Origin of the sequence: Ornithinimicrobium cavernae (genome assembly GCF_003121625.1) — a bacterium.
Lineage (GTDB): Bacteria > Actinomycetota > Actinomycetes > Actinomycetales > Dermatophilaceae > Ornithinicoccus > Ornithinicoccus cavernae.
Genome location: NZ_QDDJ01000003.1, coordinates 55,488 through 113,158 on the forward strand (window position 1 = coordinate 55,488; position 57,671 = coordinate 113,158).

The 57,671-nt window shown below is 71.2% G+C and carries 48 protein-coding genes, 1 tRNA gene and 1 pseudogene (2 of these 50 cut by a window edge); 24 read left to right on the forward strand and 26 right to left on the reverse strand.

Annotated features, from left to right (window positions below; translation table 11 throughout):
• The 3 genes in view from DA085_RS03665 to DA085_RS03675 are tightly spaced (at most 8 nt apart) and all read right to left on the reverse strand, a layout consistent with a single transcriptional unit that may run on beyond the window.
• A protein-coding gene (locus tag DA085_RS03665; protein ID WP_161958402.1) for a YbfB/YjiJ family MFS transporter crosses the window boundary here: on the reverse strand, positions 1–715 show its 5' portion. The gene continues 473 nt to the left of window position 1, outside the view; the window shows 715 of its 1,188 coding nt (coding positions 1–715); the start codon lies at positions 713–715; the stop codon falls past the left edge of the window.
• Between the two features lie 8 nt (positions 716–723).
• Entirely contained in the window at positions 724–1,077 is a 354-nt protein-coding gene (locus tag DA085_RS03670) for a nuclear transport factor 2 family protein (protein ID WP_109471594.1), read from the reverse strand.
• Complete coding sequence (locus DA085_RS03675; RefSeq protein WP_109471595.1) at positions 1,077–2,135, reverse strand: Glu/Leu/Phe/Val dehydrogenase dimerization domain-containing protein; 1,059 nt, start codon at positions 2,133–2,135, stop codon at positions 1,077–1,079. Before DA085_RS03675 ends, DA085_RS03670 begins: the two co-directional genes overlap by 1 nt.
• Positions 2,136–2,192: 57 nt before the next feature.
• Here DA085_RS03675 and DA085_RS03680 point away from each other — a divergent pair, with 57 nt between their 5' ends.
• Positions 2,193–3,317: a hypothetical protein gene (locus DA085_RS03680; protein WP_109471596.1), complete on the forward strand. Its 1,125-nt coding sequence runs from the start codon at positions 2,193–2,195 to the stop codon at positions 3,315–3,317.
• Between the two features lie 3 nt (positions 3,318–3,320).
• Here the strand turns inward: DA085_RS03680 and DA085_RS03685 are convergent, their stop codons facing one another.
• The 3 genes from DA085_RS03685 to lpdA form a co-directional block, all read right to left on the reverse strand.
• Positions 3,321–5,324 (reverse strand): beta-propeller domain-containing protein, encoded by a 2,004-nt coding sequence (locus tag DA085_RS03685; RefSeq protein WP_109471597.1) that lies wholly within the window; start codon positions 5,322–5,324, stop codon positions 3,321–3,323.
• Positions 5,325–5,513: 189 nt separating this feature from the next.
• Positions 5,514–7,259, reverse strand: a complete 1,746-nt coding sequence (locus DA085_RS03690) for an NAD-dependent malic enzyme (protein ID WP_109471598.1) — start codon at positions 7,257–7,259, stop codon at positions 5,514–5,516.
• Positions 7,260–7,376: 117 nt separating this feature from the next.
• On the reverse strand, positions 7,377–8,777 hold the full coding sequence (gene lpdA / locus DA085_RS03695; RefSeq protein WP_109471599.1) for a dihydrolipoyl dehydrogenase: 1,401 nt from the start codon (positions 8,775–8,777) through the stop codon (positions 7,377–7,379).
• Positions 8,778–8,973: 196 nt separating this feature from the next.
• On the opposite strand from lpdA, the gene DA085_RS03700 reads away from it, so the two are divergent.
• Together DA085_RS03700 and DA085_RS03705 are read left to right on the forward strand one after the other, a co-directional pair.
• The gene (locus DA085_RS03700; protein ID WP_272914471.1) at positions 8,974–9,435 is read left to right on the forward strand and encodes a Fur family transcriptional regulator; all 462 of its coding nucleotides are present in this window, start codon (positions 8,974–8,976) and stop codon (positions 9,433–9,435) included.
• A complete protein-coding gene (locus tag DA085_RS03705) occupies positions 9,436–10,926 on the forward strand; it encodes a catalase (protein ID WP_109471601.1) in 1,491 nt (496 codons plus the stop codon). It abuts the gene before it with no gap.
• A 133-nt stretch (positions 10,927–11,059) separates the two neighbouring features.
• Here the strand turns inward: DA085_RS03705 and DA085_RS03710 are convergent, their stop codons facing one another.
• Positions 11,060–11,614 (reverse strand): hypothetical protein, encoded by a 555-nt coding sequence (locus tag DA085_RS03710; protein WP_109471602.1) that lies wholly within the window; start codon positions 11,612–11,614, stop codon positions 11,060–11,062.
• Positions 11,615–11,982: 368 nt separating this feature from the next.
• Here DA085_RS03710 and DA085_RS03715 point away from each other — a divergent pair, with 368 nt between their 5' ends.
• The 7 genes from DA085_RS03715 to DA085_RS03745 all read left to right on the forward strand — a co-directional run bounded on the left by DA085_RS03715 (position 11,983) and on the right by DA085_RS03745 (position 20,157).
• The gene (locus DA085_RS03715; protein WP_109471603.1) at positions 11,983–13,797 is read left to right on the forward strand and encodes an acetolactate synthase large subunit; all 1,815 of its coding nucleotides are present in this window, start codon (positions 11,983–11,985) and stop codon (positions 13,795–13,797) included.
• A 224-nt stretch (positions 13,798–14,021) separates the two neighbouring features.
• Positions 14,022–14,342, forward strand: a complete 321-nt coding sequence (gene ilvN, locus DA085_RS03720) for an acetolactate synthase small subunit (RefSeq protein ID WP_109471604.1) — start codon at positions 14,022–14,024, stop codon at positions 14,340–14,342.
• 80 nt (positions 14,343–14,422) lie between these two features.
• Entirely contained in the window at positions 14,423–15,451 is a 1,029-nt protein-coding gene (gene ilvC, locus DA085_RS03725; RefSeq protein ID WP_109471605.1) for a ketol-acid reductoisomerase, read from the forward strand.
• Positions 15,448–17,148 carry a dihydroxy-acid dehydratase gene (gene ilvD / locus DA085_RS03730; protein WP_109471606.1) on the forward strand — a complete coding sequence of 567 codons (1,701 nt, stop codon included), beginning with the start codon at positions 15,448–15,450 and terminating at the stop codon, positions 17,146–17,148. Before ilvC ends, ilvD begins: the two co-directional genes overlap by 4 nt.
• A 174-nt stretch (positions 17,149–17,322) precedes the next feature.
• A complete protein-coding gene (locus DA085_RS03735; protein ID WP_109471607.1) occupies positions 17,323–18,333 on the forward strand; it encodes a TRAP transporter substrate-binding protein in 1,011 nt (336 codons plus the stop codon).
• 1 nt (position 18,334) lies between these two features.
• Positions 18,335–18,841, forward strand: a complete 507-nt coding sequence (locus DA085_RS03740) for a TRAP transporter small permease (protein WP_109471608.1) — start codon at positions 18,335–18,337, stop codon at positions 18,839–18,841.
• A 2-nt stretch (positions 18,842–18,843) separates the two neighbouring features.
• Positions 18,844–20,157 (forward strand): TRAP transporter large permease, encoded by a 1,314-nt coding sequence (locus DA085_RS03745; protein WP_109471810.1) that lies wholly within the window; start codon positions 18,844–18,846, stop codon positions 20,155–20,157.
• A gap of 15 nt (positions 20,158–20,172) precedes the next feature.
• Here DA085_RS03745 and larB read toward each other — a convergent pair whose 3' ends face one another.
• Genes larB through gndA form a run of 3 tightly spaced genes read right to left on the reverse strand, consistent with a single transcriptional unit; the run spans position 20,173 to position 23,272 of the window.
• Positions 20,173–20,958, reverse strand: coding sequence for a nickel pincer cofactor biosynthesis protein LarB (larB, locus tag DA085_RS03750; RefSeq protein WP_109471609.1), 786 nt, complete (start codon positions 20,956–20,958; stop codon positions 20,173–20,175).
• Entirely contained in the window at positions 20,951–21,835 is an 885-nt protein-coding gene (gene larE, locus DA085_RS03755) for an ATP-dependent sacrificial sulfur transferase LarE (RefSeq protein ID WP_202619092.1), read from the reverse strand. The genes larB and larE overlap by 8 nt, the downstream gene beginning before the upstream one ends.
• Positions 21,836–23,272: an NADP-dependent phosphogluconate dehydrogenase gene (gene gndA / locus DA085_RS03760; protein ID WP_109471611.1), complete on the reverse strand. Its 1,437-nt coding sequence runs from the start codon at positions 23,270–23,272 to the stop codon at positions 21,836–21,838.
• Between the two features lie 168 nt (positions 23,273–23,440).
• On the opposite strand from gndA, the gene uxaC reads away from it, so the two are divergent.
• Genes uxaC through DA085_RS03780 form a run of 4 tightly spaced genes read left to right on the forward strand, consistent with a single transcriptional unit; the run spans position 23,441 to position 28,284 of the window.
• Positions 23,441–24,853 (forward strand): glucuronate isomerase, encoded by a 1,413-nt coding sequence (gene uxaC / locus DA085_RS03765; protein WP_109471612.1) that lies wholly within the window; start codon positions 23,441–23,443, stop codon positions 24,851–24,853.
• Between the two features lie 10 nt (positions 24,854–24,863).
• On the forward strand, positions 24,864–26,264 hold the full coding sequence (locus DA085_RS03770; RefSeq protein ID WP_109471613.1) for a mannitol dehydrogenase family protein: 1,401 nt from the start codon (positions 24,864–24,866) through the stop codon (positions 26,262–26,264).
• Positions 26,261–26,992 (forward strand): gluconokinase, GntK/IdnK-type, encoded by a 732-nt coding sequence (locus tag DA085_RS03775; protein ID WP_109471614.1) that lies wholly within the window; start codon positions 26,261–26,263, stop codon positions 26,990–26,992. Before DA085_RS03770 ends, DA085_RS03775 begins: the two co-directional genes overlap by 4 nt.
• The gene (locus DA085_RS03780; protein WP_109471615.1) at positions 26,989–28,284 is read left to right on the forward strand and encodes a nickel-dependent putative hexonate epimerase; all 1,296 of its coding nucleotides are present in this window, start codon (positions 26,989–26,991) and stop codon (positions 28,282–28,284) included. Before DA085_RS03775 ends, DA085_RS03780 begins: the two co-directional genes overlap by 4 nt.
• A gap of 64 nt (positions 28,285–28,348) precedes the next feature.
• Here DA085_RS03780 and DA085_RS03785 read toward each other — a convergent pair whose 3' ends face one another.
• The gene (locus DA085_RS03785) at positions 28,349–28,759 is read right to left on the reverse strand and encodes an MmcQ/YjbR family DNA-binding protein (protein WP_109471616.1); all 411 of its coding nucleotides are present in this window, start codon (positions 28,757–28,759) and stop codon (positions 28,349–28,351) included.
• 121 nt (positions 28,760–28,880) lie between these two features.
• On the opposite strand from DA085_RS03785, the gene DA085_RS03790 reads away from it, so the two are divergent.
• From DA085_RS03790 to DA085_RS03800, 3 genes are read left to right on the forward strand one after another with little or no spacing between them, the layout of a single operon-like run.
• The gene (locus DA085_RS03790) at positions 28,881–29,456 is read left to right on the forward strand and encodes a sugar O-acetyltransferase (protein WP_109471617.1); all 576 of its coding nucleotides are present in this window, start codon (positions 28,881–28,883) and stop codon (positions 29,454–29,456) included.
• Positions 29,457–29,492: 36 nt separating this feature from the next.
• Positions 29,493–31,451 carry an anthranilate synthase family protein gene (locus tag DA085_RS03795; RefSeq protein WP_109471618.1) on the forward strand — a complete coding sequence of 653 codons (1,959 nt, stop codon included), beginning with the start codon at positions 29,493–29,495 and terminating at the stop codon, positions 31,449–31,451.
• Positions 31,448–32,281 (forward strand): CoA transferase, encoded by an 834-nt coding sequence (locus tag DA085_RS03800; protein WP_109471619.1) that lies wholly within the window; start codon positions 31,448–31,450, stop codon positions 32,279–32,281. Before DA085_RS03795 ends, DA085_RS03800 begins: the two co-directional genes overlap by 4 nt.
• 97 nt (positions 32,282–32,378) lie before the next feature.
• Here DA085_RS03800 and DA085_RS03805 read toward each other — a convergent pair whose 3' ends face one another.
• Positions 32,379–34,940: an HNH endonuclease signature motif containing protein gene (locus DA085_RS03805; protein WP_109471620.1), complete on the reverse strand. Its 2,562-nt coding sequence runs from the start codon at positions 34,938–34,940 to the stop codon at positions 32,379–32,381.
• A 203-nt stretch (positions 34,941–35,143) separates the two neighbouring features.
• On the opposite strand from DA085_RS03805, the gene DA085_RS03810 reads away from it, so the two are divergent.
• From DA085_RS03810 to DA085_RS03820, 3 genes are all read left to right on the forward strand, one after another.
• Positions 35,144–36,697, forward strand: a complete 1,554-nt coding sequence (locus DA085_RS03810; protein WP_109471621.1) for a sodium-dependent transporter — start codon at positions 35,144–35,146, stop codon at positions 36,695–36,697.
• On the forward strand, positions 36,694–36,849 hold the full coding sequence (locus DA085_RS03815) for a MetS family NSS transporter small subunit (protein ID WP_109471622.1): 156 nt from the start codon (positions 36,694–36,696) through the stop codon (positions 36,847–36,849). Before DA085_RS03810 ends, DA085_RS03815 begins: the two co-directional genes overlap by 4 nt.
• 180 nt (positions 36,850–37,029) lie before the next feature.
• On the forward strand, positions 37,030–38,583 hold the full coding sequence (locus DA085_RS03820; protein ID WP_109471623.1) for an MFS transporter: 1,554 nt from the start codon (positions 37,030–37,032) through the stop codon (positions 38,581–38,583).
• A gap of 6 nt (positions 38,584–38,589) precedes the next feature.
• Here DA085_RS03820 and DA085_RS03825 read toward each other — a convergent pair whose 3' ends face one another.
• Both DA085_RS03825 and rnhA read right to left on the reverse strand, forming a co-directional pair.
• On the reverse strand, positions 38,590–39,249 hold the full coding sequence (locus DA085_RS03825) for an HAD family hydrolase (protein WP_109471624.1): 660 nt from the start codon (positions 39,247–39,249) through the stop codon (positions 38,590–38,592).
• Positions 39,246–39,695, reverse strand: coding sequence for a ribonuclease HI (rnhA, locus tag DA085_RS03830; protein ID WP_109471625.1), 450 nt, complete (start codon positions 39,693–39,695; stop codon positions 39,246–39,248). The genes DA085_RS03825 and rnhA overlap by 4 nt, the downstream gene beginning before the upstream one ends.
• A gap of 75 nt (positions 39,696–39,770) precedes the next feature.
• Here rnhA and fdhD point away from each other — a divergent pair, with 75 nt between their 5' ends.
• Positions 39,771–40,595 carry a formate dehydrogenase accessory sulfurtransferase FdhD gene (fdhD, locus tag DA085_RS03835; protein WP_109471626.1) on the forward strand — a complete coding sequence of 275 codons (825 nt, stop codon included), beginning with the start codon at positions 39,771–39,773 and terminating at the stop codon, positions 40,593–40,595.
• Between the two features lie 82 nt (positions 40,596–40,677).
• Here fdhD and DA085_RS03840 read toward each other — a convergent pair whose 3' ends face one another.
• A complete protein-coding gene (locus DA085_RS03840) occupies positions 40,678–41,757 on the reverse strand; it encodes a winged helix DNA-binding domain-containing protein (RefSeq protein WP_154402088.1) in 1,080 nt (359 codons plus the stop codon).
• A 69-nt stretch (positions 41,758–41,826) separates the two neighbouring features.
• On the opposite strand from DA085_RS03840, the gene DA085_RS03845 reads away from it, so the two are divergent.
• Positions 41,827–43,044 (forward strand): hypothetical protein, encoded by a 1,218-nt coding sequence (locus DA085_RS03845; RefSeq protein WP_154402089.1) that lies wholly within the window; start codon positions 41,827–41,829, stop codon positions 43,042–43,044.
• Positions 43,045–43,227: 183 nt separating this feature from the next.
• Entirely contained in the window at positions 43,228–44,937 is a 1,710-nt protein-coding gene (locus tag DA085_RS03850; RefSeq protein WP_109471629.1) for an MDR family MFS transporter, read from the forward strand.
• A 101-nt stretch (positions 44,938–45,038) separates the two neighbouring features.
• On the opposite strand, the gene DA085_RS03855 is transcribed toward DA085_RS03850, so the two are convergent.
• From DA085_RS03855 to DA085_RS21115, 3 genes are read right to left on the reverse strand one after another with little or no spacing between them, the layout of a single operon-like run.
• The gene (locus DA085_RS03855) at positions 45,039–46,817 is read right to left on the reverse strand and encodes a glycoside hydrolase family 15 protein (protein ID WP_272914472.1); all 1,779 of its coding nucleotides are present in this window, start codon (positions 46,815–46,817) and stop codon (positions 45,039–45,041) included.
• Between the two features lie 48 nt (positions 46,818–46,865).
• On the reverse strand, positions 46,866–48,689 hold the full coding sequence (locus DA085_RS03860) for an ABC transporter ATP-binding protein (RefSeq protein ID WP_161958403.1): 1,824 nt from the start codon (positions 48,687–48,689) through the stop codon (positions 46,866–46,868).
• A complete protein-coding gene (locus tag DA085_RS21115) occupies positions 48,686–49,825 on the reverse strand; it encodes a DUF1611 domain-containing protein (RefSeq protein ID WP_161958404.1) in 1,140 nt (379 codons plus the stop codon). Before DA085_RS21115 ends, DA085_RS03860 begins: the two co-directional genes overlap by 4 nt.
• A 239-nt stretch (positions 49,826–50,064) precedes the next feature.
• On the opposite strand from DA085_RS21115, the gene DA085_RS03865 reads away from it, so the two are divergent.
• On the forward strand, positions 50,065–51,267 hold the full coding sequence (locus DA085_RS03865) for a flavin-containing monooxygenase (RefSeq protein ID WP_109471631.1): 1,203 nt from the start codon (positions 50,065–50,067) through the stop codon (positions 51,265–51,267).
• Here the strand turns inward: DA085_RS03865 and DA085_RS21915 are convergent.
• From DA085_RS21915 to DA085_RS03905, 8 genes and pseudogenes are all read right to left on the reverse strand, one after another.
• Positions 51,248–52,240 (reverse strand): annotated as a pseudogene (locus DA085_RS21915) (LuxR C-terminal-related transcriptional regulator); the annotation flags it as partial. The gene DA085_RS03865 and the pseudogene DA085_RS21915 overlap by 20 nt on opposite strands.
• Before the next feature lie 123 nt (positions 52,241–52,363).
• Entirely contained in the window at positions 52,364–52,837 is a 474-nt protein-coding gene (locus tag DA085_RS03875) for an SRPBCC family protein (protein ID WP_109471633.1), read from the reverse strand.
• A 60-nt stretch (positions 52,838–52,897) separates the two neighbouring features.
• A complete protein-coding gene (locus DA085_RS03880) occupies positions 52,898–53,749 on the reverse strand; it encodes an amino acid ABC transporter ATP-binding protein (protein ID WP_237565295.1) in 852 nt (283 codons plus the stop codon).
• Entirely contained in the window at positions 53,746–54,597 is an 852-nt protein-coding gene (locus DA085_RS03885; protein WP_109471634.1) for an amino acid ABC transporter permease, read from the reverse strand. Before DA085_RS03885 ends, DA085_RS03880 begins: the two co-directional genes overlap by 4 nt.
• Complete coding sequence (locus tag DA085_RS03890) at positions 54,594–55,520, reverse strand: ABC transporter substrate-binding protein (protein ID WP_109471635.1); 927 nt, start codon at positions 55,518–55,520, stop codon at positions 54,594–54,596. The genes DA085_RS03885 and DA085_RS03890 overlap by 4 nt, the downstream gene beginning before the upstream one ends.
• A gap of 79 nt (positions 55,521–55,599) precedes the next feature.
• On the reverse strand, positions 55,600–56,778 hold the full coding sequence (locus DA085_RS03895) for a GmrSD restriction endonuclease domain-containing protein (protein WP_237565296.1): 1,179 nt from the start codon (positions 56,776–56,778) through the stop codon (positions 55,600–55,602).
• Between the two features lie 160 nt (positions 56,779–56,938).
• Positions 56,939–57,015: transfer RNA gene (locus DA085_RS03900), tRNA-Phe, on the reverse strand.
• A gap of 171 nt (positions 57,016–57,186) precedes the next feature.
• Positions 57,187–57,671, reverse strand: the final stretch of a protein-coding gene (locus tag DA085_RS03905) for a proline racemase family protein (RefSeq protein WP_109471636.1). The gene runs 529 nt beyond the window's last position; 485 of the gene's 1,014 nt are visible here — the last part of the coding sequence; the start codon falls outside the window, past its right edge; its stop codon occupies positions 57,187–57,189.

Here is a 57,671-nt window from a genome sequence, read left to right on the forward strand (position 1 = left end):
CACTGATGAAGGTGAGATAGGCGATGTAGCCCAGGCCGAAGCACGTGTAGGCCAGCACGACCCAGCCGATGAGGCGCCGGTCCCAGCGCCTGGCGTGCTCCTCGGCAGGGGCGGGGTCCCCGACGTGCCGGGCGGACAGCACGGCCGCGACGGTGGCCACGAGCGCGGCCGCGGCCAGGGCGAGCCAGCCCTGGCGCCACCCCGCACCGTCGGTGACCCCGAGGATCCACGGGACCAGGAGACCCGCCACCACGATCCCTCCGCCGGCGCCCCCGAAGTAGACGCCCAGCAGCACCGCGGCCCGACCGCGGGACCCTCGGTGGCTCGCCTCGGCCACCAGGACGGCACCGATGATGAAGGCCACCGCCCCGGCCAGGCCGGCGACGAAGCGGATGGTGAGGAGCACGGCATACTGGCTGGTCGCCGCGGTGAGGCCGATGGCGAGCGTGGTGACCACCGTGCCACCCAGGAACGACCGCCGTGAGCCGACGGCACGGGCGAGCGGGGTCGCGACGAGCGCGCCGACCAGGTAGCCCGCCGCGTTGGTGGTGTTGAGCGCGCCGGCCGCGGAGTAGGACCAGTCGAGGTCCTCACTCATGGCCGGGAGCAGCAGCGCGTAGGCGAACCGGGCCAGTCCGAGGGCCACCAGGGGACCGGCGGCCAGCCCCAGGGCCAGCAGGAGCCGGCCGTGACCGTCCGCCGCAGCGCGCTGCACAGCCGGGCTCAGACGGCCGGGCGGTCGAAGTAGCTGTGCCGCTCGCGCGCCCGGCCGTCCGCGTCGTAGTCGATGAGGTCGGCGAACCCGACCTCGACCACTGAGCCGTCCTTGAGCCGCCCGCTGAAGACACCCCGGACCGCGACCGAGGTCGTGTCGACGACGAGCTGGTCGATCCGGTGGCTGCCCGACTCGATGACCCGCTCCCCGGCGTAGAACACCTCGAGCGCCTCGCGCCCTCGCATCGGCTCGTAGCCCGGACGGTGGTAGACGGCGTCGTCCGCGAACCAGTCCAGGACGCCCGGGACGTCGCCGGCGTCCACGGCGCGGTAGTAGCGGTGGGTGATCGCTCTCAGGTCCATCAGTGCTCCTTCCGGGCGGCTGCCAGCCGCTGGGCCGCCCGGTCTCGGGCCGCCTGATCGGGTGTCACTCCGCGGTGCTCGGCCTCGGTGAGGATCTCCTCGACCCGCTCGCCGATCCGCTCCAGCGCACTGGCCAGTGTGTCCGCGTCCCAGCCGACGACACCGGCGTGCACCTGGATGACGCCACCGGCGTTGGCCACGAAGTCGGGCACCACGGTGACCCCGGCCGCGCGGAGCGCCTCGCCCGCCTCGGGTGAGTCCAGGGTGTCGTTGGCCGCGCCGGCCACGACCCGGGCGCGGATGCGGTCGGCGTTGGCAGTGGTGAGGACGCGGGCGACCGCGCACGGCGCGAAGACGTCGGTGTCGGCATACGGCGCCTCGTGCGGGTCGACCACGGTGGCGCCGAGCTCCTCGGCCAGCGCCTGCGCCCGGTCTGCATCGATGTCGGCGACCGAGAGGACCGCGCCGTCGGTCGCGGCCAGCCGGGCCAGGTTCGCCCCGACGTGCCCGGTGCCCTGCACGACGACACGGACGCCCGCCATGTCGCGCCCGAGCGCGTGCCGCACCCCGGCGCGCATGGCGGCGTAGACACCGCGGGCGGTATAGGGGCCGGGGTCCACCTCGTCACAGAACGCCCGTCCGCCGCGGGTCTCGATGATGCGCATGTCCTCCGGAGTGGTCCCCATGTCGACGCCGGGGATGTAGGCACCGTTGGTCCGGGCCACGAACTCACCGAAGGCGAGCAGGGCGGCCCGACGCTCCTCGCCCCGCAGCGGTGCCGGGGAGTCCGCCAGGATGACGGACTTCGCGCCGCCGTAGGGCAGGTCCGCGCACGCGTGCTTGAGGGTCATCGCCGCCGCGAGGCGCTGCGCCTCGATGACGGCCTCCTCCGGCGTGGCGTAGGGCCGCCAGCGGGTGCCGCCGAAGCCGGGCCCCAGGGTCGTGTTGTCGATGGCGATGACGGCACGCAGGCCGGTGGTGTCGTCGCGGCAGGTGATGACCTGCTCGGACCCGAAGAGATCGGGAGCCACGCTGCTCCCCCTGCTGTCGTTGCTCATAGGGGGCAGTCCACCACAACGACCCGACGCCCGGTCGGTGGGTGCGAGGATCGGGGCATGGACAGGTCCGCGCTCGCCGTCGCCGCCACGCTCCTCCTGGTCACCGCGGGGTGCGCCAGCGAGGACGACCCCGGGTCGGCGCCCACCACGAGCAGTGCCACCGCCGGCATGGCGGACGGGGGTGGGGCCACCTCCTCACCCGGTGCCGCGCCAGCGGCCGGGACCACCGGGCACGGCGGCGAGGGGACCACCGCGCCGGCGAGCGGGGAGACCGGAGCCGGCCCCTCGGCATACGGCCTGGCACTGCTGGCCACCCCTGCGGGGGCGACCCACCTGACCGTCACCGACCTCGACGCGGTCCGGGAGCGCCTCGGGGTGCCGGAGCTGACCTCGCAGGACCTGATGACCGACCGGCTGGAGTTCTGGCGGGCGGCCGAGGCCTCCACCGTGCTGCTGACCGACGGGCTGCTGCGCGAGGAGAACAGCCGCTACGACCTGACCTACGACTTCACCCAGGACGACGTCGACGCCGAGGTCCGTTGGCGCGGGCCGGACGGCGCCGGCTTCCTGCTCGCCATGCGGCCCGACCTGGACCCGGACCTCGTGCAGGCCGCGATCGACGACGGTGCGCCCGGCCTCGGTGGGGCGGTCCTCGACCGGGCGACCTCGACGGTCCTCGGGGGTGCGACCACCGGTGAGGTGTGGGCCAGCGACCCGGCGCTCGCGGTCGTGGGTGACGTCCCGGCCGAGAGCCTGGTGGTGCGCGACGGCTGTGTCCCGTTCGCCACCGCGCTCGGCGTCGATGCCACGGTGGAGCACCAGGACGAGGTGCTGGCCGCGCACGACGTGGCGTCGCTGACCGGGCTCGAGGCGGTGGCGGTCGCGTTCACGGGCCGCACCGCCACCGTCCGGCTCGCGTACCCGTCGGGGACCTCGCCGGCGACCATCGAGACGGACCTGGCCGCCCGGGTGGCGCTCGGTGAGGACTGGCCGACGACGGAGTCGGTGGGCTTCGCCGACGGTTTCGGTGAGGGGTCGGTGGCGGGGGTGAGCGGGACGGTCGGCGAGCTGCGGTATGCCGTCACGAACCCGGGTGCGGCCGCTCACCTGGTCCTCGCTGACCTGGTCCCGCTGGGCGTGTGCCCGGAGGTCGAGCTGCTCGAGGAGCCGACCGGGCTGTGACGCTCACTGGAGGTCGACGGCCCACCCGCCCTCCATCGTCTCCAGGTCGAAGCGGGCCAGCCCCTGGTGGTCCAGGGTCCACAGGTCGTCGCCGATGACGATCGTGCGCTGCGGTCCCTCGCCCCACGAGTCCTTCCCGGGGGTCGTGCTGACCCGGGCGTCCTCGCGCAGCGTCGACTCGTCGGCACCGAGCGCGATCACCCCGGCGAACGGCGGCTTGTCCGCGCTCTCGGACCACGTCGTGGCGGGAAGGAAGGCCTGCCCCGTGGCCGGCCACCAGGTGAGGGCCCGGTGGTCCCACTCGACGGGCGAGTAGGTGTTCTTCCAGGTGAGCACGTCCGTCTGGACCGGCGCGCTCAGGTCGCTGATGTCGAAGAGCGACACCTGCAGCCCCTCGGTGGCCCCGTTCTCCGGGTCCGCGTCCTGGCCGATCCCCAACAGGGTGTCGTCGCCGATCGGGTGCAGGTATGCCGAGTAGCCAGGGATCTTCAGCTCACCGGTGACGGTGGGTGCGGTGGGGTCGGTGGTGTCGATCAGGTAGAGCGGGTCGGTCTGCCGGAAGGTCACCACGGCCGCCAGGTCCGGACCCAGGTAGCGCACGGCCCGGATCTGCTCGGTGACGCCGAGGCCGTCGACGCGGCCGGTCTCGACCAGGGTGTCCCCGTCCTCGCGCATCATGATCAGCGCGGACTGCGACTCCTGCGACGCTGCACGCGGGTCGGTGGTCGTGGCGACGCGGAGGACTCCGTCCTGCTCGTCCAGGGCCCACTGGCTCAGCAGGAAGCCGTCGACGGTGCCGGAGGCCTGGTAGGTCGTGCCCTCCGGGTCACTGATGTCGAAGGAGTGCAGGTCGGTCCTGGCCGTGCTCCCGTCACCCCACGGCTCCGTGCCCGTGTCGGACCAGCGCCACGGGTCCCACCTGTTGGTCGCCACGATCAGCCGGTCGGTCGAGGCGTACACGGTGCTCCCCGCGGCCACGAGGCCGGCGCCCGAGGTGGGCTGTGGGGTGCCGGAGCCGATGTCGAAGCTCAGCACCGTCATGGTCGACAGGCCGGCGGGATCGCGTGGCCGGGAGATCTCGTCGCAGTCCAGCAGGCGCTCGGTCGACACCGGCTCGCCGTCGGCGCCGAGCTCCTGCACGTGCGGGACCCAGTCGTCGATGGTGGTCTCGCGGATGAGCCGGCGGTTGGCCTCCTCAGCCTCCTCCTCCGAGCTGAGCCGCCCGTCCCGGGGGGAGGTCTGCTCCACCGACGGCGGCTGGGAGACCATGACCATCCGGACGGTGTCACCGATCATCCGCGCCGACGTGTAGGAGCCCTCGATCCGGACGGACCCGACGGTGCGCGGCTCGGCCGGGTCGCTGAGGTCGACGGTCGTGACGACCGTGCGCGGGCTGGGGTAGGCCGTGTGGTGGTCGCTGTCCACCGGGGACCAGCCGGCCCACTCGTGCGAGAGCACCACGAGGGTGGAGCCGTGCAGCAGGAGCTCGCCGGCCTGGACCTGGTCCCTGCGACCGGGCAGAGGCACGGTGCTGATGACCGTCTCGCTGGCGACATCCACGATCTGCACGCGCCCGCTGACGGTGGTGACGATGATGCGGCCGTCGGTCTTGACCAGGTCCGCCTCGTCGACGCCCTCCTCCTGCACGTTGGTGCTGGAGTGTTCGGGTGCGGCGCCGTCGGACTCGGCTCCGGCAGAGGCGTCACCGTCGGCGGCGACCACCTCGTCTCCGTAGCCGTAGCCGCCGAGGCCGTACGGGCCGACCTCCTCCAGGGCGTTGGCCTGGTAGTAGGTGAGCAGGTCGTCACAGCCGGCGAAGCGCTCGATCAGCGAGGCCGGCAGCGCCGTGACGGCCGAGCGGGCGGCGGTCGCGTCCCACCCGGTGGAGCCCTCTGGTGCACCCGGCGGTGAGCTCGCCGGCGTCACGGTGCCCGGGGGAGAGGCGCACGCGGCGAGGGCCGCGACGAGCGAGCAGGTGAGCAGTGCGGGAACGGTGGGACGAGGCATCGTGGCCTCCGGGGGCGAGTAGGGCTGACGGCGTTGTCAGCGGTGTGACGCAGCCCACAGCCCCCGGGTTCCCGCCACCCCTTCTCTCTCTCGACCGGGCACGGTCGCCTGACGATTCCCTCGACAGGCGACGGGGTATGCCGAGGCGACCCTCGGCATACCCCTGCCTCTGCTCGGGTGGTCCAGTGGTCAGGGGTCGGTCGTGCGGGCCGAGGGCTCCGCGATCTCGGTGACCACCTCGACCTGGGGGTACACCGGCTGCCACATCAGGTCCTGGATGTCCTGGATCGGGTTCTCGAGCCGGACGGTGGCCACGCCCTCCTCCTGCGCCGCCTGGGCCACGCGCACGGCGACCGCCGCGGAGACGGCGCGCAGCTGCCGCATCGTGGGCAGGATCGGGGCTCCCAGCCGCTTGGCGGAGGTCATCTCCGCGACCGCGTGCGAGGCGGCAGCGATCATGTGGTCGGTCACCTGGCTCGCTCGCGAGGCCACGACGCCCAGGCCGATCCCGGGGAAGACCAGGGCGTTGTTGGCCTGCGCGATCTCGTAGGTGGTGCCGCCGTGCTCGACCGGGCCGAAGGGTGAGCCGGTGGCGATGAGAGCCCTCCCGTCGGTCCAGGCGAGCAGGTCGGCAGGGACCGCCTCGGCCTTCGGGGTCGGGTTGGACAGCGGCATGATGATCGGCCGGTCACATCCCGCGGCCATGTCCCGGACGATCGCCTCGGTGAAGGACCCCGCCTGCGCGGAGGTCCCGATCAGGATCGTCGGCCTCACGTTGCGCACGACGTCCGCCAGGGCATACCGCGCCGGCTCGGCCGTCACCCAGGAGGCGAGCTCCTCCGACGGGCGGGCGTAGCGCTCCTGGAACGGCCGCATCGGACCGGCGGTGTGCAGCAGGCCACGGCTGCCCAGGCCCCAGAAGCGCCGGGCGGCCTCCTCCTCCGGCAGGCCCTCGCGCACCATCACGTCACGCATCAGGTCGGCCACGCCGATGCCCGCCGTGCCGGCTCCGTGGATGACGACCCGCTGGTCGGCCATCCGCTCGCCCTTGGCGCGCACCGCGGCGAGCGCCGCAGCGGCGACCACGGCCGCGGTGCCTTGGATGTCGTCGTTGAAGGAGACGTGCTCCTCGCGGTAGGTGTCCAGGATGCGGTGCGCGTTGTTGGCCCCGAAGTCCTCCCAGTGCAGCAGCGCGTGCGGGAAGTGCCGCTTGACGGCGGCGACGAACGTCGCGATGAACTCCTCGTAGCGCTCGCCGCGGACCCGCGCGTGCCGGGCGCCCAGGTAGGCCGGGTCGTTGAGCAGCGCGAGGTTGTCCGTGCCGACGTCCAGCACGATCGGGACCCCGCGCAGCGGGTGGATCCCCGCGGCAGTCGTGTAGACCGCGAGCTTGCCGACGGCGATCCGGATCCCGCCCACGCCCTGGTCGCCGATGCCGAGGATGCCCTCGGAGTCGGTCACCACGAGCAGGTCGACGTCGTCCGGGCCGGCGCCGTGGGCCGCCAGAGCCTCGTCGATGCTCTCCGGGGTGTCGATCGCCAGGTAGATGCCGCGCGCCCGGTCGAACGTCGAGCTGAACGCCTCGATCGCCTCACCGACCGTGGGCGTGTAGATGATCGGCAGCATCTCGTCGAGGTGCTCGGCGACCAGGCGGTAGTAGAGGATCTCGTTGAGGTCCTGCAGCTGGTTGAGGTAGACGTACTTGCTCAGCGCGTCGGGCTTGGTCGCGAACTGCCGGTAGACCCGCTTGAGCTGCTCGTTCATCGAGTTCACGGCGGGCGGGAGCAGCCCTTGCAGGCCGAGGGCGCGACGCTGCTCGAGGGTGTAGGCGGGACCGAAGTTGAGCATCGGCCGGGCCAGTACCTGGCGTCCTCGCACGGCGATCTGGACGGTCTCGACCCCGTCGACGGTGCGGAACTGGTACTGGCGCGGCATAACGGGACAGTAATGGGTGCCCGGCCCGGGACGGAGAGCGCCCCACCGGAAATGGTCCGGCGGGGCGCCTCACTCAGGAGCAGACGGAGTATGCCGCCTGGTCCGGCAGACGGGGTCTCACAGGTTGATCATGTGTCCCGCGACGCCGTGCAGGGCCTCCTTGAGCGCCTCACCCAGGGTCGGGTGGGCGAAGACGACGCGGGAGAGCTCGTCGGCGGTGAGGTCCCAGGTCTGCGCGGCGTTGAGCACCGGCAGGAGCTCGGTGGCGTCCGGGCCGATGATGTGGGCGCCGATGATCTCGTTGTGCTCGGCGTCCGCCACGATCTTGGCGAAGCCGACGGCATCGCCCAGGCCCATCGCCTTGCCGTTGGCCGTGAACGGGAACTTGGCGACCTTGACGTCGTAGCCCTTCTCCCTGGCCTGCTCCTCGGAGTAGCCCATGGAGGCGATCTGCGGGTGGCAGTAGGTCGCGCGCGGGATGAAGTCGAAGTCGATCTCCTGGGTCTCGGCGTCCGCGATGGTCTCGGCGGCGACGATGCCCATGGCCTCGGCGGTGTGCGCCAGCATCAGCTTGCCCGTGACGTCGCCGATCGCGTAGACACCGTCCACGTTGGTGCGGCCGCGGCCGTCCACCGCGATGGCGCCGCGGTCGGTGGTCTGGACACCGATCGCCTCCAGGCCGTAGCCCTCCAGGCGGGGCGCGAAGCCGATCGCCGAGAGCAGCCGGTCGGCCTCGAGGACCTGGGAGTCGCCGCCCGAGGCGGGGCTCACCGTGACCTTGACACCACTGCCGGTGTCCTCGACGGACTCCACCTTGGTGCTGAGCAGGACCGTGACGCCGAGCTTCTCGTAGTGCTTGAGCAGCTCCTTGGAGACCTCGGCGTCCTCGGTCGGCACCATGCGGTCCAGGAACTCGACGATGGTCACCTCCACCCCGAAGTTGGCCATCACGTAGGCGAACTCGACACCGATCGCGCCGGAGCCGGCGATGACGATCGAGCCGGGCAGCTCGGCGTCGAGGATCTGCTCCTCGTAGGTCACGACGTTGTCGCTGACCTGCACGCCCGGGATCATCCGCGTGGTCGCGCCGGTGGCCAGGATCAGGTTGTCGAAGGTGAGCTCCTGGCTCCCGCCGCCGTTGAGCTCCACCGTCATCCCGGTCGGCGAGGTGAGCGTGCCCCAGCCGTCGACCTCGGTGATCTTGTTCTTCTTCATCAGGAAGTGCACGCCCTTGACGATCCCGGCCGAGACGTCGCGGCTGCGCTTGTGGGTGGGGCCGTAGGACATCGTGGCGTCGCCCTCGATGCCGAACTTCGCCTTCTCGTGCGTGAGCGTGTGCGCCAGCTCCGCGTTCTTCAGCAGGGCCTTGGACGGGATGCAGCCGACGTTGAGGCAGACACCGCCCCAGTACTGCTTCTCCACGACGGCGACCTTCTTGCCCAGCTGGGACGCGCGGATCGCCGCGACGTACCCTCCGGGACCGGCACCGAGAACAACGACGTCATAGTGATCGGCCATGCGGACAGTATGCCGTCCGCCGGCTCTCCCGGCAGCCTCGCCCCCGGCGTCGGTCCGGTCGGCAGGTGCCGGTCGGGAATCGGCTGCCCTGTCGGGTCGAGAGGTTGACGTTCGCGGAGAAGCGACTAGACTGGACTCAGTCCAGAAAGGGGTCGGGCGACCCCGACCCAGGCGTCCGGGAGGCGAGGTGAACGACGTGGCGAGTCACGTCATACCGGCTCCTGCCGTGGCGCTCCGCGAGGCGGGGCTGCGGGTGACACGCCCCCGGGTCGCCGTCCTGGAGGCCCTCACCGCGGGACCGCACAGCAGTGCCGACGCGGTCCACGAGCGGGTCCAGGGGCAGGTCGGTCCGGTGTCCCGGCAGGCCGTCTACGACGTGCTGCACGCACTCACCGAGGTGGGGCTGGTGCGACGGATCCTGGTGGGCAACGTCGCGCGCTACGAGCTGGACCTGCACGACAACCACCACCACCTGCTGTGCCGCGGCTGCGGTGCGCTCGCCGACGTGCCGTGTGCCGTCGGGGAGGCGCCCTGCCTGGTGCCCAGCCACGACCACGGGTTCGCCGTGGAGGTCGCTGACGTCCTCTACTCCGGACTCTGCCCGAACTGCCGTGCGGTCGAGGGCCGTGCGGAACCACACCAACACCACGGAGGATGAATGTCTGAGTTTTCAGCCGGCACCTACGAGAACGGCGCCCCGCGTCCGTCGGACGCCCACTCACTGAGCGTGGGGACCAACGGTCCGCTGCTGCTGCACGACGTCGCGCTGGTCGAGAAGCTGGCGCGGTTCGACCGTGAGCGGATCCCGGAGCGCAGCCCGCACGCGAAGGGTTCGGGGGCCTTCGGTGAGTTCGAGGTGACCGAGGACGTCAGCCGCTTCACCAAGGCGAAGTTCCTGCAGCCCGGTGCCAAGACCCGGATGATGGCCCGCTTCTCCACCGTCGCCGGCGAGCTCGGCTCGCCCGACACCTGGCGCGACGTGCGCGGCTTCGCCCTGAAGTTCTACACGGAGGAGGGCAACTTCGACCTGGTCGGCAACAACACGCCGATCTTCTTCGTCCGTGACCCCATGAAGTTCCCCGACTTCATCCACTCCCAGAAGCGCACCCCGGACTCCGGTCTGCGCAGCGGCAACATGCAGTGGGACTTCTGGACCCTCGTGCCGGAGTCGGCGCACCAGGTGTCCTACCTGATGGGGCCGCGCGGTCTGCCGCGCAGCTGGCGGGAGATGAACGGCTACTCCTCCCACACCTACCTCTGGGTCAACGAGGCCGGCGAGAAGTTCTGGGTGCAGTACCACTTCCTCTCCGAGCAGGGCGTGCACAACATGTCCAACGAGGAGGCTGCCGAGCTCGCGGGCACCGACGGTGACTACCACCGCCGTGACCTGTTCGAGGCCATCGGGCGCGGTGAGTTCCCGAGCTGGCGCCTCGAGGTCCAGGTCATGCCCTACGAGGAGGCCAAGGACTACCGCTTCAACCCCTTCGACCTCACCAAGACGTGGTCCAAGAAGGACTACCCGCGGATCCCGGTCGGCCGGTTCACCCTGTACGAGAACCCGACCAACCACTTCGCGGAGATCGAGCAGGCCGCCTTCAGCCCGTCGAACACCGTGCCCGGCACCGGGGTCTCCCCGGACAAGATGCTGCTGGCCCGCGTCTTCTCCTACCCGGACGCGCAGCGCAACCGCCTCGGCACCAACTTCAACCAGCTGCCGGTCAACGCGCCGACCAACCGCACCAACTCCTACGACAAGGAGGGGTCGATGCAGTTCCACCACAGCGGCAACGCGCCGGTCTACGCGCCGAACTCCTACGGTCGTCCCTACGCCGACACGCAGGGTCCGGAGGAGACCGGCTGGGAGGCGGACGGCGAGATGGTGCGTGCCGCCTACTCGCTGCACGCCGAGGACGACGACTTCGGTCAGGCGCACACCCTCGTGCGTGAGGTCTACACCGAGGCGGAGCGCCAGGGCCTCGTGGAGACCGTGGTCGGTTCGCTGGCCGACGTCGAGGAGCCGGTGCTCTCCCGCGTCTTCGACTACTGGACCAGGATCGATGCCGAGGTGGGCGCCGCGATCGAGGCGGCCTACCGCGCTGGCCAGGAGGAGCAGGTGCCGGGTCTGGACCCGGTCGACGCCGACGCGTGAGGCTCTGAGCCCGCGGGTCCGCTCGTGAGGGCCTGCGGAGGTGGTCGGACCGGCCACCTCCGCAGGCCCTTCGCCGTTGGACCGTCCCCCGTGTCCGCTGGGCGCGGAAGGCGCCCAGCGCGGCCGGTGGCGGTCAGTCCAGCTGCCTGAGCAGGACCTCCAGCGGCACCAGGTCCGCTGCGGCCACGGCGGCTCGCAGCTCGTCTGCCGTGTGGTCCGCCGGGTCACCGACGAGCACGATGAGCACGCTGTCGCGGAGCTCGCCGGCAGCCAGCAGGCCCGACCCCGGGCTGCTGCTGTCGGCCACCAGGTGGCCGTCGGGCGTCGCCTCGCAGCCGTCGGCGAGGTCAGGTTCGACCGATCCCAGCAGCGCGCACGGATCGGGGTCGGCTCCCGTGCGCAGCGTGAGGGCGCGCGTGGTGGGCGTGGGTCGGCCGTCAGGCTCGGCATAGGTCACGGCGAGCCCCCGGTTGCGCTCCAGCGGCTGGAGGTCGTGGGGCTCGAGGCCCAGGTCGGGCAGGGCGACCACCGTCAGGCCGGCTGCCCGGAGCTCGGCGAGCCGGGCCTCCTCCCCCTCGCGCTGGACCAGGAACCAGCCTAGCGCCGCCACCGTGAGCAGGAACAGCGCGATGATCGTGACGATGACGATCCGGCCCCTGCGCTGCGCACGCCTCAGGTCTGCGGTCACGAGTCCTCCTCCGTCGGGTACGCGGCCTGGTGCTCGGTGACGACCGTCCCGTGGGCCCAGTATCGCCCTGGGTCCGCGTGGGACTGCCTCGGGCACAGGCCAGCACGGTGCGCTGCCAACTCCTCGTCCACATGGTGGATCCGGGAGGGGCTGACACGCACGAACACCCCTCCTGTGACTGGTGTCACAGGAGAAGGCTCTTGACAGGACCGGGGTGGGTGGGGGCATGGTTAGCGCATGCACTTCGGCCTCGTACTTATTATCTCAGGGCGCGTCACGCGGTAACCACTTACCGAGACGCGTCCTACCTCCGTTGCCCACCCGGGCCGGGGGTTTTTTTGTATCCCGAACCAGCCAGAGAGAGAGCCATGACCGCTCAGCCCACCACCCCAGCGCCCGCCCAGCCGGCGCTGCCGAGCACGACGACCGGTGCGGAAGCACTCGTGGACGCCCTGCTTCGCGTAGGTGCTGAGCACATTTTCGGGCTCCCGGGTGGGGCGGTGCTGCCGCTCTACGACACGCTCTACCAGCGGCCCGAGCTGCGGCACATCCTCGTGCGCCACGAGCAGGGCGCCGGCCACGCCGCCCAGGGCTACGCGGCGGCGACGGGCCGGGTCGGTGTCTGCCTGGCCACCAGCGGGCCGGGTGCGACCAACCTGGTGACCCCGCTGGCCGACGCCAACATGGACTCGGTGCCGATGGTCGCGATCACCGGCAACGTGCCCAGCACGGCGCTGGGCTCGGACGCCTTCCAGGAGGCCGACATCCGCTCGATCACCATGCCGGTGACCAAGCACAGCTTCCTGGTGACCGACCCCGCGATGATCGGCCCGACCGTCGCCAGCGCGTTCCGCCTGGCCTCCAGCGGCCGGCCCGGTCCCGTCCTGGTCGACGTCAGCAAGGACGCCCTCGTCGCGTCGACGAAGCGGATCACCGACGGCGACCTGGCGATGCCCGGCTACCGCCCCGTCACCGAGCCCGGCCAGCCCGAGATCCGCGACGCGGTCAGCCTGATGCTGTCCTCGCGCCGCCCGGTGCTCTACGTCGGTGGTGGCACGATCCGCGCCGGTGCGCACCGCGAGCTGATGACCCTGGCGGAGCTGACCGGGCTCCCGGTGGTCACCACGCTGATGGCGCGCGGTGCCTTCCCGGACAGCCACCCGCAGCACCTGGGCATGCCCGGCATGCACGGCACCGTCGCAGCCGTCGGTGCGCTGCAGAAGTCCGACCTGATCATCAGCCTCGGAGCCCGTTTCGACGACCGGGTCACCGGGGTCCGCGAGTCCTTCGCACCCCACGCCAAGGTGATCCACGCCGACATCGACCCCGCCGAGATCGGCAAGATCCGCACCGCGGACGTGGCCCTCGTCGGCGACTGCCGGCCCACGATCGCCGCCCTGGCCGCCGAGTTCCGGGCACGGGTGGAGGCGGGCACCGTTCCCGACTACGCCGAGTGGGTCGCCTTCTGCCAGCGGGTCCAGGACCGTTACCCGCTGTCGTATGACGCGCCGCCGGCCGGGCAGGTCGCTCCCCAACAGGTGATCCAGCGGATCGGTCAGCTCGCCGGGCCGGAGACGGTCTTCACCTCGGGCGTCGGGCAGCACCAGATGTGGGCCGCGCACTACCTCGGGTTCGAGCGGCCCCGCACCTGGATCAACTCGGGCGGGCTGGGCACCATGGGCTTCGCGGTCCCCGCGGCGATGGGCGCCAAGATCGGCCGTCCCGACACGACCGTCTGGGCGATCGACGGCGACGGGTGCTTCCAGATGACCAACCAGGAGCTGGCCACCTGCGCCGTCGAGGGCATCCCGATCAAGGTCGCCATCATCAACAACGGCGCCCTCGGCATGGTCCGCCAGTGGCAGACGCTGTTCTACAACGAGCGCTACAGCCACACGGGTCTGCGTGGCACCCCCACCGACCCGGCCGGGCGGGCCCCGGTCCAGGTCCCGGACTTCGTGATGCTGGCCCGCAGCTACGGCTGCGAGGCGCTGCGGTGCGACGACCCGGCCGACATCGACAAGACGATCGAGGCCGCCATGGCGGTCGACGACGTGCCGGTGGTCGTCGACTTCCGGGTCCACCAGGACGCGATGGTGTGGCCGATGGTCGCCTCCGGCACCAGCAACGACGACATCAAGTACGCCCGCGACCTCGCCCCCCAGTTCGAGGAGGACGACTGATGGGCAGTCCCTACGGTCGCCACCGCCTCCTGATTATCCGAGTCCGGGCAGGGGCCGGGCATCTCAGCTAGCACATCCGACACGCACTCGTCCGGGCCTCACCCCACAGGGGACAGGCCTTCACAGAACTACTGCCCGACACCGTTGTCGGTGCAGAGCACACCTGCAGCCCACGTCACCGTGCAGTCCCGGTGGCACCCCGCACCACACCTTTGGAGCACATCATGAGCCGTCACGCACTGTCCGTCCTGGTCGAGAACAATCCTGGGGTCCTGGCCCGGGTCTCGGTCCTGTTCGCCCGCCGCAGCTTCAACATCGACCACCTGGTCGTCGGTCCGACGGAGGACCCCAAGGTCTCCCGGATGACGATCGTCCTCAACGTCGCCGATGACCAGCTGCACAAGGTCACCAACCAGCTGGACAAGCTGATCGAGGTCATCCACATCGAGGAGCTGTCGGACCCCTCGGCGATCCGCGACCAGCTGTGGGCGATCAACGACAACGGCCCCCGCCCGGTCGGCGCCATGGCTGCGGCCTGGGGCTGACCCACAGATCCGCACAACCAGTTCCAAGCCTCCCCACAAAGTGGGGAGGTCCTCCCCTCACCCAAGGAGAACGACTTCAGATGGCCAAGATGTACTACGACGACGACGCCGAGCTGGGCCTGATCCAGGACCGTTCGGTCGCAGTCATCGGCTACGGCAGCCAGGGGCACGCGCACGCGCTGTCGCTCCGTGACTCCGGGGTGGACGTGCGCGTCGGCCTCCCCGAGACCTCCCGTTCCCGCGCGAAGGCCGAGGCCGAGGGTCTGCGGGTCGTGACCCCGGAGCAGGCGGCCCAGGAGGCCGACCTGATCATGGTGCTCACCCCGGACCACACGCAGCGGACCCTCTACACCCAGGCGATCGAGCCGCACCTGTCCGAGGGCGACGCACTCTTCTTCAGCCACGGCTTCAACATCCGGTTCGACTACATCAAGCCCCCGGCCGGCGTGGACGTGTGCATGGTCGCCCCGAAGGGCCCGGGTCACCTGGTCCGGCGCGAGTATGTCGACGGGCGCGGTGTGCCGGTGCTGGTCGCCGTCGAGCAGGACGCCAGCGGGCACGCCTGGGACCTGGCGCTCTCGTACGCCGCGGCCATCGGTGGACTGCGGGCGGGTGGCATCAAGACCACCTTCACCGAGGAGACCGAGACGGACCTCTTCGGCGAGCAGGCGGTCCTCTGTGGCGGCGTGAGCCAGCTGATCATGAAGGGCTTCGAGACCCTGACCGAGGCCGGCTACCAGCCGGAGGTCGCCTACTTCGAGTGCCTCCACGAGCTGAAGCTCATCGTCGACCTCATGTATGAGGGTGGCATCGCCAAGCAGCGTTGGTCCATCTCCGACACCGCGGAGTACGGCGACTACGTCTCCGGCCCGCGCGTGATCGACGACAAGGTCAAGGAGAACATGCAGGCGGTGCTGGAGGACGTGCGCAACGGCAGCTTCGCGGCTCGCTTCATCGCCGACCAGGATGCCGGTGCCCCCGAGTTCCAGAAGCTCCGCTCCGAGGGCGAGACCCACCCGATCGAGACCGTCGGCCGCGAGCTGCGCGACATGATGTCGTGGGTCAAGTCGCACGACTCCGACTACGTCGAGGGGACCGCAGCGCGGTGACCGAGGTCGATCCGAAGCCGCGTTCGCGCGATGTGACTGATGGTCTGGAGAAGACTGCTGCGCGTGGGATGCTCCGGGCGGTCGGGATGGGTGATGAGGACTGGGTCAAGCCGCAGATCGGTGTGGCCTCGTCCTGGAACGAGATCACGCCGTGCAACCTGTCCCTGGAGCGCTTGGCCAAGGCCGTCAAGGACGGGGTGCACGAGGCCGGCGGTTACCCCCTGGAGTTCGCCACCATCTCGGTGTCGGACGGGATCTCGATGGGGCACGAGGGCATGCACTACTCCCTGGTGTCGCGTGAGGTGATTGCCGACTCCGTGGAGACGGTGATGTCGGCCGAGCGCCTGGACGGCTCGGTGTTGTTGGCCGGGTGTGACAAGTCCCTGCCGGCGATGCTGATGGCGGCCGCGCGCCTCGATCTGGCGTCGGTGTTCGTGTATGCCGGGACGATCCTGCCGGGTCAGGCGAAGCTGTCTGACGGGTCGACTCGTGAGGTCACGATCATCGACGCCTTCGAGGCGGTGGGTGCGTGTTCGCGTGGGTTGATGTCACGGGATGACGTGGACGCCATCGAGCGGGCGATCTGCCCGGGCGAGGGTGCCTGTGGTGGTTTCTACACCGCTAACACGATGGCTGCGGTGGCCGAGGCGATGGGTATGGCCCTGCCGGGGTCGGCGGCGCCGCCGGCCACCGACCGGCGGCGGGACGGCATCGCCCGTGCTTCTGGTCGGGCGGTGGTCGGGATGCTCCGTCAGGGCATCACGGCCCGGCAGATCATGACCAAGGAGGCGTTCGAGAACGCGATCGCGGTGGTGATGGCCTTCGGTGGGTCGACCAACGCCGTGCTGCACCTGCTCGCGATCGCTCACGAGGCGGAGGTCGAGCTGTCGCTGGACGACTTCCGTCGGATCGGCGCCAGGGTGCCGCACCTGGCTGACGTCAAGCCGTTCGGGCAGCACGTGATGGTCGATGTGGACCGGGTCGGTGGTATCCCGGTGGTGATGAGGGCGCTGCTGGATGCCGGGCTGTTGCACGGTGACTGTCTGACCGTGACGGGCCGGACCGTGGCGCAGAACCTGGCCGACGTGCCGGCGCCGGACCTGGACGGCACGGTGCTGCGGGCGTTGGACAACCCGATCCACAAGACCGGTGGGTTGACCATCCTGCAGGGGTCGCTGGCGCCCGAGGGGGCGGTGGTGAAGTCGGCCGGGTTCGACTCGGAGGTGTTCCGCGGCACGGCGCGGGTCTTCGACGGGGAGCGTGCCGCCATGGATGCCCTGGAGAACGGCACCATCGCGGCCGGGGACGTGGTCGTCATCCGCTACGAGGGGCCGCAGGGTGGTCCCGGGATGCGGGAGATGCTCGCGATCACCGGTGCGATCAAGGGTGCTGGGCTCGGTAAGGACGTGTTGCTGGTGACCGATGGGCGGTTCTCGGGCGGCACGACCGGGTTGTGTGTCGGGCACATCGCGCCCGAGGCGACCACGGGTGGTCCGATCGCCCTGGTCGAGGACGGTGACCCGATCGTCCTGGACGTCTCGCACGGGACCCTCGAGCTGGAGGTGAGCGCCGAGGTCCTCGCCGTGCGCCGCGCCGTGTGGACGCCCCCGGAGCCCCCGGAACGGTCCCAACGGGGCGTGCTCGCCAAGTACGTGCGCCTCGTCGGGTCCGCCTCGCAGGGCGCCGTCACGTACTGACCTCGTGCGGGGGCGGCGGGTGACCGCCCCCGCACGACGGTCTCCCACCGGACCGGACGGCCGACCGGCCGTCCGGTCCGGTCTGTGCTCCTGCGCGTGTCGACGCGTGGCCGGTGGACCGGTGCACGGGCAGCACCTAGGGTGACCCGCAAGCACCCCGACGGAAGGACGCCCATGACACGACGGATCGTGGCACTCGGCACGGTGGTGGCGGTGGGGCTCGGCCTCACCGCGTGCGGGGGAGGCGGTGCGGCGAGCGACGTCATCATCCTTCGGGTCGCGCTCAACCAGACCGAGACGCACCCCTCCTACGTCGCCCTGGCCAACTACAGCGACCGCCTCGAGGAGCAGACCGACGGGCGGGTGCGCCTGGACATCTTCCCCAACGAGACCCTGGGCGCCCAGGCCGAGGTGCTGCAGCTGCTCAGCGACAACATCATCGACCTGGGCATCATCTCCGGGTCGCAGATGGAGAACCTGAGCCTGGACTTCCGTGTGCTCGGCCTGCCGGGCGTCTTCGACTCCGTCGAGCACCAGATGCCCGTCGTCCACGACCCGGAGATCGTCGGTGAGCTCTACACCTCGCTGGAGGACAGCAACGACCTGACCGTGATGGGCGGCTTCACCCAGGGGTCACGGCACATCTACACCAAGAAGCCCATCGAGTCCCTCGCCGACCTGGACGGGGTGAAGATCCGCGTCCAGGAGAGTGAGCTCAACCTGGCGATGATCCGGGCGCTGGGCGGGTCGCCGACGCCGATGGCCTTCGGTGAGGTCTACACGGCGCTGCAGTCCGGCGTCCTGGACGGTGCGGAGAACAACGAGGTGTCCTTCTTCACGCAGAAGCACTTCGAGGTGGCGCCCTACTTCACCAACTCCAACCACCTGGTCGGGTTGGACTACATGGTCGCCAGCACCGAGATGCTCGAGGACCTCGACCCGGCCGACCGCCAGCTGCTCGAGGACGAGTGGGTCAACACCTACCAGGACCACACCGAGCTGTGGGACGAGGCCACCCAGGAAGCGATCGAGGGCGCCACGGCCGGTGGGGCGGAGTTCGTCGAGATCGACCAGGGGGAGGTCCAGGAGGCGCTCGCGCCGCTGGCCGACGAGTTCCTCACCACGCCGGAGCAGCGAGAGCTCTACGACAAGATCCGCGCCGAGGCGCCGGGCCAGGAGGGTTGACGTGGAACCGATCAAGAAGGGGCTCGACCAGGTGCTGAAGGGCGCCTCGGTGGTGCTGTTCGCCCTGCTGGTGGTGATCGTCGTCTGGCAGGTCTTCAGTCGCCAGGTGCTCAACGCCCCCAGCGCGTGGACCGAGGAGCTGGCCCGCTACACCTTCGTCTGGGTGGGGCTGTTCGCCACGGCCCTCGTCTTCTCCGAACGCGGCCACATCGCCGTGGACTTCGTGGTCACGCGGTTCTCGCCGGCCGCGCAGAAGGCCGTGGCCGTCTGCGTCCAGCTCTCGATCATCCTGTTCGCCGTGGCCGTCCTGGTCTACGGCGGCATCCGCGCCGCGAACGGCGCCTGGAACCAGTCGCTCAGCGCGCTCCCGACGCAGGTCGGGGTGATGTACCTGGCGATGCCGATCACCGGCCTGCTGATCGCGTTCTACGCGGTCTACCACCTCCAGGCGGTCCTGCGGGACACCGAGGAAGCCATCGCCGTCGACGAAGAGCCCCAGGTGGTGTGACCGTGGACCCCATCGCCCTCGCCGCGCTCGTCCTGGTCGCGACCATCGTGATCGGCATCGTCCTCTCCGTGCCGATCGCCGTCAGCATCGGTCTCGGTTCGTTCTTCGCAGCGGTCGTGCTGCTCGACGTCGAGAAGGCCGCGCTGGTCTCCAGCCAGCGGTTGTTCACCGGCATCAACTCCTTCACGCTGCTCGCGATCCCCTTTTTCGTGCTCGCCGGGGTGCTGATGAACACCGGCGGCATCGCCGGCAGGCTCATCGACGCCGCCAAGGTGCTCGTCGGTAAGGCACCGGCCAGCCTGGCGAACACCAACGTCGTCGCGAACGCGATGTTCGGCGCCGTGAGCGGCGCGGCGGTCGCGGCGGCCGCGGCCATCGGCACGGTGATGACCCCGCGCATGGCGGAGGAGGGCTACGACCGGAAGTGGTCGGCAGCCGTCAACGTGGCCTCGGCCCCGGCCGGGATGCTCATCCCCCCGAGCAACACCTTCATCGTCTACTCGCTCGTCAGCGGTGCCTCGATCTCCGCCCTGTTCATGGCCGGGGTCATCCCGGGCCTGATCTGGGCCGGCGCCTGCATCCTCGTGGTCCTGCTGACCTACCGGAGGTACAGCGACGCGCGTCCCGGCGCGTCCGTCTCCTTCTCCCAGGCGATGCTGGTGATCTGGCGGGCGGTCCCCTCGCTGCTGATGATCATCATCGTCATCGGCGGCATCGTCGGCGGCATCTTCACCGCCACCGAGTCCTCAGCGATCGCCGTCGTCTACTGCCTGGTCCTCGGGTTCGCCTACCGGACGATCAAGATGTCCGACCTGCCGAAGGCGCTGCTGGACGCGGCGCGGACCACCGCCATCATCATGCTGCTGGTGGGTGTCTCGACCGCGCTGTCGTTCGTGATGAGCTTCTCGCACATCCCGGAGTCGGTCTCCGACCTGCTGCTGGGCATCTCCGACAGCCCCACCGTCATCCTCTTCCTCATGCTGGTGATCCTGCTGATGGTGGGGACCTTCATGGACCCGACGCCGGCGATCCTGATCTTCACCCCGATCTTCCTGCCGATCGTCACGTCCTTCGACATGAGCCCGGTGCACTTCGGCACGGTGATCGTCTATGCCCTGTCCATCGGGGTCATCACCCCGCCGGTGGGGAACGTGCTCTTCGTCGGCGCCCGGGTGGCCGGGATGGGCATCGAGCCGGTCGTCGGCAAACTCATCTGGTTCCTGCTCGCCCTTGTCGGCGGACTGCTCCTGGTGACCTACCTGGAGCCGTTGTCGCTGTGGATCCCCGACATGCTGGGCCTCATCGCCGAGGAGTAGCCACGGACCGCGGACTCACCCGGTGGCAGCGATCTGGGCGGCCAGGTGGCCGGCGCCGTAGCCGTTGTCAATATTGACGACGGCGACACCCGGGGAGCAGGCGTTGAGCATCGAGAGCAGCGGGGCCAGGCCGTCCAGCGCGGCGCCGTAGCCCACCGAGGTCGGCACGCCGATGACCGGTGCCGAGGCGAGGCCGGCGACGACGCTCGCCAGGGCACCGTCCATGCCGGCGACGACGACGATCGCCGAGGCCGCCGCGATCTGGTCGACCCGGGCGAGGATCCGGTGCAGCCCGGCCACCCCGACGTCGACGACCAGCTCCGCGGGCCGCCCGAGGTGGCGGGCGGTCAGCCACGCCTCGCGGGCGACCGGGATGTCGGCCGTGCCGGCACACAGCACCAGGACCGTTCCGCCGCCCGACTCGGGCACCGGCCCGGGCCAGGCGACCATCCGGGCGACCGGGTCGTGGACCGCCCCGGCGAGCTCACGGCATACGGCCGCTGCCTGCTCCTCCGACGCCCGCGTGAACAGGATCGTGCCGAGGGGCTCGTGGCCGTTCGGGCTCGTGCCGCGCTCGCCGACGGCGCGGGCGATCGCGACGAGGTGCTCCAGAGTCTTGCCCTCACAGAGGACGGCCTCGGGATAGCCGCGCCGCGCCAGGCGCCCGAAGTCGAACTCCGCGATGCCGTCCAGACCCGACGGTGCGCCCGGTGGGGAGGAAGCTCGCGTCCCCGTGCGCTCGGTCGCGGGGGACGTCGTGTCACCACGCGCTCGGTCGGGGGTGGGGGAGTGGTCAGCCATGGGTGACGGAGACCAGCGGCAGGGTGAACGCCCCGGACTGGATGCCCACGAGGTCCAGCGCGACGAACCGGAAGCCGGCGGCCCGCACCCCCTCGACCAGCGCCGTGCGCACCGCGGGGTCGGCCGCCCGCGCCAGCTCGTGGTCGGTCAGCTCCAGCCGCGCGACCTCGTCGTGGTGCCGCACCCGGCAGTCGGAGAACCCCAGGGCCCGCACGGCCGCCTCGGCCCGGTCGACCTGGGCCAGCTTCTCGGGCGTGACCTCCTTGAAGTGCGGGATCCGCGAGGCCAGGCAGGGTGCCGCCGGCTTGTCCGCGTTGGGCAGCCCCAGCGCCGCGGCGACGGTCCGGACGTCGTCCTTGGTCAGACCGCCCTCGGCCAAGGGCCGCAGCACCAGGTGCTCGGTCGCGGCGCGCGCGCCGGGCCGGTCCGGGCGGACCGCGTCGTCGGCGTTCTCGCCGTAGCTCACCGCGGCCAGCCCGTGCATCGCCACGACCTCGTCGGAGATGCGCGCGAACAGCTCGTTCTTGCAGTGGAAGCACCGGTCCGGACCGTTGGCCCGGTAGGCCTCCGACGACCCCTCGTCCGTGGGCACCTCGACGACCCCGACACCGATCCGGCTCGCGATGTCGTGGGCGGCCGCCCGCTCGGCGGTGGCCAGGCTCGGGGAGATGCCGAGTATGCCGACAGTCCGGTCCGCGCCCAGCTCACGGACGGCGACAGCCAGGAGGGTGGTGGAGTCCACGCCACCGGAGTAGGCGACGCCCAGCCGGCCCTCCGCCGGCAGGTGCGCGGCGACCCGCGCGATCAGGGCAGCCACCTCGGGGGAGACGTCCTGGTGGACGTCGACCGCTCTGGCTGGGGCGGGCTGGGGTGACACTCAGACCTCCGTCTCGCTGCGGTCTCCGGACCACAGCGTGTGGAAGGTGCCCGGCTTGTCGATCCGTCGGTAGGTGTGGGCACCGAAGAAGTCACGCAGCCCCTGCACCAGCGAGGCCGGGAGCCGCTCGGAGCGGACCGTGTCGTAGTAGGCCAGAGCCGCGCTGAAGCCGGGCACCGGCACCCCCGCGGTCGTGGCGAGGGCGACGACGTGCCGCCACGCGTCCTGGGAGGCGGCCAGCTCGGCGGCCACACTCGGGGCGGCCAGCAGTGTGGCCAGGTGCGCACCCGCATACTCCTGACGGATCCGCTCGAGCAGCTTGGCCCGGATGATGCAGCCGCCCCGCCAGATGCGCGCGACCTCGGAGATGTTGACGTTCCAGCCGTACACCTCACTGGCGGAACGGATCTGGTCCAGGCCCTGGGCGTAGGCCACGACCTTGGCCGACCACAGCGCCGCGCGCACCGCGTCGACCAGGGTGGTCCGGTCCTCGACGGTGATCGTGCGGTCCGGCCCGCTGAGCGCGCCCCGGGCCGCCTCGCGCAGGCCCGTGTGGCCCGAGGTGGAGCGGGCGAAGACGGACTCGGCGATGGTGTTGACCGGCACCCCGAGCTCGAGGGCGATCTGCACGGTCCAGCGCCCGGTGCCCTTCTGCTCGGCCTGGTCGAGGATCACCTCGACCAGGGGCCGGCCGTCGACCTCCTGGTCGAGCACCTCGGAGGTGATCTCGATCAGGTAGGAGTCCAGGTCACCGGTGTTCCACTCGCGGAAGACGTCGGACACCTCCCGCGCGGTCATCCCTGCCGCGGTGAGGATGTCGTAGGCCTCCGCGATGAACTGCATGTCGGCGTACTCGATGCCGTTGTGCACCATCTTGACGAAGTGTCCGGCGCCGTCGGTGCCCATGTAGGCACAGCACGGCTCGCCGTCGACCTTGGCCGAGATGTCCTCCAGCAGGGGACCGAGCGCGGCGTAGGACTCCGGGCTGCCACCCGGCATGATGCTCGGGCCGAGCAGCGCGCCCTCCTCGCCGCCGGAGATGCCCGCGCCGACGAAGTGCAGGCCGACCTCGCGCAGGGCCGCCTCCCGCCGCCGGGTGTCCTCGTAGTGCGCGTTGCCCCCGTCCACCACGATGTCGCCCTCCTCCAGCAGCGGGGTGAGCTGGTCGATGACCGCGTCGGTGCCGGGGCCCGCCTGGACCATGATGATGACCTTGCGGGGACGCTCCAGGGCGGCGACGAACTCCTCGATCGTGGGCGCGGCCACGAATGCGCCGTCCGCGCCGAAGCTCTCGTGGAAGACCTGGGTCCTCTCGACCGTGCGGTTGTAGACCGCGACCGTGTGCCCGTGCGAGGCGAAGTTGCGGGCCAGGTTGCTGCCCATCACCGCCAGTCCGATCACGCCGACCTGTGCGAGCGGGGTGTCTGGTGTGGTCATCGGGCCCTCCTGGGGTCTGGTGCGCTGCTGGGTCCTAGGGTGCCACCTCGAGCCGGCGAGGACCATCGAAGCCTCGGACGTTAGGCCGGGTCAGGAGCAGCGCCAACAAGTTGCCACCAGTTGTCTCCCGGTCTGGAAGTCCCGCGGCTTATCGGCTTGTATGTGTGCATGTCCCCGAACTCGGCCCTGCACCCGGACCGGCTCTTCCCCGGCGACCCTGGCACCAGGGCCATCGCCCGGGCCCTCTATGAGGGCGTGAAGGACCTGCCGATCATCAGCCCGCACGGACACGTGCCGCCGGAGTGGCTGGCGCAGGACACCCCGTTCCGCGACCCCACGTCGCTGCTCATCTCACCGGACCACTATATCTTCCGTATGCTGCACGCCGCCGGGGTGCCGCTGGCCGAGCTGGGCGTCGGCGGGGTGGAGCTGGACGAGGACGGTGCCCGCCGGGCCTGGGCGCACCTGTGCCGCCACTGGGACCTGTTCCTGGGCACGCCGGTGCGGTACTGGCTCGAGGACGCACTGGTCGGGATCTTCGGGGTCACCGAGCCGCTCTCGGAGCAGACGGCGCGGACCAGCTACGACCAGGTCGCCGCGGTGATCGCGGGGGAGGACTTCCGGCCCCGGGCGCTGATGGACCGTTTCGGCATCTCCGTGCTGGCCACCACCGACGACCCGTGCGACGACCTGGCCCACCACGACACCCTCGCCGCCGACGACACGTTCCACCACCGGGTGATGCCGACGTTCCGGCCCGACAGGTACCTCGAGCCCGGGCGACCGGACTTCCCGGACCTGGTCGCGCGCCTCGCGGAGGTCTCGGGCGAGGACACCGGCTCGTACGCCGGCTACGTCCGTGCCCTGGAGAACCGTCGGCGCTACTTCGTCGAGCACGGTGCCGTGTCCAGTGACCACAGCCACGCCGACGTGGTCACGCTGACCCTGGAGGAGTCCGAGGCCTCCCGCATCTACGCCGCGGCGCTCGCCGGCACCGCCACCGAGGAGGAGGCCACCGCGCTGCGGCGGCACATGCTCGTCGAGATGGCGCGGATGGCTACCGAGGACGGCCTGGTGATGACCCTGCACCCCGGCTCCTTCCGCAACCACCACGAGCCCACGCTGGAGGCCCACGGCCCGGACACGGGCCACGACATCCCCATCCAGGTGGAGTTCACCCGGGGCCTGCGCGAGCTGCTGGGCCGTTTCGGCACGGCCGACGGCTTCCACCTGGTCCTGTTCACCCTGGACGAGACGGTGTTCAGCCGGGAGATCGCCCCGCTGGCCGGCTTCTACCCGAGTGTCTATGCGGGAGCCCCGTGGTGGTTCCTCGACGCCCCCGAGGCGATCGGCCGCTACCGCTCGGCCGTGACCGACACCATCGGGTTCTACCGGACCTCCGGGTTCATCGACGACACGCGTGCGTTCTGCTCGATCCCGGCCCGGCACGACATGTCGCGCCGCCTCGACAGCGCCTTCCTCGCCCGCCTGGTCGCCGACCACCGGTTGCGCGAGGAGGACGCCCACCGGGTGGCGCGGGACCTGGTCACCACCGTCCCGAGCGCCGCGTTCAAGCTCTGAGAGGCACCGCATGACTGACTCCGCACAGACCCAGGAGATGCCGGGAACGGCCGCCCGGCTGAGCCGGCAGCAGCACGGCCGACCGCCGGCACCGGTGCGGATGGTCCACCTGGGCGTCGGCAACTTCTTCCGCGCCCACCAGGCGTGGTTCACCGAGCGCTCGGAGGACGCACAGGAGTGGGGGTATGCCGCGTTCACCGGGCGGTCGACCGACGTCGCCGACGACCTGGGTCGGCAGGAGTGCCTGTACACCGTGCTGGTCCGGGAGCCGGACGGCGACCGTCCGGAGGTGATCAGCTCGCTGAGCGCGGTGCACCCGGGCAGCGACCTGGCGGCGCTGCGGCGCTACTTCGCCTCCCCGGACCTGGCGCTGGTGACCAGCACGGTGACGGAGGCCGGCTACCGCCGGCTGCCCGGGGGCGGTCTGGACCTGAGCGACCCGGACGTCACCGCGGACATCGCCGCTCTGCGCCAGGACCCCGCGAGTGACGCGGTGAGCACGACCCCGGGCCGGTTGGTCGCCGGACTGTTCGCCCGCCGCGCGGCCGACGCGGGGCCGGTCGCCCTCGTGCCCTGCGACAACGTGCCCGACAACGGCGGGATGGTCGCCCAGGTCGTGCGCGACCTGGCCACCGAGGTCGACCCGACGCTGCTGGACTGGATCGAGGAGAACGTCACGGTCGTCACCACCATGGTCGACCGGATCACCCCGCGCGCCACGGCCGAGGACCGTGAGGCGGTCGGTGAGCTGCTCCACGTCGAGGACGCCCAGGTGGTGGTGACCGAGCCGTTCTCGGAGTGGGTGCTGGCCGGTGAGTTCCCGCGGGGCCGACCCGAGTGGCCGGGTGCCCAGTTCGTGGACGACGTGAGCAAGCACGAGCAGCGCAAGCTGTGGCTGCTCAACGGGTCGCACTCGCTGATGGCCTACGGCGCCTCCATCCTGGGGCACGAGACGGTGTCGTCCGCGATCTCCGACGACACGGTCCGCGGCTGGGTCGAGGAGTGGTGGGACGTCGCGGCCCGACACCTCGAGGTCGCCGACGTCGAGGACTACCGGGCGGCGCTGGTGGAGCGGTTCTCCAACCCGCGCATCCGGCACCTGCTCGCGCAGATCGCCGCCGACGGGTCGCAGAAGGTCCCGATCCGCTTCGGGCCCGCCCTCGCGGCCGAGGTCGCCGCCGGGCACGCCCCGCCGGGGGCGACGCGGCCGGTCGCCGCGTGGATCGCCCACCTCCACGGTCACGGTGCTCCGGTCACCGACGCCCAGCAGGACACGGTCTCCGCGCTCGCTGCGACGGACCCCGCCGAGGCGGTGCGGACGGTGCTCGGCTGGATGGGCATCACCACCCCGTCACCGCCGCTCCTCGACCAGGTCCTGACCCAGGTCGCCGAGTTCGAGGGGGCTCGATGAGCGACCCACGGGACCCGGGAGCAACCGAACCGGTAGCCACCTCCGATCCGGCGGCCTCCCCGCCCACCTCCGAACCGGTAGCCACCTCCGATCCGGCGGCCTCCCCGTCCACCTCCGAACCGGTAGCCACCTCCGATCCGGCGGCCCCCCTGCCCACCTCCCCCGACGCAGGCACAGACACCCACCACGTGGTGGTCATCGGGGTGTCCGGCTCGGGCAAGAGCACCATCGCGGCCGAGCTGGCGGGACGGATGAACTTCCGGTTCGCTGACGCCGACGACTTCCACCCCGAGGCCAACGTCGCCAAGATGGCTGCGGGCATCCCGCTCACCGACGAGGACCGGCTGCCCTGGTTGCGCGCCCTCGCGGGCTGGATGACGGACCGGGCCGAGGCGGGCGAGTCGACGGTGCTGGCCTGCTCGGCGCTCAAGCGCTCCTACCGCAACCTGCTCCGCGAAGGACCGGCGCGCGTGGCGTTCCTGCACCTGGACGGTCCGGCCGACATCATCCGCAAGCGGATGATGTCCCGCGACCACTTCATGCCGAGCAGCCTGCTGGACTCCCAGTTGGCGACGCTCGAGCCGCTCCAGCCCGACGAGCACGGGGCGACCCTGGACCTCACCCTCAGCCGCGAGGAGCTCGTGGACCTGGCCGAGTCCTGGCTCACCGGTCCCGGCGGCGCCCCCACCACCCCCGACCGTCCCCCACGCAGAGGAGCACCGACATGACCTGGTTCAGCCACGAGGACACGAGGATCGACCGCGCGACGATCGAGGACCTGGTCGAGCAGACGCTGACGGAGGCTCAGGACCGACTGGGCATCACGGCATACAAGAGCGTCCTGCTGCTCCCACCGGACATCACCCGTGCCCACGCCGGCGTCGGGTGGATCACCGAGCAGTTCTACCAGCTGCTGGAGGGGCAGGGTGCCGACGTGCACGTGATCCCCACGCTCGGGCAGCACGTGCCGCACACGCGGGAGGACAACCGCTGGATGTTCGGGTCCATCCCCGAGGACAAGATCCATGTCCACGACTGGAAGGACGGCGTCACCAACGTCGGCACCGTGCCCGCCGAGTTCGTCAGGGAGCAGACCGGCGGGGCCGTCGACTGGGAGATCCCGATCGACCTCAACACGATGACGGTCACCGAGGACTGGGACCTGATCATCAACATCGGCCACGTCGTGCCGCACGAGGTGCTCGGCTTCGCCAACCACAACAAGAACTACTTCATCGGGCTGGGTGGCAAGCGGCTGCTCGGTGCCTCGCACATGGCCTCGGCCGTCTACGGCATCGAGAACAACCTGGGCAACCTCATCGCGCCGGTCCGGCACTGCTTCAACTACGCCGAGGACCACTTCCTGCAGGACCTCAAGGACGTCTACTTCCAGGTCGTCATGGACTACGACGACGACGGCCGGCTGGTGCACACCGGCGTCTTTGTCGGCGACGACCTGGAGACCTACCTCGATGCGGCACGGGCGTCCAAGGCCCAGAACATCACCGCCTTCGACGAGCCGGTCGACAAGATCGTCGCGGTCATGCAGGCGGACGAGTTCCGCGCGACCTGGGTGGCCAACAAGGCGGTCTACCGCACCCGCATGGCGATCGCCGACGGCGGCGAGCTGCTGGTGATCGCCCCCGGCGTCGAGCGCTTCGGGGAGCAGCCCGAGGTCGACGAGCTGATCCGCAAGTACGGCTACCTCAGCCAGTCCGAGGTCCTCGAGCTCTACAAGACCCAGGCGGACATGCAGGACATCCCGCACGGCACGGCTCACCTGGTGCACGGGTCCTCCGAGGGGCGTTTCACCATCACCTACGCTCCGGGCGCGCTGACGCGTGAGGAGATCGAGTCCGTCGGCTACTCCTACATGTCGCTCGAGGACGCGCTGGAGCGCTACAACCCCGAGGTGATGAAGGATGGCTGGAACGAGATGCCCGACGGGGAGCGGGTCTTCTACATCTCGACGCCGTCCGCGGGGCTCTGGGCGACGAAGGAGAAGCTCGGCGACCGCTGAGGGGTGTCTGAGGGCTGAGGGCTGTCCGACCGCCGAGGGTGCCCGATGGCGGTCAGCCCAGCGGTCAGCCCAGCTCGTGCTCGGCCAGCCACTGGGCACGCGCCCGCTTGCCGGCCCGGGCGAGCCAGGCGTCCTCGACCACCTCGGTCAGCTCGTCCCGGTCCAGCTCGGCGACCCGGGAGCCGCGGAGCAACACCGAGGGATGCCCGTCGAAGTGTGGTGTGGTGAAGAACGGCGTGCCCGGGTCCTCGACCAGGGCGAGCTTGTCGGCCTCCGACTCCACCCAGAACACGATGACGTCATCGAACCGCTCACCCGTGTCCGGGTCGACGGCGTCGGGCCGTGGGTTGCGGAAGAAGACGAAACTCCGGCCGCTGACCTGATAGACGACCTTGGGTCCGTCGACGTGGCGTGTCACGCCGGGCATGCCGCCCGCGACGTGGTGGACGTCATCGACTCGCGCACGTCGGGCCATCCCCACACTGTAGGACGGAGGATCGTGGCGTGCACCGGCCGGCGACACACCGGCAGGTCTGGGCGTTTGACTAGGGCAGGCAGCGTCGGCGACAGCGGCAGGGCGGTGACAGGATCGGGGCATGGACCTCCGCGACTTCCTCGCCCACGTCGACAGCGGCGCCCTCATCGAGGCCGGCTCCGAGGCGCACCAGTTCATGCACCACCGGGCCCAGGAGGCGTTGCGGGTCGTGGCCGAGCTCAACGGCAGCTACCGCGACCCCGACGAGGTGCGCGCCCTGCTCTCCGAGCTCACCGGGCGGCCCGTCGACGACTCGGTGGCACTGTTCCCGCCGTTCTACAGCGAGTTCGGCCAGAACCTGCACCTGGGCAAGGACGTCTTCATCAACATGGGCTGCCGCTTCCAGGACACCGGGGGCATCACCATCGGGGACGGCTCGCTCATCGGCCACGGCAGCACCCTCACCACACTGAACCACGGGGTCGATCCGGACCGGCGGGGTGACATGCTGCCGGCGCCGGTCGTCATCGGTCGCCAGGTCTGGCTCGGTGCCTCGGTGACGGTCGTCCCAGGAGTGACCATCGGCGACGGCGCGATCGTCGGGGCGGGCGCCGTCGTGACCAAGGACGTCCCGGCCAACGCGATCGTGGCAGGAGTGCCGGCCCGGGTGATCCGCTCCACCGGTTACGAGGCCTGAGCGTCTCCAGCTCCGGCGGGATGACAGGATCAGCGCATGCCGACCCCGACCCCGCTGCTCGACCGCGTCCTCGCCGACCCCACCGGGTTGAGCTGGGCGCTGCTGTGGCGCGAGGAGGGCCCGGAGGTCGAGCTGCTGGTCGGTGAGGTGCACGACGTGGGCCTGCTGGCTGACATCCCGGCGGCGACAGCCGACCGGCCGGTGCTGGCGATGGTTCCCTACCGCCAGATCACCGAGCGTGGTTTCGCAGCCCACGACGACGGCACGCCGTTGCGCGTCCTGGTCGCCACGCAGACCGAGCGGATCCCGGTGGGCCAGCTGTCCGGCATACTGCCCTCCGCTCCGGTGGAGGTGACCGGCGAGCACTTCAGCGTCTCGGACGAGGACTATGCCGGGATCGTCACCCGCGTGATCGAGGACGAGATCGGCAACGGCGAGGGCGCCAACTTCGTCATCCGGCGCGACGTCGTCGCACAGACCGACACCGACCCGGCGATCGCGGCCCTGACCTGGTTCCGCACGCTGCTGACCGACGAGCGCGGCACCTACTGGACCTTCGCGGTGCACACACCGGGCCACACGCTGGTGGGGGCGACGCCCGAGCGGCACGTCAGCGTGCGTGACGGCCGGGTCCGCATGAACCCCATCTCCGGCACCTTCCGCCACCCGCGGGACGGTGCCGGGCTGGAGGAGTCGTTCCGCCGGTTCATCGCCGACACCAAGGAGACCGAGGAGCTCTTCATGGTGGTCGACGAGGAGATGAAGATGATGGCCCAGATCTGCACCCACGGCGGGCGGATCACGGGGCCCTACCTGAAGCAGATGGCGCACCTGACGCACACCGAGTACCTGCTCGACGGCCTCGCCGACACCGACCCGCGGGACGTGCTGCGCGCCACCATGTTCGCGCCCACGGTGACGGGCTCGCCGATGGAGAACGCCTGCGCCGTGATCCGGCGGCACGAGCCGGCGGGGCGCGGCTACTACTCCGGTGTGCTCGCCCTGCTGGAGCGGGAGGAGGGGCCGGGTATGCCGGGTGGCCGGGTGACCGCTGATGTCCCGGGGGTCGTGGGGCCGGAGTCGCTCGACGCGCCGATCCTGATCCGGGCGGCCCACCTCGACGGCGGCGGCACCGTGACGGTGAGCGCTGGGGCGACCCTGGTGCGGCACTCCGACCCGGTGTCGGAGGTGGCCGAGACGACGGCCAAGGCCAGCGGCATGCTCGCAGCACTGGGGCTGCGGCCACGGCGCGAGGTCCGCGAGACGCCGACGCTGGCCGACCTGCCCGGGGTCGGTGAGGCGCTGGAGGCACGCAACGACGCCCTCGCCGCCTTCTGGCTCTCGCCGCAGGAGGCCAGGCCCGACCCCACGCTGGTGGGACGCTCGGTGCTGGTCGTCGATGTGGAGGACATGTGGACCCAGATGCTCGCCCACCAGGTGCGTCACCTCGGCATGGACGCCCGGGTGCTGCGCTGGGAGCAGGTCACGGCCGCGGACGTGGAGGCAGCCGATCTGGTGCTGTTCGGGCCCGGACCCGGCGACCCTGACGATGCCTCGGACCAGCGTCTGACGCGGCTCCGGGAGCTCATCGGGGTGCGCCTGGCTGCAGGGGCGCCGCTCCTGGCGGTCTGCCTGAGCCACCAGGTGCTCGCGCGCATGGCGGGGCTGGAGATCACCAAGCTGGCCCGGCCCAACCAGGGGGTCCAGCTCGAGGTCGACCTGTGGGGGAGCCCGGTGCGGATCGGGTTCTACAACACCTTCGTGGCACGGCCCGGTCATGCGGTGCTCGATGGTCGTGGGGGGCCGCTGGAGCTGGAGCAGTCGTCCCATCCCGAGCACGGGGTGGTGGCACTCCGCGGACCCGGTGTGGCGAGCATCCAGGGACACGCCGAGTCGGTGCTGTCGCGGGACGGCCTGGTCACGTTGCACGAGATGATCACACACGCACTGCGACCCCTCGGCCAGACCTCCGCGCCCGACCTGGCGGACGCGTGAGCGCCGGGCGCCTGGCGGGGGTGCGCGTCGTCAGCCTCGCGGGCACGCTGCCCGGCCCGGTGGCCGCCCGGCGGCTGACCAGGGAGGGCGCCGAGGTGATCCGCGTCGAGGGGCCCGCCGGAGACATCCTGCGCACCGTCGCCCCCGCGCTCGCCGACGACCTCGTGAGTGACCAGCAGGTGCTCCAGCTCGACCTCAAGGATCCTGCGGACCAGGAGCGGCTCACCGGTCTGCTGGACGGTGCCCACCTGCTGCTGACGTCCTCGCGTCCCGGCGCCCTGGCACGCCTTGGCCTCACGCCCGACTCCGTGGCACAGCGTTGGCCCCGCCTGGGCTGGGTCGCGATCGTCGGCGCGACCGGCGACCGGGCCGAGGAGGCGGGACACGATCTGACCTACCAGGCCGAGGTCGGCCTCCTCGGGTCCGGGACCGAGCTGCCGCGCGTCCTGCTGGCCGACCTGACCTGCGCGGAGCGCGTCGTCACCGAGTCGCTGCTGGTCCTGCGGGAGCTCGAGCGGCACGGGACCGGGACCTATGCCGAGGTCGGACTGGTCGAGTCGGCGCACGACCTGGGAGAGCCGCTCAGGCACGGGCTGACAGCCCCGGGTGGCGTCCTCGGTGGTGGAGACCCTGCCTACAACATCTATCCAGCCCGCTCGGGGCGCGTTGCCGTGGCCGCGCTCGAGCCGCATTTCAGGCGACGGCTGCTGGAGCAGCTTGGTGTCGAGGCCACCCACGAGGCGCTCGCCGCGGTGTTCCTGGAGCGTCCCGCCGATGAGTGGGAGTCGTGGGGAGCGGCGCACGACCTCCCGCTCGTCGCGGTGCGCTGAGACCCGGCCCGATCGGCGCGGCCCGGACTGCGGATCGGTAGTTCCCTTGCGCTGGACGACGGGCTGGGCACCTCCAGAACCAGCTCGTCGCGTCAGATCAGAAGGGTGGAGGGTCATCGTTCGCCCCCGCCCACGGGCCGCCGTCCCGTGACTCGGGTTGGCCGATGTCCTGTGGCCCGGCTTGGCCGGTGCCTCGTGACTCGTCCGGGAGTGTGCCTGGTGACTCGTCCGGGAGTGTGCCTGGTGACTCGTCCGGGAGTGTGCCTGGTGACTCGTCCGGGTCAGTGCCTGGTGACTCGTCCGGGTCAGTGTTCCCCGGGGCCTCCTGCCGGCGGTCGTCCTGAACCTGACCATCTGTGGTGAGGCTCGCCGGGACCCTGCTCTCACCGCCGTCGGGTTGCTGGTGGTGGCTCCGTGCCGCTGCCATCCGTTGCCGCTCCACCTCCGCCACGTCGGGATCAGGGCGCCACTGCCGCCGACCATGGGCGTCGAGGTGCCGCAGGCCGATGAGGTCCCAGGCAGGGAAGGTCTCCTGCTCGGTATCGTCGTCCTCCGCCTCGAGCGGGTCATGGGCGGGCCGATACGACATGGCCGCGTAGACGGCCAGATCGAGTGCCTCGGCGAAGTCATCGGCTGACGCAGCCGCCACCTCGGCCGTGGTGGCCCGGAGGAGAGCTGTGTACTGGTTGTAGTCGTGGGCCTTGGTGCGATAGATCCGCCCGAGCATCGAGGTCCACGTCATGTCACGGTTGGGGTGAATGATCGCGTCCCACAGCTTCTCGGTCTTGCGCTGGTGATCGACGCCGTGCAAGAGCGCAGCGTTGGCCTCGGACGTGTCGCCACCCGGTGTGCCGAACTCCTGCACGTGATCGAACTGGCACTGTGCGGCAGAGACCGTGCAGCCTGGCGCGCGGCAGGTCACGTCGGCGAAGATGACGTTCCGGCGCATCGCGGCGTCGAACTGGTAGGCGGTGGAACTGCGCTCGACGTAACGACCAGTGACCGGGTCGGTCAGGATCCGGAACAGGCTGGTCCCAGGGGTGAGGGCCAGCTCGCGGATCTGGGCACCACTCAGGAAGTGCGGATACTTGCCGATGACTTCCCCGACGCCCGGCCCGGGGGCTGCTGGGACCTGGGCAGGGTCCTCTGGTGTGCTCGGGACAGAATCCTCCCCCGTGCTTGGGGCAGTGTCCTCCGGTGAGTTCTGGGCCGAGCCGTGCTGCTCGCTGGCAGGGGCATCCAGCTGCTGTCCGAGATGGGGTAGCAGCGTTGTCAACGGCACCAGGATGTTGATCGTCGCGGAGGGCAGCCCGTCCAGGATCCGATCCAATTGCTCGGAGTGCTCGATATCAATGAGGGAGGGACGTGGGTCGGGTCTGTCATCCGCCGGTGGCCCTGGGTCCTGGCCGCGTGGGACATCCGTTTGGCCAGGCGGTGGTGACTTCGCTTGTCCAGATGGTGGTGAGTCGCCCTCAGCCCCCATCGGCGCGTCCGCGCGCTGGTCGGTGCCCGTCGTGGGCCGCACCAGAGTGCCGTGGAGCAGGAGAGCCGTGGCGATCGTGGCCCGAAGGACGTTGAGGGGCCGTTTGTCACCACCGGCGCGCGCTCGACGTGCGGCTGCCTCGATGCGCTCGCCGATGGCCGCAGCCTGGGTTGCGCTGCACCGGAACCCGACAGATGCGGTCCCGTCAGGATCCATCGTGATCCAGAGATCGCTGGCTGCGATGAGCTGTGCCCGTGACTTCTTCTTCCGGTCGGGGTCCTGCAACTCTGCCCTGGCCCTGGCCTTGGCGATCTCCCGGTCCAGTGCGCGGTAGTACTCCCGGTGGCTCCAGGGGCGGCCGGTGAAGTTGCCCCCACTGTCGAGCCGCTCGCTCACCGCGACAGCCGGGTCCGACCCGAACATCCCGTTGGCAACCTCCGCTGCCAGCTCGTGGGGCAGGTCCGCAGCCGCGCGGTGGAACCTTCGCGCCAGGCGCCAGGGTGCCTCACCGGCCCGAAGCGCTCTGCGCACCGGACCGGTGACGGCTGCCGGGGTGTTTGCCAGAGCGACCAGGTCGGAGACCTCGTCCCGCCCCCAGCCGGTGGCGGCTGCGATCTCCCCCCGCGTCACAGACTTGGACCTGGCCCGCCACCGGTCGCGGTCAGTGGGACTCAGCTCGTCCGGCGAGACGGTGCCCTTGATCGCCAGCAGCAGGCGCCCGTTGGCCGCCGTGAGCTGGCGTGTCCCCGACACCAGCGACTCATCGAGAACCGCCCCGGAGGTCATCAGCACCTCCACTGCACCAAGCAGCTCACTCGCCCTGGCGCGGAGGTCCGGGGCTGGAAGACTGCTGTCACCGTCCGGAGGTGGCGCCGTGTGGCCGGCCGTGACGACAGCGCAGGCGTGCACCGTGGCGGCCAGTGATCCTGCCAGCTCGTCGGGGATCCCTAGCGACCGCACCGTGTGCAGCACGGGGTCCTCCTCGGCATCCGTGACGTCAGCGTCCAGGCCGTGCGACGTGGACATCTCGGCAGCCCAGGCCGCGAAGGCGGCGTCCTGGTCAATCGTGTCGTCGACCCGCGTGGCGTCGGCGGGGAGGCGCAGGTCCAGGTTGCCCACCTCCATGAGGGCCTCCAGCAGCTCCTGGGATGTCCTGCTCGTCGTCCGCGATGCCACAACAACCTCCTCCCCGAGTCCCCTTCTTCCGATCAGAATAGCACAGGTGTTCGAGTAAAGACAAGGGTGTGGAGAGCCTGTGTGGCAGCAGGTCGGCGCACCGCGGCGGAGTGGCCCCTCCGGTCACGTGGTGCTGAAGTGACTCCTGTGACACTCGCGCGATTTCATGGACGCGCTGGCCTCGTTGGAGGACACTGGCGACTATGGCGAAGGCAACCAAACGTGAGAACTGGTCGGGTCAGACCGGGTTCCTGCTCGCCGCGATCGGATCGGCGGTCGGGCTGGGCAACATCTGGCGGTTCCCGGGTGTGGCCTACGAGAACGGGGGCGGTGCGTTCCTCATCCCCTACCTCGTGGCCCTGCTGACGGCGGGCATACCCATCCTGTTCCTGGACTACGCGCTCGGCCACCGCTACCAGGGGTCGGCGCCCACGGTGTTCCGTCGCCTCTTCCGGGGCGGGGAGTCCCTGGGGTGGTTCCAGGTCGCGATCTCGTTCGTGATCATGTGCTACTACGGCGTCATCCTGGCCTGGGCAGCGAGCTTCACCTACTTCTCGATCAACGAGGCCTGGGGCGAGGACCCCACCGCCTTCTTCACCGGCACCTACCTGGAGCTGGCCGAGCAGCCCGGCCTGAGCCTGGACGTCGTGGGTCACCTGCTGCTGCCGCTGCTCGTCGTGTGGCTCGCAGTGCTGTTCGTCATGGTGCTCGGGGTGCAGAACGGCCTCGAGAAGGCCAACGTGATCTTCCTGCCGCTGCTGGTGATCCTGTTCGCGATCCTGGTGGTGCGGGCCCTGTTCCTCGACGGCGCGATGGAGGGACTGAACGCGCTCTTCACGCCGGACTTCAGCCAGCTCACCAACACCGACGTGTGGCTCGCGGCCTACAGCCAGATCTTCTTCTCGCTGTCCATCGCCTTCGGCATCATGATCACCTACTCGAGCTATCTGCGCCGCCGGTCCGACCTCACCACCACTGGTCTGGTGGCCGGCTTCGCCAACTCCTCGTTCGAGATCCTGGCGGGCATCGGCGTCTTCGCCACGCTGGGTTTCATGGCGACGGCCAGCGGCGTGGGCGTCCAGGACCTGGAGGGCATCACCGGCCCGATCCTCAGCTTCGTCACCTTCCCGCAGATCATCTCGATGATGCCGGGCGGCCCGATCTTCGGCGTGCTGTTCTTCGGATCGCTCGTGCTGGCCGGCTTCACGTCGATGATCTCCATCGCCCAGGTGGTCGTGGCGGCGCTGCAGGAGAAGTTCGAGCTCGCCCGGGCCGCTGCGGCAGCCCTGGTGGTCGGCGTCTGCGGCACCATCTCGATCCTGCTGTTCGCCACCACCACCGGTCTCTACACGCTCGACACCGTCGACAAGTACATCAACGAGATCGGCATCATCACCTCGGCCATCGTCATGACGCTGGTCGTGTCGTGGCGGCTGCGCAAGCTGCCCGAGCTCCAGGCGCACCTCAACCGGGTCTCCGCGTTCCAGGTGGGCGCCTGGTGGCGGGTGCTCCTGTCCGTCGTGGTGCCCGTCATGCTCCTGGTGATGGTCGGCACGACCGGTCTCTCACTGATCACCGATGGCTACGAGGGCTACCCGACCTGGTACCTCAACCTCATGGGCTGGGGCGTGGTCGGCTTCGCGATCGTGTTCGCGATCGTGTTCACCCTGATCCCCGGACGCAGGGGCCGCGAGGACCACACGACCTTCGACCCGGAATCCCTGCGTGACGAGGACGACCTGGAGGAGGTCCGATGACCGGCACCGCGATCGCGTTCCTGCTGCTGGCAATCATCGTGGTCTGGGGAGGGCTCGGCCTGGCGGTGTTCTACTACCGCCGCTCTGGCGCCTCCGGCGGTGAACCGGTGCGTGACAGGGAGGGCCACGTGTCCTTCCCGCACGACACCTAGCAGGCCGTATGCCGCATGGCCGGCGTCGCGTCCCTGGTCGCGGGGCGGCGCTGGTCGCCGGAGCCTGACCCAGGTAGGCGACCCGCGTGCAGCCGCACGAGCGCACCTGCCTGCTGACCGGCATACGGCGGACTCCTCCCGACCGATGAGGACTGTCGGTGCGGGGAGTCAGACTGGAGCATGAGCACTCTTCCTCCCGTGGGTCGCACCTTCGGGCACCTCCTGGTCAACACAGCCGTGGCCGGGCTGACCACGAGCTTCCTGTGGTTCGCGCTGACCTTCTGGGCCTACCTCGAGACCCGGTCGGTGCTGGCCACCGGCGTCATCGGCGGTGCCTACATGCTGTTCGTGTCGGCGAGCAGCATCATGTTCGGCTCGGTCGTCGACCACCACCGCAAGATCGTGGTGATGCGCGCCTCGTCGGTCAGCACGCTGGTGCTGTTCGTCCTGGCGGGTCTGTTCTACGCCCGGGTGCCGGGGGCCGACATGACCGACCTGTCCCAGCCGTGGTTCTGGGTCTTCGCGGTCCTCATCCTGATCGGCGCGATCGTGGAGCACATGCGCAACATCGCGCTGTCGACGTGCGTGACGATCCTCGTGCCGGAGGGTGAGCGCGACCGGGCCAACGGCCTGGTCGGGACGGCCCAGGGCATCACCTTCCTGGCGACCAGCGTGCTGTCAGGGCTCTCCATCGGGTTCCTGGGCATGGGCTGGACCCTGGTGGTGGCGACCATCGCCGTGGCGGTGGGGTTGGTGCACCTGCTCCTCGTCCGGATGCCGCAGGAGACCGAGCCCGCCTCGGCCGGCTCGGACGACCACGGCCGGGTCGACATCCGGGGGTCGATCGCGATCATTGCCGCCTCCGCCGGGCTGTTCGCGCTCATCTTCTTCTCGGCGTTCAACAACTTCGTCGGCGGCGTCTACATGGCGCTGATGGACCCCTACGGCCTGGAGATGTTCGAGGTGGAGGTGTGGGGGCTGGTCCTCGGCGCGACCTCGCTCGGCTTCATCGTCGGCGGCGGCCTGGTCGCCAGGTTCGGGCTGGGGCCCAGGCCGGTGCGCACCCTGCTGCTGGGTGTGGTGGCCATGGGTGTCCTCGGCTCGTTGTTCACCGTGCGCGAGTGGGCCTGGCTCTACGTCGTCGGCATCTTCGCCTACATGTGCCTCATCCCGGTGGTCGAGGCCGCCGAGCAGACCGTCATCCAGCGGGTCGTGCCCCTGCAGCGGCAGGGCCGGGTGTTCGGGTTCGCGATGGCCGTCGAGACAGCGGCGGCGCCGCTCACCGCCTTCCTCATCGCGCCGATCGCGGATCGCTGGATCATCCCGTTCGCTGACTCCGAGGCGGGTCGGCTGGCCCTGGAGCCCCTGCTGGGAGCTGGCACGCCGGTGTCCCGTGGCATCGCGCTGGTGTTCCTTGCTGCCGGCCTGGTGATGGTGCTGGTCGCGCTGCTGGCCCTGGCCTCGCCGGGTTACCGCGCCCTCTCGAGGACGTATGCCGTGGCCACCCCGCCCGCGGCGGCTGAGGGGCAGGTCGCCCCGGCCCCCGGCCAGGACGCCGCGGCCCCAGGCCAGGACGCCGCGGCCCCCGGCCAGGACGTCCCGCCCCTCGACCAGGTCGCCACTGCCCCGGGCCAGATCGTGGTCACGGCCTCCTCGGCCGCGGCGGTTGCTGTCGTGACCCCGATGGACGGGCACGACCAGCACACCGAGGAGGAGCCGCAGCCCAGCGCGTGAACGGGCTCAGCCCGCCAGCCCGGCCACCAGCTCGACGGTCACCTCGTCCAGGTCAGCCACCACCAGGTCGGCGAGGGCGAGGGCGTCGGGGGCGGGCGGGAACGCCTCGTGCGGCACGGCGATCACCCGCATCCCTGCGGCTGACGCCGAGCGGAGACCGTTGCTGGAGTCCTCGATGGCGACCGCCCGGGACGGCTCCACGCCCAGCAGCTCACAGGCGCGGAGGAAGCCGTCCGGGGCGGGCTTGCCGGCGGCGACCTCCTCCGTAGACACCGACACCTGGATCAGGTCGGCGATCCCGAGGGTCTGGAGCGAGGTGTCGATGAGGCGGCGCGCGGAGGACGAGGCGACCGCCACCGGCCACCGGGCAGCCAGCCGCTGGACGGCCTCGACGGCGCCCGGCATCGTCGGCAGGTGCGCGCGGTAGTGCGCCGCCATCGCCTCCAGGGTGCGCTCGGCCGTGTCGCCCCGGACCCCCACGCTGGTGGCGAGGTAGTCCGCCCACTCAGGTGTCGACATACCCATCATGGCCTCGGTCGCCCCCTCGGGCCAGGGCACCCCGTCGGCCTCGGCCAGGCCGCGGCGGACCTGGTCCCAGATGGTCTCGGTGTCGGTGAGCACGCCGTCCATGTCGAAGACGACGGCCGCGACGGAGCGCGCGCTCATGCGCGCACCAGGTCGACACCGCGGTTGGCGAGCTCGTCGGCGCGCTCGTTGCCGGGGTCACCGGAGTGCCCCTTGACCCAGACCCAGTGGACGGTGTGCCGACTGACCTCGACATCCAGCGCCTGCCACAGCTCCACGTTCTTGACCGGCTGCTTCGCCGAGGTCTTCCAGCCGTTCCTCTTCCAGCCGGCGATCCACGTCTTCATGCCGTTCATGACGTACGAGGAGTCGACGTGCAGCGTGACCTCGCACGGCCGGGTCAGGGCCTGCAGCCCCTCGATGACGGCCTGCAGCTCCATCTGGTTGTTGGTCGTGAGCTCGGCCCCGCCGCACAGCTCGCGTTCGTGCTGACCCGATCGCATCCACACGCCCCACCCGCCGATGCCGGGGTTGCCCTTGCAGGCCCCGTCGCTCCACATCTCCACGGCGGTCTGTGCCTCAGTCATGGGAGTGACCCTATCCAGCGGCGCACCCACGGCGGCGCAGGCGCCTGGCTACGCTGGGCGTGACGAAGGAGGCTCATGGCGCGCGTGACCAGGCCGTGGCGGGTGACCCGGCTGGGACGGGACGGGTCCACCCGGGTGCGGGCCGACGTCCTGGCCGGTGAGGAGCCCCTGGAGATCCGGGTCGCCGGCCGCTCGTTCACCGTGACGATGCGCACGCCGGGCCACGACTTCGAGCTGGTCGCCGGGTTCCTGGTCAGCGAGGGTGTGGTCACCGGGCGCGAGCAGATCCGCTCGATGGACTACCGCTCCGGCATCGCGGCCGGCGGTGAGCGGGACTACAACGTGGTCGACGTGCGGCTGGCCGAAGGGGTCCCGCTCCCTGACACGACCATGGAACGGCACGTGTACACCTCCAGCAGCTGTGGTGTGTGCGGCACCGCGTCGATCGAGGCGGTGCGCAAGACCTCGCCGTATGCCGTCAGCCGGGACTCCCTGACCGTCCCGCTCGAGGTGTTGCTGGGTCTGCCGGAGCGGCTGCGGTCCGAGCAGCAGGTGTTCGACCGGACCGGCGGGGTGCACGCGGCCGGCCTGCTCGTCGGCGACGAGCTGGTCTGTGTGCGGGAGGACGTCGGGCGGCACAACGCCGTCGACAAGGTCGTCGGATGGGCCCTTCTCGAGGGGCGCCTGCCACTGGCCGGCTCGGTGCTGCAGGTCTCCGGCCGGGCGTCCTTCGAGCTGGTGCAGAAGGCCGCGATGGCGGGCATCCCGGTCCTCTCGGCCGTCTCCGCGCCCTCGGCGCTCGCCGTCGAGCTGGGGGACGAGCTGGGCGTGACAGTCATCGGGTTCAACCGCGGCGAGACGCTCAACGTCTACAGCCACCCGGACCGGGTTGTCCCGTGATCCCCGGACCGGATGGTCCCGTGACCGAGCAGGGCCGGGTGCTCTGACCTGATGTCGTCCCGGTCGATGGGCACCGGGCCGGTCACCCGACGAGACGCACCTCGGGCTGACGGCCGAGGAACGCGCCGTACCTGGCGGCGGCGTCCTCCACGTGTGGCAGGTGGTCCGGCGACCACGAGCCGTGGGGCTGCAGCTCAAAGAGCACCCGCTCGCCGGTGACCGTGCGTTTCATGCCCGCGACCAGCTGGCCGTCCACCAGGGCCATGCCGATCATGGCCTCCCGTCCACTGGGCACCACCCCGGCGGCGTCGAGGATCATCCGGGAGTCCTGGTAGCCGCGGTAGGTCTCGTCAAGCAGCTGCAGCAGGTGCGCGGCCGGCCGTTGGGGGCCCGAGGGCGGTTCCTCGCCGGCGGTGTGCCAGAACGTGCGGCCGCCGTGCTCGAAGCTCTCGAGACGGTCCGCGACGTCCGCCAGGCCTGCTCGGACATCTGTCAGGGTGAGGGTCGCCCAGTAGGACAGGTCCCTCTCGGTGACCGGTCCGTGACCACGCACGTAGCGCAGGACGATCTCGGCCGCGGCCTCCTCGCGACCGAGCCGCCGCGGCCTTGGCACGCGGTCAGCGAGCCGGGCGTAGGTGTGGACGCCGTCCACCGGCGCACCGCTGCACACCAGGCCCTGCAGCTCCAGATCGGCCAACAGGATCATCAGCGCCTGGCCGGTGAGGTCGTGGCCGGCCGCGGCGAGCGCAGCGGCCAGCTGCGCACGTGTCAGCTGGTCGGCCAAGGAGGCGAGCACAGTCTCGGTGAGCCGGTCGATCGCCCGATCGTCCAGCCCGTGGGTGCCACGCAGCTGCTGGCCGGTGACCCGTCGCACCCGTGGCGCCGTGAGCTCGAGCAGCCAGACCAGGTCCTCGGCGCTCACGTAGTGCCACGTCGGCCGCAGCACGTGCGTCCGGATGATGGTCCCGTCGGCGAGGGCGGAGTCCAGGTCGGCCGGGTCGGGGGCGGGCGTGCGTGTCGCCACGGCCCACGCGGACTGCGCCGGGTTCTCGGCCTGCACCGCCAGCAGCGAGGAGACCACCTCGGTGGCGCGCCTGCCCGTCGGCTCGGCGAGCTGCTGGCTGCGCAGCCTCCAGCGGGCGATGTCGGTGTCTGTGGGCATGCCCACAGTCTGGTCGACAGAGTCCGGGACGGCCAGGCTCCTGGCCACGGGTAGTGACAGGATCGGGCCGTGCGATGGACTGAGCAGACGCCGGTGACCTGGCCCAGCGACCAGGGGTTCGACGCCTGGTGGCGCGGCGTGACCGAGCCGATGGACACCGGTGGCGAGGGTGCCGGGCCGTTCGACCTCAAGGGCGGTCACGTCCAACTCGACGCCGGCGATCACCTCCGCCCGGGGGCGATCTATCGGTGGGTTCCTCCGGAGGGTGCGGTCGTGGGCTCGGCCGCGTGGGGGATCGGCGGGCCGCACGACCGCCGCGACCTGTATGCGGAGTACCAGGAGGTGGCGGACCCCGCACGCCGCGTCGTGGTCCGGCTGGACGGCCTGGACGCGTGCGGTTCGATGAGTGTCACGAGCACCCTGCGACACCTGGCGGCCGAGGCGTTCTTCTCGCCGCGGCGGGACCGGCTGCTCGACGTGGAGATCACCCTCGACTGGCTGCTGGTCCGGCTCCGTGCCCGCGTGGTCCCGGCCGAGAGTGGTGAGCAGCTCCGGGTCTCCCTGCGGGTGGTGGGACGGGGCATCTGGAAGCCGGTGATCGCACCCCTGCTGGTGCCGCTCGGGCTGCCGCTGCGGCACGTGCTGACCCACGAGGTGGAGGAGGCGGCCGACCGGCTGACCCACCTGGACGAGGACCCACGAGGCGATGGTGCGCCGGAGCGGGAGATGGAGCGCATCCGGGTCGGTGCCGAGCTGATCCGAACCCGCCTCCACGAGGTGGTGCGCACCGTTGATGCCCGTCCGTTCTGGACCGGTCGCGGTCGGCGGGCGCTTCGGGAGGCCTTCGTCGCACTGCCCGCGGTCGGGAGCGGTTGGCCGTCGGTGAGTCCCGCGATGACTTTCGGTGACAGCGGCCGGTGGTGGGACGAGGAGAAGTGGATCTTCGACATCCTCGTCGACGCGAACCCCTGGCGACGGAAGCGGCACGAGATGGTCGACCAGCAGGTTGACCTCTGGCTGAGCCAGCAGGAGACCATCATTGCCCACCACGAGCAGGCACAGGTCGCCCAGCGGGAGGCCGGCCGGCTCAACCCGGACCCCAGCCACCCCACCGCCGCCGAGATCAACGAGATGATGGACCTGTCGTGGCTGGCGACGCCGTGGTCCACGGTCCGCTACCTGGCGAGGCAGGCAGCCAAGGACTCGCCGGCCGACGACGACCTGCCCCCGCTCGAGACCGACGAGGACGCGCGGAAGTTCGTGACCGGGCTCCTGAAGGACCTCTGAGCCGGGGCGATCCGGGCCGCGCGTGAAGCCCTTGCTGCGTCCCGGGGTCGCGGCGCCCGGTCGCGCGCGGAGGGCTGCCTGAGTCGATACTTAAGTAGGGTCCGGGACCGGAACAGGAGTCGGCCCGACGACGTTGTGCGGCTGGCGATCACGCCACATCTCACTTCATCCACGAGGGATCTCATGGCTTTGTCGACCCCCCACACGGACCCGTCAACGGTTGCGCCGGACCGCGCTCCGATCGTGCTCACCCAACGCAAGGTGTGGCTCATCTTCGGCGCCCTCATGGCGAGCATGTTCCTGTCCTCGCTGGACCAGTCGATCGTCGGCACCGCGATGCCCACGATCGTCGGGGAGCTCGACGGTGTGGCGCACCAGGGGTGGATCATCACGATCTACATCCTGGCCGTGGCTGTCGTCATGCCGCTCTACGGCAAGGCCGGTGACCTGTTCGGCCGTCGGTGGCCGTTCCTGGTCGCGATCACCCTGTTCACGGTGGCCTCCGCCGGCGCGGGCTTCGCCGGGAGCTTCACCGAGCTGGTGCTCTGGCGCGGGGTCCAGGGCCTCGGTGGCGGTGGGCTGATGATCCTGTCCCAGGCGATCATCGCCGACATCGTGCCGGCCCGGGAGCGAGGCAGGTACATGGGTCCGATGGGTGCCCTGTTCGGCATCGCGGCCGTCGCCGGGCCGCTTCTCGGCGGCTGGTTCACCGAGGGACCCGGCTGGCGCTGGGCGTTCTGGGTCAACATCCCGATCGGCATCGCGGCGATCGCCATCGCCTGGGTGGCGCTGCAGCTCCCCAGCCACCGGGCGGGCAAGCCGCTGGACATCGCCGGGTCCACGCTGCTGGTCGTCGGCGCCTCCTCGCTCGTGCTGATCACCAGCTGGGAGAGCATCAGCGGCGGCGCCGGTGACGACTGGTCCGACTGGCGTCTGCTCGGACTGGCCGTGCTGACCCTCCTCTCGATCGCGGTCTTCATCCCCGTCGAGCGGCGTGCTGCCGACCCCGTGCTGCCGCTGCACCTGTTCCGGAACCCCACCTTCACCCTGACCACCACGATCGGTCTGGTCATCGGGATGGGCATGTTCGCCGCCCTCGGCTTCCTCCCGACCTTCCTGCAGATGTCCCACGGCGTGGGCGTGACCGAGTCCGGCCTGCTGCTGATCCCGATGATGGTCGGTGTCATGGGCACCGCGATCTGGTCCGGCTTCGCGATCACCCGGTCCGGACGCTACCGCCGCTACCCGATCACCGGCATGGCCATCGCCACGCTCGGTCTGATCTGGCTGACCCAGCTGGACGCGGACACCCCGCTCTGGCTGTTCGGCGTGATGATCTTCGTGCTCGGTGCCGGCCTCGGCCTGGTGATGCAGACCATCGTGCTCGCCGTGCAGAACGCCGTCGACCCGCACGAGCTCGGCACGGCGACCAGCGCGAACAACTTCTTCCGCGAGATGGGGGCGGCCGTCGGGATCGCGCTGTTCAGCACGATCTTCACCTCCCGCCTCGTGACCAACCTCGAGGGCGTCCTCGGCAGGGGACCGGCCCCCGAGGGCGGTTCCGGAGCCGAGTCCCTGACGCCGGCCATCGTCCAGGAGCTGCCCGAGCCGCTGCACACCGGCGTCGTGCAGGGCTACGCCGATGCGCTCGCCCCGGCCTTCTGGTATCTCGTGCCGCTGCTGGGCCTGGGCTTCCTCCTCACGCTGTTGCTCAAAGAGATCGCCCTGTCCGACATCGCCGGGATGGTCGCCCGCGGCGAGGCCGTGACCGAGGACCAGGCACCTGCGTTCGATGGGTCCGACGCCGGGGACGTGGCGCTCGCGAGCCGCGAGGCAGGAACCGGTGACGGTCCCGAGCCCGATCAGCGCGAGACCCAGCCGCAGCTCAACTGACAGCGCTCTGTGCTTCTTGGAGCGTGGCACAGCCGGCTCCACGAAGCGGAGCCGGCTCCAAGACACCCTTCGGGGGGCGTGGGGTGGCTGGGACCTGCGGGTCAGCGGGCCTGCGTCGGTGACGCACCGCTCAGGTGCCGTGCGGTGTTCACCAGGCCGACGTGGCTGAACGCCTGCGGCGTGTTGCCCAGGTGGCGACCGGACGCGGGGTCGACCTCCTCGGCGAGCAGACCCAGGTCGTTGCGCAGGGCGAGCAGTCGCTCGAAGTGCTCCCGCCCCTCGTCGACGCGCCCGATGCCGACGAGCGCGTCGGCCAGCCAGAAGCTGCACAGCAGGAACGCGCCCTCGTGCCCGGGGAGGCCGTCCACGCCGTGCTCGGTGCGATAGCGGAGCACGTAGCCGCCCTCAGTGAGTTCGCGCTGGACGGCCTCCACGGTGCCCACCACCCTGGGATCGTCCCAGGGCAGGAACCCGACCTGCGGGATGAGCAGCAGGGCGGCATCCAGGCCCGGGGAGCCGTAGAACTGGGTGAAGGTGCCGCGGTCGGAGTCGAACCCCTCGGCGCACACCTCCTGGTGGATCTGCTGCCGCAGGCCCTTCCACCGGTCCACGGGGCCCTCCAGCCCGAAGGTCTCCACGGCCTTGACGGCACAGTCGATCCCCGCCCAGGCCATCACCTTGGAGTGCACGAACTGGCGGTCCGGCCCACGGATCTCCCAGAGGGACTTGTCCGGCTGCTGCCAGTTGCCCTCGAGGAAGTCGAGCATCTCCCGCTGCAGGTCCCAGGCGTCCGGAGCCGCCGACAGGCCCGCCTCCCGGGCCACGTGCAGCATGTCGAGCACCTCGCCCCAGACGTCCAGCTGGAACTGGTCGGCCGCGCCGTTGCCCACCCGCACCGGTGGTGAGCCCTCGTAGCCGGGGAGCCAGTCAAGCTCGTACTCCGGGAGCCGGCGCCGCCCGTCGATGCCGTACATGATCTGCAGGTCCGCCGGGTCCCCCGCCACCGCACGCAGCAGCCAGTCCCGCCACGCGTTGGCCTCCTCTCGGAAGCCGGTGCCGAGCAGGGCCTGCAGGGTGAACGTGGCATCGCGCAGCCAGCAGTAGCGGTAGTCCCAGTTTCGTGACCCGCCGAGGTGCTCCGGCAGCGACGTGGTCGCCGCCGCGACGATCCCGCCCGACGGGGCATAGGTCAGGCCCTTCAACGTGACCAGCGAACGGCGGACGGCCGTCTCCCACCCGCCCCGGTAGTCGAGGTGGGAGATCCACTCCTGCCAGAACGCCTCGGTCTGGACGAGGACCCGCTCGGCGTCCCGACGGGGCGGCTCGGGCTCGTGGCTGGGGTGGTGGGTCAGCACGAACGGGACCCGGTCGCCCGCGGAGACCTCGAACTCCGCCGTCGTCATCAGGTCGTGGCCGTGGACCTCGACGGGGGTGTCCAGCCACACCGAGTCGGGGCCGGCGATCGCAGAGAGCTGGCTGCCGCGGTGCTTGACCCACGGCACGATGTGGCCGTAGTCGAACCGCAGGCGCAGGTCGCTGCGCATCCGCACGCGGCCGGAGACGCCCTCGACCAGGCGCACCACGTCGGCCGCCTGGTCGCGGACCGGCATGAGGTCCACGATGCGGACCGTGCCGTCCGGCGTCTCCCACTCGGTCTCCAGGATGAGCGTGTCACCGCGGTACTGCCGCCGGGTGCACCGCTCGGCCCCGGCGGGCGCCATCCGCCAGTAGCCGTGGTCGTCGGTGCCGAGCAGCCTGGCGAAGCAGGCCCCGGAGTCGAACCGGGGCAGGCACAACCAGTCGATCGAGCCGTCGTTGCCCACCAGGGCCATCGTGTGCAGGTCGCCGATCACCCCGTAGTCCTCGATCGCCAGCGCCACGCCTCCTCCGTCCCGCCGCCCGGTCGGGTGGCTCGTCGTCCGTCCGTCCTATCGGCTCGGCCGAGAGGGCGCAACCGGCCGGGCAGGCTCGGCGACCTCGACCAGCCGGCCGTCCTCCAGGCTCCACACCACGTCGGTGGAGGCCATCAGCTCGTCGCGGTGCGTCACCACCAGGGCCGTGCCCCGGTGGTCGGCGAGGACACGGTCCACGACGCGGGCGTTCTCGGAGTCCAGGTGGGCCTCCGCCTCGTCGAGCACCAGCAGCCTGGGCCGGCCCAGCGCCGCCCGCGCGATGCTGATCCGGGCCTGCTGGCCGGCCGACAGGTTGCTGCCGCCGGGCCCGACATTGGTGTTCCACCCGTCGGCGAGGCTCGCCGCCAGCTCGTCCAGGCCGCACAGGCGGCTCACGCGGTCGAGCTCGTCCGGGTCCACCCGGGGCATCCGGTAGGTGACGTTGCGGCGCATGCTGCCGGACAGCAGCGGCAGGCTCGGCGAGGAGATGCCCACCGCCTGCCGGACCGACCGCAGCGAGTGCTGGCTGACGTCCTGGCCGTCGATGAGCACGCTGCCCTCGTCGGGGTCGATGAGGCGGGCCACCACGGCGGTGAGGGTGCTCTTGCCGGCGCCGTTCGGGCCGACGACGGCCACGGTCTGCCCGGGCAGGGCGCGCACCGAGATGTCCGTCAGGGCGTCACCGAGGCTCACGTTGCGCACGTCGACCAGGCCGTAGTCGATCTGGATGTCCGGGGCGTCGGGGAGCACCGGCAGGGGCGGGATGGACAGGAAGCGACGGACGGCGCCGCGGGCGACCCTGGCGCGGGCGGCGTACTCGGCGACGCGGCCGAGGTCCCGCAGGTAACCGGCGAGGAGGCCGGCGACGCTGACGCCGGCGACGATCGTGCCGGGCGTCGCCCGCCCGGCCAGGACCTCCAGGCCACCGACGAGCAGGGCGGCGGCGCTGGCGGCCACGGCGGTGCCCTCCGCGATGGCGCGGGCGGCGCCGGACGCGCGGGCCTGGTCGACCATCGCGTCGGCGACCTTCTCGCTGTGCCGGCCGACCCGCCTGCTCTCCCGGTGCTCCTGCCCCGAGGCCTGGAGCACCGCGACCTGGGTGAGCCGCTCGGTGACCTCGCCGGTGAGCCGGGACCGGCGACGGCGCGACACCTGGGCGGTCCGGAGCATCCACGGCGTGATGGCCGTCGTCAGCAGGCCCCCCAGGAGGAGCACGGCGCCGACGGAGAGCGCGAGGGCCAGGTTCATGACGGCGAGGGCGGCCAGGGCGAGCACGATGGCCACGCCCGCCACGGTCAGGCGGGCCAGCCCGCGGGCGACCCACAGGCGCAGGGCGGACAGGTCGCCGACGAACCTCATCAGCATGTCGCCGCGGTTCCGGCGGCCCAGCTCCCGCGCCGGGACCCGGGTGAGGTGGCGGAACAGCCGCGCACGCACCTCGGTGACGTAGTGCTGGCCGAGCTTCTCCGACGAGGTGCGCTCGGCCCCCCGCAGCCAGGCGCTGAGCAGGACGCAGACGAGCAGACCTGCCGCGAGCACCGGGATGCTGATCCCGCCGCCGACGGGAGCCTGCCCGGTCGCGCCGCCGAGGAGGGCGTTGAAACCGCGCTCGGTGAGCAGCGCGAAGCCGATGGCGGCCAGTGCCTGGCCCACGCCGATGGCGATGAGCACCACGAACCGGGCCGTCCTGTCCCGGCTGACGGCGCCGGGGAGGGTGGGCGCAGGGACCTCCGTGACCGGGACGGCGTGCTTGTGCCGATGTGGATCCGGACCGCGTCGGCCCTCGGCGGGTGCGTCCTGCGCGAGGGTGGTGCCGACCGAGGTGGGGGAGGGGTCGGCGGTGTGCGGAGCGGCGGTCACACGGCCTCCTCTGCGTGGGGGACGGCGGCGAGGGTGCCGGGCACCCAGGCGCCGCGCAGCGCCAGCGCGCGGTCCCGGAGCTCGGCGGCGCGCCCGGCCTCGGCCAGGGAGAGGGTGTCGTCCACCGGGACGTCGAACGTGCCGTCGAACTCCGCCACGGACAGGGGGGAGGCGGTCATCAGGCCGCTGACCGACATGAGGGGCAGCCCCGCGTCGCGCAGCCACTGCACGCCCGCGGTCGCGCTGAGGGAGTCCCGGGCGGCGAAGATGACACCGTCGATGATCTGGTGGAAGGACGGGTCGCGCAGCAGCGCAGCGGTCTCGGCGTGGAAGAGCCCGTCGGCCACCTCGATCACGTTGACGTCGGTGCCGTCCCCCGCGAGCTGGGTGGTGAGGGTCTCGAAGATGCCGCGCACCTCGGCGGGGTCCAGCCCGAAGGTGGACGGGGCCCCGGCGTGCGTGAAGTCGTAGACGTGGTCGGCCCCCGAGTCGGTGAGGAGCCAGACGTCCCCGCCAGCACCGGTGCCGGTCACCTTCGCGGCGCCCACCGTCAGGCCCGCGGCCTTGAGCCCCCTCACCAGGCTGGCCATCGTGGTCGTCTTGCCGGCGTTCATGGACGAGCCGACCACGGCGATCGTCGGCGGGCGGTGCGAGCTCAGCGGCGCCACCGGGCGCAGGGCGCTGTCCCGGAGGTTGAGGCGGTTCCCGCCGGCGTCGGTCAGGATGCCCACCGGCTCGATCGACGTGGCGTCGGCCATCGTGGCGTGGGCCAGCTCGACCTGCCCTGCCAGCCCGCCCGCGGCGACCAGGTTGCAGGTCGTCAGGTCGGACGGCAGGTGCGCCAGGAACTGGTCGGGTGCGTAGCGGGCGCCGTAGACGATGCCGACGTGGTCACCGACGAAGAGCGTCGCGCGGCGTCCGGTCTGCAGCTCGAGGCGCTTGTGCTGGCCGATCTCGGTGACCCGCGCGATGACGACGTCACCGGCGCGCGGGCTGGTGTGCGGGTCGGTCAGCAGACCGGCGGCACGGTCCAGGTCGATGCGACGGGTCGTGTAGGCCCACTTGGTGTGGGCGACCAGCTCGGCCACCGCTGCGTCGGCAGCGGTCTCGGCGACCGGGGTGGGGAACGTGATCATCGGTGGCTCCTTGTGTGTCGGGACGATGCCGTCTGCACCGCTCGGGAAATCACGCTAGAGAGGCCCGATGAGGCACAGGTGAGGAGCGGATGAGGACTTTCTCAGCACGAGTTCACGCACTGTTCAAGCACGGTGGGCGGACGACTCCTCAGGACCCCCCACCTGGGGGATGGTGCGCGCGCCACCGCGCGAGGACGCTCGGGTGCAGGGCCGAGGGACGGCCGGGAAGCAGGTGCACCATGGACGACGAGGTCCTCATCATCGGCAGCGGGCCGGCCGGCCTCAGCTGCGCGGCGGAGCTCCGAGGCCGTGGCATCAGCGCGACCGTGCTGGAGCGCGGGCCGGCGCTGGCCACGGCGTGGGTGGGTCGCTACGACGGCCTGCGGTTCAACACCAGCCGCCGGCACTCGGCTTTGCCGGGGTCCCCGTTCCCCAGGCGGTGGGGCCAGTTCCCGACGCGCGACCAGTACCTCTCCTACCTGCAGTCGTATGCCGAGGCGCACCAGGTCCCGGTCCGCACCGGGGTCGCTGTCACCCGGGTCGACCAGGACCGGGACGGGTGGCGCCTGCAGACCAGCGCGGGCCCAGCCGGTGCCCGGCACGTGATCGTGGCGACCGGTGTGGCCCAGAGCCCGGTCCGGCCAGGCTGGGCGGTGGACAGCGACTTCGCCGGAACCGTGCTGCACGCCTGCGACTACCGCAACCCGCAGCCGTTCGCTGGGCGGGACGTCGTGGTCGTCGGGGCCGGGTCGACCGGTCTGGAGGTCGCCCACGAGCTGGCGCGCGGCGGGGCCGGGCAGGTGCGCCTGGCCGTCCGAACGCCACCCAACCTCCTGTTGCGAGAGATGGGCGGTGCGCCCACCGACCTGCCGATGCCTCTCCTCCTGCGCCTGCCCCCCGCGCTGGTCGACCGGATGTTCGCCGGACTGCAGCGGCGCCTCGTGGGCGACCTCACGGCATACGGGCTGCCGCCGGCGACGGAGGGGCCGATGACCGGACTCAGGCGACGCGGTGCCGGGACGGCCGTGGTCGACAAGGAGGTCATCGAGGCGCTCCGTGAGGGGGCTTTCACTGTCGAGCCAGAGGTCACCGGCCTGCACCATGACGGCGTGCGACTCGCGGACGGACGGCGGGTGGACTGCTCGGTGGTGATCCTCGCGACCGGCTACGCGACCGGACTGGGACCGCTCGTCGGTCACCTGGACGTCCTGGGGGAGCGGGGTATGCCGAGGGTCCGGTCGGGTGGTGAGTCGCTGCCGGGGCTGCGCTTCGTCGGCTTCGCCTACCGGCCCGGGCTCACGGGGCTCGTCGGGCGGCAGGCGCGGGCGGTCGCGCGCGAGATCGCGGCTGGTGGGAGAGCAGGGCAGCCAGCTCGGGGCGGCTGGAGACCTCCAGCTTCGCGAACACCGACTTCACATGACCGCGCAGCGTCTCGGGGCTGATCCACAGTCGCTCGGCGATGGCGCTCGTGGACGCCCCTGTCAGCAGCAGGTGGGTGACCTCGCGCTCGCGGTCGGTGAGCTGGCGCAGGCTCAGCAGGAGCGGCGCCAGGTCTCCGCGCCGGGCGGGCTCCAGCACCAGGGCCGTGGTGCCCGGGCGTCCCTCCGCGGTGGCGTCGGACAGCCGGGCGCCGCGGATGACCAGCCAGTCACCGGCGCGCGAGCGCGCCCGGGCCATCGCGGGGTGGATCGTGGCGTCGTCCCTGGGTGCGCCGTCCGCGAGGGACCGGGCCTGCTGCGCCACCTCGTGGAGCACGATGGCGGCGTCCGCCTGCTCCGGTGGGCCCAGCCACTCGCGGGCCTGCGGGGTGAGTGAGACGACCGTGCCGTCGTCGTCCAGCACGATGAGCGCGGGAGAGTCCACGGCCACACCGCCGGTCAGGCCCCCGAGCAGATGGCCGGCGCGGATGCCGTTGCCCAGGTGCGGGGCGATCGCAGCAACCACGGCGACCTCGGCCGGGGTGAAGGGCGGGTCCTCGGCACGACGGGTGAGGCAGGCGTGGCCCCAGACGACGCGTCCGGTGGCGAACACCGCCCGCAGCTCGTCGCCGTAGCCGCGGGGCCCGTAGAGCTGTGCCCACCGGGCGCTCCTGGCCAGGTCCCCACCCGTGCTGATGCTGAGGGCGGCGGCCGCCACACCGTCCCGGGCCAGCTGCCAGAACGTGTTGACGTCGTCCTCCGTGAGCTCGCAGGCGATCAGCTCACGGTGCAGCGAGGGCTCGACGTGCTCGGCATAGACGTCGGTGATCAGCATCGTGTCGGGGTCGATGAGGATCCAGCCGGCGGCGGAGTACGGAATCGCTCGGCGGACCACCCCGGCGACGCGCTCGAACAGCTCGAGTGGGTCCCGTGCACGCGCGCACATCCCGGCCACCGTGGGGATCAGGCGGTCTGCGGGGCTGCGGCGCGGCAGCATGATGCGCCATTGTCTCCCCGCCCCGGCACGCGCGTCCAGTGCCCGGGTTGCTCCTGCCGTCACTGAAGCGCAGGGAGCTGGTCTTTCGAAGGGGTCCGAGGGTGCGCCTCACCGTCGGTGGACCTAGGTGGAGCGGGGAGCCTCCTCGAAGGACGCCTTCAGGGCGTCGACCGTGATGGTGCGCTCCCTGACGGCGAGCCGCCGCCAGAGGGGGGTTCCCAGACGCCACACGCCGTACGACACCAGCTTGCCGCGATGGCGGACCAGGGTCTCGTTGTCGCCGGAGGACTCCAGGTGGTAGCTCGGCCACCCTTCGAACGTGAGCCTCCCGGACCGCGACCTGTCCCACCAGTGGAAGACGATCGTGTGGGGCGCCTCCAGCTCGACGATCTCCCCGGGTGTGGTGCCCTGGGTCGTCTCGTCCACGAAGGTCGTCCCGACGCGGGGCTCTCCCGGAGACGTCTGCCGGGTGTGCTTCAGCATGCTTCCGGTGCCCGCCATCCAGTCGTTGTGCCCGTCGATGTCGACCAGGCGAGCGAACACCAGGTCGATCGGGGCCCTGATCGTGCGCTCGATCTCGAACTCGATGGGCCTCATACGAGCGAGCATCCTCGTCCGGCGGGTGAGCCGCAAGACTGTCGGGCCACCACCCTCCGGTCAGAGCCGGCCGGCGTCGATCACGCGGCGCAGGAACTCCTGGGTGCGGGGCCGGGTCGGCTCGCCCAGCACCTGCGCGGGCGGGCCCTCCTCGCAGACGACACCCTGGTCGAGGAAGACGACGTGGTCGGCCACCTGCTTGGCGAAACCCATCTCGTGGGTGGCCATGAGGATCGTGGCACCCCCGGAGGCGAGCTCCCGCACCAGGCCGAGCACCTCACCGACCAGCTCGGGGTCCAGGGCAGAGGTGATCTCGTCGAGCAGCAGCACCCGTGGCTCGACGGCGATGGCCCGGGCGATCGCGGCCCGCTGCTGCTGACCACCCGAGAGCCGGTCGGGGTAGGCGCCTGCCTTGTCGGCCAGGCCCACCCGCGCCAGCAGCGCCTCCGCCCGTGCCCTGGCCTCCTTCGGCGGCACGCCGTGGACGACGCGCGGGGCCAGCATCACGTTGTCCAGCACGGTCATGTGCGGGAACAGGTTGTAGGCCTGGAAGACCACACCGAACCGGGCGCGGACGGCGTCGGCGTCGATGCGCGGGTCGCTGATGTCCCGGTCGTCCAGCAGGATCTGCCCGTCGCTGATCGGCTCGAGCACCCCCGCGCAGCGCAACAGCGTCGACTTCCCGGAGCCGGAGGAGCCGATGAGGGTGACCACCTCGTGCTCGGCCACGGTCAGGTCGATCCCGTTGAGCACCACGGCGTCGTCATAGGCCTTGACCAGGCCACGGACGTCCAGCACGACGTCCTCCTTGCGCCGCGGACCCGGGGGAAGATCGAGGGAGGTGTCGCGCGCGACCGGGCCCAGCGGCATACGGCCGCCGTCACCGGTCGAGGCCCGCCGCCGGCCGATCACAGGGCCGCCCCGCTCTGCTCGCGCTGCGCTGCCCGGGCCGTCGCCCAGTCGGCCAGGCGGGCGGTGGGGACCGACAGCAGGACGAAGAGCAGGGCCGCCACCACATACGGGGTGAAGTTGAAGCTGCTCTGGGAGGCGATCTGGGCGGCCCGGACCGCATCGAGGGGGCCGAGCAGGGAGATCAGGCCGACGTCCTTCTGCATCGCCACGAAGTCGTTGAGGAGCGGTGGGGTGACCCGACGGACGGCCTGCGGCAGCACGACCAGCTTCATCGACTGGCCGTAGCTCAGGCCGAGCGAGCGCGCGCCGAGCCGCTGGCTAGGGTGGACACTGTCGATGCCCGCGCGGAAGACCTCGGAGACGTACGCGGCATAGGTGAGGACCAGCGCCACCGTGCCGAGGATCACCGGGTTGATGCGCGAGTCGGTGAACCGCAGGGCCGGCACGCCGAACCCGACCAGGTAGAGCAGCACGATCAGGGGCACGCCGCGGAACAGGTCGACGTAGCCGGTCGCGAGCAGGCGGAGCGGCAGCCAGACCGGTCCGCGCAGGGTCCGCAGGACGGCCAGGACGAGTGCCAGCACGAGGGTGCAGACGGCGGCGACCGCGAGGACGCGGATGTTCAGCCACAGGCCCTCGAGGATCCGGGGCAGGGAGTCCCACGCGACCTGCGGGCTCAGGAAGGTCGCCTGCGTGCGCGGCCACCCGGGTGCGTTGGTGACGCCGAGATAGAGCACCGCCGCGAAGACGAGCGTGCTCACCAGCGCGGTGAGGGTGGACCGGCGCGAGCGGCCCGCCCGCAACCGGCGGCGGGAGAGCTCCAGCGGGGTCGGCTGCTCCGGGCTCACTGCAGCTCGGGGGCTCCCGCGACGTCGGCGAGCCACTCGGTCGCCAGGTCCTCCAGCGTGCCGTCCTCCCGCAGCGCGTCGACGGCCTGCGTGGCGCAGTCGGTGACCGGGCTGCCCAGGTCCAGCACGAAGCCGAGCTGCTCCGCCTCGCCCGTCAGCGGGAGCTGGCCGACGATGACGCCGCCCTCGATCTCCACGGCCGTCAGGTAGAAGGCCGTCGGCAGGTCGACCACGATCGCGTCCACCTGGCCGTTGTCGAGGGCCAGCTTGGCCTCCTCGTTGCTGTTGAAGATCAGCGGGTCCTGGCTCGGGGCGATGGACTCCTCGATGGAGGTCAGGCTGGTGGTGCCCACCTGGGCGCCGAGGAGGCTGTCCGTGAGGTCGGCCAGGCTGGCGGCGTCGGCGGCACCGGCGCCCTCCTTGGAGACCACGGCCTGGCGCACGTCGTAGTAGCCGGAGGTGAAGTCGACCGCCTGCCGGCGCTCGTCGGTGATCGAGAACTGGTTGAGCGCCAGGTCAAAGTTCTTCGGCCCCGGGGCGATGGTCGCCTCGAACGGGTTGCGGACCCACTCCACGGCGTCGGCGTCGTAGCCGAGCTGCTCGGCCACGGCATACGCGACGGCCGACTCGAACCCCTCCCCGCTGGCCGGGTCGTTGTCCACCATCCACGGCTCGAACGCCGGCTCGGAGGTGCTGAACGTCAGGGTGCCTGCGGTCAGCGTCTCGAGGGAGTCGGGGGAGCAGGCCCCTGCGTCGCCGACCGCGGGTGCGGTGTCGCTCTCTGCGTCCGCGGCCGCCTCCGTGCTCTGCTCGTCGGCGGTGGGGTCCCCAGAGGGCTCCGGCTCCTCCTCACCACCGCACGAGGCGAGCAGGACGGCCGCGGTCGACAGGATGGCCAGGCGGGAGAGACGGGTGCGGGACATGTCGTGCTCCAGGGGGTGCGGAGGAGTATGCCGCCCGGTCGGCTCGGGCGTGGACGCAAGCGTAGTCCGTGGCGGACCCCTACTCGCAGACGATGCCGTCGCTGTCGGCGTCCCGGTACCAGTCGTACTCGGGGTCCTTCCCCTGGTAGTACGGGCCGAGCCCGGCGGCCTTGGCGGCCTTGCACGTCCTGTGGCGTTGGTCCGTGGCGCCGCCACCGTCCCCGGGGCCCGGGTCCATGACGGGGGCGGGTGCGGTCGCCGGCGGGGCAGCCACCGGCTCCGGCTGGGGCTCCGGCGCGGGCGCGGGAGGTGCGGCTGCCAGCTCGGGCCGCAGCTCGGCATACTCTGCCTCCGGCAGGGGCTCGTCGGGGCAGTCGGTCAGGATCCGTTCCATCGCGTCGTGCTCCGCCTCGGTGACCCAGAGCCCGTACTCGTGCTTCACGGCGACCTGGCGGGCCACGTAGGCGCACCGGTAGGGCTTGTGCGGCGGCAGCCAGGTCGCGGTGTCCCCGGCACCCTTCTGTGAGTTCAGCCGGCCCTCGACCGCGAGCAGGTTCAACGGGTCGTTCCCGAAGGTGCGCAGGGTGTCCTCGTCCCAGGCCTGGGCGCCCTTCTGCCAGGCATCGGAGAGTGCGACGACGTGGTCGATCTCGATGGCCCCGCCGGTGCTGTCCCGGACGAAGGCGATCGTCTCGCCGGAGTAGGGGCTGTGCAACGTGCCGGACAGGGCGACGCACCCGCGGGTGTCGTGCTTGATCACCAGGTCGGTGAGGTCGCGGCGGAGGATGTCGTTGCGGACGTCGCAGCCGTTCCGGTCGAGGTCGTAGGACCGGTACTGGAACAGGTCCCGGTCGTAACCGGTCGTGGCGGCGCGGCCCTTCACCTCGAGATCGGCGAGCACCGCCAGCGCTGTCCCCGGCGCGGCGACGACTGCCGGCTCCGCCTCGACCACCTCCGGGGCGTCCGCGGGCTCCTTGGTGGGTGCCGGCGTCGTCGGGCTCGCGGACGGCTCCGGGGCCTCCGACGCCGGGGCCGCGGAGGTCGTGGCTGCGGGCTCGGTCGTGGGAGCGGGCGCCTCCGGTGGGGCGGACGCGGTGGGCGCGACGGCAACGGTGTCTGCAGGAGTGACGACCGGGTCCGTGTTGTCGAGATTGCCCACGGCGTAGCCGAGGAGAGCCACGGCAGCCAGGCCGAACAGCCATCGTCGGGGGCGACGCCTGGTCGCTCGGGCAGGGCGGGCAGGGGTGAAGGCAGGCACGGCAGGGACTCCCTCTCAGGCGCGGCCCGAGGGGTCACGGTCCTCAGGTCCGGAGGGAGTGACCCCTCAAGGGCGAACCGTAGCCCAGCCCTCGTTGCCGCCGCTAGCCCCCGGACACACCAGAGCCGCAGGTCGCTGCTGCTGACCTGCGGCTCTCGGGTGGTGGCCAGGGGCGGGGTCGAACCGCCGACCTTCCGATTTTCAGTCGGACGCTCGTACCAACTGAGCTACCTGGCCGGGTCTGCGCGCCAGACAGTCGTCTGACCTGCGCACACAAGACGCCGGATCGTTCCGGCGCGGGATCACTATACCCGAAACCCAGGTGCCGCCTCGTGCCCGCCTCGTGCCCGCCTCGTGCCGGCGGTGTCCGCACGGGAGAGCCGACGTGCCGCGGGCGGGTACGCCAGGTCAGCGGAGCACGAAGCCGGGCACGAGCGGGTCCCTCGGGTCGACCGTGAACGTGCTCGTCCCGGTGCGGTAGGCCATGCCGGTCACCTCCGGCACCACGGCCGTGCGGCCGGACACCTCGGTGCGCCCCACGATCCGTGCGGTGAACACGGAGCCCACGATGGACCTGTGAGACAGGGTGTCGGAGTCGGTCAGCCGGCCCGCGGCGGCCAGGGTGGCCACCCTGGCGCCGGTGCCCGAGCCGCAGGGTGATCGGTCCAGCTCGCCGTCGGCGAAGATCGTGACGTTGCGCTGGTGCAGCGCGTGGCCCTCACCGGCCGGCAGGTCCTCGTGGAGGATGGTGCCGTAGATCCCGCTCAGGCGGTCGTCCACGGGGTGGCGGGCCACCGGGGAGTCGTTGAGGGCCCACTTGACCTCCCGACCGAGCGCGATGAGAGCGGTCGTGTGGGCGGGGTCCACGGACAGCCCCAGTGCCCCGACATCCA

Coding starts and splice junctions, on each gene's coding strand:
- DA085_RS03670 (WP_109471594.1), bottom strand. CDS start 1,077: ATGGACCTGAGAGCGATCACCCACCGCTACTACCGCGCCGTGGACGCC.
- DA085_RS03675 (WP_109471595.1), bottom strand. CDS start 2,135: ATGAGCAACGACAGCAGGGGGAGCAGCGTGGCTCCCGATCTCTTCGGG.
- DA085_RS03680 (WP_109471596.1), top strand. CDS start 2,193: ATGGACAGGTCCGCGCTCGCCGTCGCCGCCACGCTCCTCCTGGTCACC.
- DA085_RS03685 (WP_109471597.1), bottom strand. CDS start 5,324: ATGCCTCGTCCCACCGTTCCCGCACTGCTCACCTGCTCGCTCGTCGCG.
- DA085_RS03690 (WP_109471598.1), bottom strand. CDS start 7,259: ATGCCGCGCCAGTACCAGTTCCGCACCGTCGACGGGGTCGAGACCGTC.
- lpdA (WP_109471599.1), bottom strand. CDS start 8,777: ATGGCCGATCACTATGACGTCGTTGTTCTCGGTGCCGGTCCCGGAGGG.
- DA085_RS03705 (WP_109471601.1), top strand. CDS start 9,436: ATGTCTGAGTTTTCAGCCGGCACCTACGAGAACGGCGCCCCGCGTCCG.
- DA085_RS03715 (WP_109471603.1), top strand. CDS start 11,983: ATGACCGCTCAGCCCACCACCCCAGCGCCCGCCCAGCCGGCGCTGCCG.
- ilvN (WP_109471604.1), top strand. CDS start 14,022: ATGAGCCGTCACGCACTGTCCGTCCTGGTCGAGAACAATCCTGGGGTC.
- ilvC (WP_109471605.1), top strand. CDS start 14,423: ATGGCCAAGATGTACTACGACGACGACGCCGAGCTGGGCCTGATCCAG.
- DA085_RS03735 (WP_109471607.1), top strand. CDS start 17,323: ATGACACGACGGATCGTGGCACTCGGCACGGTGGTGGCGGTGGGGCTC.
- larB (WP_109471609.1), bottom strand. CDS start 20,958: ATGGCTGACCACTCCCCCACCCCCGACCGAGCGCGTGGTGACACGACG.
- gndA (WP_109471611.1), bottom strand. CDS start 23,272: ATGACCACACCAGACACCCCGCTCGCACAGGTCGGCGTGATCGGACTG.
- uxaC (WP_109471612.1), top strand. CDS start 23,441: ATGTCCCCGAACTCGGCCCTGCACCCGGACCGGCTCTTCCCCGGCGAC.
- DA085_RS03770 (WP_109471613.1), top strand. CDS start 24,864: ATGACTGACTCCGCACAGACCCAGGAGATGCCGGGAACGGCCGCCCGG.
- DA085_RS03775 (WP_109471614.1), top strand. CDS start 26,261: ATGAGCGACCCACGGGACCCGGGAGCAACCGAACCGGTAGCCACCTCC.
- DA085_RS03780 (WP_109471615.1), top strand. CDS start 26,989: ATGACCTGGTTCAGCCACGAGGACACGAGGATCGACCGCGCGACGATC.
- DA085_RS03785 (WP_109471616.1), bottom strand. CDS start 28,759: ATGGCCCGACGTGCGCGAGTCGATGACGTCCACCACGTCGCGGGCGGC.
- DA085_RS03790 (WP_109471617.1), top strand. CDS start 28,881: ATGGACCTCCGCGACTTCCTCGCCCACGTCGACAGCGGCGCCCTCATC.
- DA085_RS03795 (WP_109471618.1), top strand. CDS start 29,493: ATGCCGACCCCGACCCCGCTGCTCGACCGCGTCCTCGCCGACCCCACC.
- DA085_RS03810 (WP_109471621.1), top strand. CDS start 35,144: ATGGCGAAGGCAACCAAACGTGAGAACTGGTCGGGTCAGACCGGGTTC.
- DA085_RS03815 (WP_109471622.1), top strand. CDS start 36,694: ATGACCGGCACCGCGATCGCGTTCCTGCTGCTGGCAATCATCGTGGTC.
- DA085_RS03820 (WP_109471623.1), top strand. CDS start 37,030: ATGAGCACTCTTCCTCCCGTGGGTCGCACCTTCGGGCACCTCCTGGTC.
- DA085_RS03825 (WP_109471624.1), bottom strand. CDS start 39,249: ATGAGCGCGCGCTCCGTCGCGGCCGTCGTCTTCGACATGGACGGCGTG.
- rnhA (WP_109471625.1), bottom strand. CDS start 39,695: ATGACTGAGGCACAGACCGCCGTGGAGATGTGGAGCGACGGGGCCTGC.
- fdhD (WP_109471626.1), top strand. CDS start 39,771: ATGGCGCGCGTGACCAGGCCGTGGCGGGTGACCCGGCTGGGACGGGAC.
- DA085_RS03840 (WP_154402088.1), bottom strand. CDS start 41,757: ATGCCCACAGACACCGACATCGCCCGCTGGAGGCTGCGCAGCCAGCAG.
- DA085_RS03850 (WP_109471629.1), top strand. CDS start 43,228: ATGGCTTTGTCGACCCCCCACACGGACCCGTCAACGGTTGCGCCGGAC.
- DA085_RS21115 (WP_161958404.1), bottom strand. CDS start 49,825: ATGATCACGTTCCCCACCCCGGTCGCCGAGACCGCTGCCGACGCAGCG.
- DA085_RS03865 (WP_109471631.1), top strand. CDS start 50,065: ATGGACGACGAGGTCCTCATCATCGGCAGCGGGCCGGCCGGCCTCAGC.
- DA085_RS03875 (WP_109471633.1), bottom strand. CDS start 52,837: ATGAGGCCCATCGAGTTCGAGATCGAGCGCACGATCAGGGCCCCGATC.
- DA085_RS03890 (WP_109471635.1), bottom strand. CDS start 55,520: ATGTCCCGCACCCGTCTCTCCCGCCTGGCCATCCTGTCGACCGCGGCC.